Here is a 56256-nt window from a genome sequence, read left to right on the forward strand (position 1 = left end):
GTGAAACGGAGGTCGTCGCCGTGTCCGGCAGATCCCCATGTGGGTGACCAGATCGAACAACCTCAAGCCGATCACCGGAGGTAAAACGACAAGGTCAGACAAGGTGGTCGAACTCGCCAGCCTTCGCAGCAAGGAGGAAGGCCTGAAGCTTGACGGCACTGGTGGTGAGGATGACGCCAGGATCGTCTGACTCGCGGAGGTGGCGGACATCGCCTGCTCCAACGGCAAGTTCGAGACAGTTGTTGCCGTCATCCGGCCCACTGAACGACGACTTCTGCCAGAGGAGATGAGACATCTAACGCCTTTCAGGACTGGAGCAGGTAGAGAAGATGGTGAAGTAGCCCCCATGAGTCACGGGACGGGAGTTCACGCAAGGACTTCCTGGTGTCGACAGCTGGAAGAGCAAGGTCGCTGAGCTGTTGGAACCTTCTGTGGTAGGCCTGAATGTCCTCCGGATCACCAAGATATTCGGTACCCCCGGGAACATCCAGAATGACCGTCGAGAGCTGTGTGCAACCAGGGTCGCAGAGTGCGAACGAGTTCGAGTATGGCGGGTTCTTCGCTGCGGCGAACGGAAGCACTTGGATGCTGACGTTGGGAAGCTCTGCAACGTCAAGTAGATGAAGCAGTTGTTCCCTCATCACGGTGTCTCCCGGGAACCTCATCCGCAGGGCAGCCTCATGGATGACGAACCGGAACTGCCGATGCTTCTCATCGGTCAAGATCCTCTGCCGTTCTACCCGGAACCGGACGGCAGCGGCGGTGTCCCGTTTGCCGTCACGATAGGAGTCTTCGTAGACGGCTTCCACGTAGCCAGGCAGCTGAAGCAGCCCGGGGACATAGAGCGTCTCGTAGTTGCACAGGTAGGTCACACGGTTTTCGATCTCGGCCAGGTCGAGGGCGACTCCCGGCACCTGACCCTTGAACGCTGTCCACCAGCCCTTGCCATCGCCGGCTCCGAGCTCACGCAGGATGGCGACATAGGTCTCACCCGTGCACCCATAGCCATCCAGCAAAGTCGCAAGCCGTGTCGGGTCGAGTCCCGTGCGTGCGGCCTCGATGTGACTGAGCTGTGGGCCACCCATGCCGATGAGGGCCCCGGCGTCCTTCACCGCTAGTCCGGCGGCCTCACGCAGTCTCCTCAGCTCAGCGCCGAATCGTCGCTGCCGCTCGCTGATTTGGGTCCTGAGTGCCAAGGGGCTTCCTTCCGTGTCGGGCCAGTCTCGCGTCGCGAGACCCACCAGCACCACTCGCACGAGTGAGACTATCCAACCTCGGGGCGCATTCTCCGCGATCGTGTTGCACGCGTGGAACTTACTGCCCTACTCTCAGTGTTGCACCGATCACACGACGGAGCGTCAGTAACGCCTGTAACAAGGGCAGTAGGCGCCTTCTGCCCGCGCACCGCAGAGCAGCCACGCGTGACATTCGCCAGTCCCGCCCTGGCCTGGCTCACGGCGACCCATCTCCGCCGGTGAACCACCCCTCACATCCCCACGGAGGTCCCCTATGTGTGCCTTCAACCTGCCCGAACCGCCCGACTGGTCCGCCGCCCGCACCGAGTTGCGCGAGGCCCTGACCGGCGCCGGGTGGCCGGACGACACCATCTACGACGCCGAGCTCGCCCTTCATGAGCTGTTTGTCAACGCTTGGAAGCACGCCGGAAGCTCCGCGCCCCTCGTGGTCGTCCTGCTCCTGAACCGCACCCTCCGCGTCCCGGTCTGCGACGACAGCCCGGACCTCCCCGAGCCGCGCGAGCCGACCGACTCGTACGCGCAGTCCGGCCGGGGCCTGCACCTGGTCCGCGAGCTCACCCACCGTTTCGGCACAAACCCCCGCAAAAAGGGCAAAATCGTCTGGTTCGAGCTGGACGCCGCCGCGTGAACGACAGCCGCGGCCGCCACCCGATCAAGCCCACCGACCCGCGCACCCGTGTCTACACCGAGGCCCAGATCACCAGCCTGATCGCCGAAGTCCACGAGCGCGGCCGCAAGTTCGGCATCATCTTCCCGTCCGCCACCACGGACCGGACCATGGACGGCCGGGTCCTCGTCAACTTCGGCACCGCGCCGTCCACCACTCTCCTCAACCTCCTGAACCTCCTCCTCGACGCCGGGCGGGGCGGTGACCCGTGGGAGTCGTGATCCCCCTCGCCTCCACCCAGGCCGTGCACGTCGAGCGCACCACCGTCCCCTACCTCACCGTCGAACACGTCCCCGACGCCACCGTCCAGCTCCGCCTCGCCGTTGACCTCGACGTCCACGCGGGCCCCGGCGAACAGCTCGCCTTCCCGCTCACCCGCGACCAGGCCGAAGAGCTCCTTCACGGCCTCGCCGCCCACCTCGGCACCCGCGTCCTCGGAATCCGCCGATGAGGCCCGGCACCGCCGGCTTCCTCGTCGCCACCGCCTTCGCGGTCCTCCTCGCCCTCGCCATCCTCACCGTCGTCCTCGGCGTCATCACCGCCCTCAACGTTGCAAGGCCCGACGAGGACGAGCCCAACCAGGGCATACCGGGCTGATCGACCCCACCCCAGGGCGGCTGCCGCCCCAGCCGCCCTCACCCCCCCAACCCCCCCGGTGCACCACCCTCCCTGAAGGGCACCCTCATGCCCGAAGTGCCGCCCCCGCTCGCCAACGCCCTCGCCGCCGCGCACTACGCCGTCGCCGCCGCCTTCGACGCGTACGCCGACCACCCGTGCGGGCCCGTCGTCCCGGACGACTTCGACTGGCCCGAACTCGAAGCCTTCCTGTACGAACTCGGTTACGAGGCCGACGAGTCCGACGTCGCCCTCAACCTCTACCGCCTCCTCACCGCCGTCCAGCGCATCGCCTACCGCGAAGCCGCCGGCCGCAACGCCACCTGGCACCCGGGCCGCCTCAACCCCAGACCCCGCCCCAGACCCCACTGAGCCAGAAGTCGGCCCGTCCGACTTCCCACTCCGGAAGCCGTTCGGGCCCTCTGCGCACCCGCAGAGGGCCCGGGAGGCCGCTGTCCGTCTTCGGCGGGCGGAGGCTCGCGCTGCGTGATGGCCGATCCCCCCGGCTGTCCTGCCGTTGACACTTCTGGCCCGTGAACGAGGTGGTGGTCCGACTGGAGGGGGTGCTGTTTCCGGCGGCCGCGGACGTGAGGATGTCGTCGGTCGGGTAGGCCGACGAACGCTGTTGCGTCTGCACGTCCGGCGGTTGATCTGCGCCGGCACATCGTGTGAGCGGCAGACTTCTGCCAAACAGGTGCCGAGCCCGACGTACGGCCGCGCGGGCTTCGACCTCCTGCGAAAGCGCGCTCTGCTCCATCCATGACCGTGGGTCAGACAAAGCTTCCCCTACCGCTCTTGGGACTCCTGGCAGGTGGTGGACTTGACCTGGTCCGTGGTCGGTGTCGTGCGTGAGGCCGCAGGGCGGCGGGACGTGGTCAGCCGTGCGATCGCCCGCGATAAACCCCGGTGACATCGGCGGGCGTCCCGCGATAATGGTCGACATGGAGAAGGTCGAGGTGGTCGTCGCCCATCAGGAGCGCGCGACCCTGCGCGTCGGCGACGTGTTCCTGAAGATCGACGCTGACCAGATGCGCACCGACGTCGAGATCGAGGCGATGGCCATGGCGCCGGTCCCGACTCCGGAGGTCCTGTGGCGGAAGCCGCCCGTGCTCGCGCTCGCCGCCCTCCCGGGCACGGCACTCGGCCGCCTCGGCGAGCCGTCGACCGCGTCGCCGGCGGCGTGGGCCGCGGCGGGTGCCGCCGCACGGACGCTGCACGACGCGCCGCTGCCGCCATGGCCCGGTCGTAGCCCTGACGAACTCGCATCGGCCCTCGACGTCGAATGCGCCTGGCTCGTCACGAACGGTGTCCTTCCCGCCGACCTGGTCACGCGCAACCGCCGCGTCGCCGAGGGTGCGTTGCGGCCGTGGACACCGGTGTTCACGCACGGCGACTTGCAGGTCGCCCACATGTTCGTCGACGGTGACGAGATCACCGGCGTGATCGACTGGTCCGAGGCGAGCCGGGGCGATGCCCTGTTCGACCTCGCCGTCCTGACGCTCGGACACGAGGAGCACCTTGGCGACGTCGTCGCCGGCTACGGCACCGACGTCGACCTCGACGTGATCCGCGCGTGGTGGTCGCTGCGAAGCCTGCTGGCGGTCCGCTGGCTGGCCGAGCACGGCTTCGACCCGTCCGCGCCGGGCTGCGAGGTCGACGTGCTGAGATCCAACGGCTGCGAGTAAGTGCCAAGGGTTCCTGGCAAGGCGTGTCGCGCAGTCGTCGCCGGCAGATGACGGCGCAGCCCAGGGCAAGGAAGGCTTCGTGGATGTCGTCGCGGATCCCCCGGCGGATGCGCGGGCGGCGGAACCAGTGCAGCAACGCGACCACGGCTTCGGCGACCCGGCAGTAGCTGCCGAGGCCGGAGCCGTGCTCCTCGCACAGGGTCATCGGCGCGCCGTCGGTGACCGCTGGACCCCAGGCGCCCCTGCGCCAGAAGTCGGCCCGTCCGACTTCCCGCTCCCGAAGCCGTCCGGGCCCTCTGCGCGTCCACAGAGGGCCCGGGAAACCGCTGCCGCCCCCCGAACGTGCGACCGCTGATCCGGCGTGAACTCCGGCCGACGCGAGCCGTCCCGTCGTAGCCGTGCGTCAACCGATTGGTGAACTGACCGTCGAGGTCAGGGCGGTCCGCTGCCTTTCCCGGGTCACGGCTACGGCAGACCCTCGGGCATGGGGAACTCCACGGCCTACCCGCTGCTGACGACGCCCCCCGATCGGGTCCGGACCGGAAACTGTCAGCCTCGGAGGAGCAAGTCCGCGACTTCCCTCACGCGGCCGGTAGTTATGCCTTCGCGCTGCTCGATCGCGAGGGGGTGGTCGGTGGGTTCCAGTTCGATCAGCGGACGCTGACCAACGGCGCGGGTGTGGACGTGGGTCTTGAGCTGGAGAGTGGAGTGCTGATAGACGGGCAGCTCGGTGGAGAGCCAGCCAAAGTACGGGGGCTCCTGCTCGCGTGCCGGGTCGTCCCACAAATCGTGCGTCCGGGTGAAGTTCTCCTCGCTCAAGGAGACCCAGACACCCCAGGAGAACGTGTCGCCGCTGTCGCGCACCGGTATCTCGATCAGGCCGTGAACGAAGAAGTGCCGACCTTTGATCATGCACTGGTCGGCGGTCAGCTCGCTGTCCCGGCGCCGGGAGTACCGGGGTTTCCAGACCACCGGAGCGGGAGCCCCATAGGACAGCGGCGGGCCGTCCTGGTGTTCTGTGCGGCACGCGCATGTGTGGTGGTGATCAGCAGGCATGGTGCCGAGCCTGACGAGCTGGTCAGACACATCTTCGGGCGCCCAGGAAACACCGCTGCCGGCGGAGCTCGACGTGGCGAAGCTCCTGAGGTGACCGCACAGCGAACAGGCCCATGTCGCTCCCTCCCACGACGCCCCGGCGGCAGAATCCCCGTGGTCCCGCGACGCTCGGTGACGACCTCACATCGGAAGCGTGACAGTTCGGCGAACGCGTCCTGCTGGACGCCGCTGTGCAGCAGACTCATCTCCACGGCCTTCGTGCTGATCATGTGTGTTCCTTGGCCGGAGCGCATGATCAGGCGAAGGCCGCTTCCGTTTGGGGCAGTCAACGATACGAGTGAACAAGTTCGACAGGCCGTTCGAGGCCGGTGCTCAAGATCAAGCTAGGCCCGGTCCGGGCCACCCAGGAGGACCGGCAGGGTGCGGTGCCCGTTGGAGATCAGCGAGTCGACCGGCTCCAGCTCGACGCCCGGGACGAGTACCAGGTGCGGGAAACGCTCGAACAGTGCGCGCAGTGCCGTGCGGGCCTCCAGGCGGGCCAGCGGTGCGCCGAGGCAGAAGTGCGGGCCGTGCCCGAAGGCGAGGTGGTCCTTGACGTCCCGGGTGACGTCGAATTCCGCGCCGCTGTCGCCGTGCCGCGCGGGGTGGCGGCCGGCGGCGGCGTAGGAGGCCAGGATCGCATCGCCCCGGCGGACGGTCACCCCGCCCGGCAGCTCGATGTCCTCCAGGGCGTAGCGCATCGGAAGGTGCGCCAGGGGCGCCTCCCGGCGCAGCGACTCCTCGACCACGTCGTCCCAGCCCGCCTTGCCGGCGCGCACCAGGCCGAGCTGGTCGGGGTGGGTGAGCAGCAGGGAGATGGAGTTGTCGATCAGGTTGACGGTGGTCTCGTAGCCGGCGGCGACCACCAGCATGACGGTGTCGAGCAGTTCCTCCTCGGTGAGGGCGCTGCCGTCGCCCTCGGTGTCGCGGGCGGCGATCAGCAGGGAGGTCATGTCGTCGCCGGGCTGCTCGCGCTTGGTGGCGACCAGCGTCGCGATCACCGTGTAGAGGGCCACGTTGTTGGCCTGGGACTCCTCCGGGGTGAGGGTGGTGTCGAAGACCCCGTCGACGTGCCGGCTGAAGCCGTCGCGCAGTTCGTCGGGCAGTCCGAGCAGGTGGGCGATGACCAGGATCGGCAGCGCGCGGGCCAGGTGCTGCCGCAGGTCCACCGGCGCCCCGCCGGTGCCGGCGGTGGCGATCGTGTCGATCAGCCCGGCCGTCATCCCCTCGATCCGGTCCGCCAGAGCGGCGACCTGGCGGGGGGTGAAGGCCGCGCTCACCAGGCGGCGCAGCCGGCGGTGGTGCTCGACGTCCGTCGTGGACATGTTGCGGGCCGTCACCCACAGGGCCAGCGGCCAGCCGGCCGCCACCGACCCGTAGTCGGGCCAGTGCTGCGGGCCGTTCTTGGCGATCCTCGGGTCCTTGAGCAGCGCCTCCAGCAGGTCGGGGTCGGACACGGCCCACGCCTGCACCCCGAGGATGTCGGCGGGCGTGGCGGGCCCGCGCGCGATCAGCTCGGCGCTCTCGGCGTCGCGGGCCCGCCCGGTGGGGTCCAGGACGAGCACTGGGCGGTTGACCGGACACTCCAGGGGGCGGTTCAGCGGGGCCGGCCGGTTCTCCAACTGACGCTCCACGAGGGCTCCTTCACACGGGTTGAGGTGACGGGTCACGCACGCATGTTCGAGAATGGTCGGCCGCCCGTCACCTGTCGAGTGCGCATCCCCTCGCCCCCGCGCGCCCCAGCGCGCCTTCGCGCGCCCCTGGGCGCGCCCCCGCCCGGCCGCCGAACCGCCCGACGTTGCCTGCCCCGATTGACGAGGACCGTCAACTCACGTGACCCGCGAGGGCCGGGCGAAGGCGATGGGCGGCATGACGACGATCACGATGCCTCGACCGACGCCCCGTCAATTCGTGCAGGCCGGCGGCGGGGCGCGCTACGCGGTGGACGCGGTCGGGACGGGGCTGCTGCGGCCGTTCCTGCTGTTGTACGGGATCACGGTGCCCGGGCTGGGCGCGCGGTCCTCGGCGCAGACCCCCGGGGCGCTGGGGCGGGGCGTGCCGCGGCCGCCGGGTTCGTCACTGTCGTTGTCGAGGTAGCAGGGGGCGAGGGCCTCGTCGAGCGCCCCCTCGATGTCGTCCGCGGCCTCGGGCGGCAGGCATACCGTCACTCCCAGATGGGCCATCCACTCCTCCTCGGGGTGTCCACGATGCTGCCCTGTCGGCGGACGGCATCGCACCTGGGCCGACACCTGCTGTCACCGCCCAGGCCCGCGTGATCTCATGCGCCGCAGCGTGAGTGACCCCGGCCGAGACCTGGCCGACAACAGTGTCACCCGGCACTCGGGCCGCCTCAACCCCAGACCCAGGCTCAGGCCCCACCGCGCCAGAAGTCGGCCCGTCCGACTTCCTGCTTGTCAGCGGCCAAGATCTTTTGGCTCTGGCGCGAGTTCCGTGAACGATCTTGGATCTGGTGTAATCCCAGGGTGAGAGAGTGCCGAAGCCAGGGGCTCGGCGTGGGGCGGGGATGGGCGGACAGATGGCGGCGGTAGAGCACCGGGATGCCGTGCTGAGGAGGGCGCGGGCGGACTGGGAGCTGATGCCCCTGGACGGTGTCGGGCCGTTGCGGTTCGGCATGCCGATCATCGAAGTCACTGCCGCGCTGTCGGGCATGAGCGAGCTGCACCGCTTCCAGGCCGGGCCGTCGGAACCGAACACCCTGGGCGTCGCGTTCGGCGAGAGGCCCGCGGAGCCTGCTGTGTACGGCTACTTCATCCGCGGGCAGCTGTTCTGCGTCGCGGTCGACGCGGCCTTCGGACCCCAGGTCACACTCTGGGGAAGGGAGTTGACGGCCTGCGTGCCGGCAGATTTGGAGCGGTTCCTTCTGCACGCTTCCGTGTGTGGGGTGCTCGGTGTGTCCTATGGTCCGCGGGGCAACCCCGGGGCCGCCGGCATTGGCTTGGTCCTGCGGGTGCAGGAGGTCGCGGGCAATGCTCTGACCCGGCCGGTGATGGTGGGACGGGGCTGGGAGGACCGGTGCACCGATGACTGGGAAGGGCCGATACCGGAGTGCGAATGGATCGGCCGGCAGTGGTTCTACGCGGGCTACTCGGAGTACTGGCCTCCGCCTGGCCACGCGATGTCTTGGGGCGACTGGCAGCCTCCTTTCTAGGCTGAGCGTGAACGGCCACGATGCCAACAGGCACCGACTGCTACGGCACGAGTTCCGTGAAGCCCGCATGTGGGCGGCCGCGGTTGGCGATCATGGCGGGTGTCTGTCACTGATCTTCTGGTCATGTTGTTCCCTCAGTTCGCGCTGCTGCACGTGGAGTTGGTCAGGTCGGTTGGCCGGTCGGTCCGTGTTCATGCCCGGGGCCGGGCGTCAGGGGCGACATGCGCGGGATGTGGAGCCTGGTCGGAGCGGGCGCACAGTAGTTACGAGCGGCTGGTCGGCGACACTGCGGTCTGCGGGCAGGAGCTGGTACTGCACCTGCGGGTCCGCCGCTTTTTCTGCGACAACGCCGAGTGCGGGAAGCGGACCTTCGCCGAGCAGATCCCGGGGCTGACGTTCCGATACGGCCGCTGCACGGTGGGGCTGCGGAGGGTGCGCGAGGCCGTCGCTCTGGCGCTGGGCGGCCGGGCTGGTGCCCGGCTCACCGAGCACCTGGCAGTCGGGATAGGGCGAGACGCCCTGATACGCCTGATCCGTGCACTGCCGGACCCGCTCACTGGGCAGGTTCGCGTGCTCGGGGTCGACGACTTCGCCCTGCGAAAGGGCCATCACTACGGCACGGTCCTGATCGACATTCAGGGCCGCCGTCCCGTCGATGTCCTGCCCGAGCGGTCTGCCGACGCCCTGGCTGCCTGGCTCACCGCCCACCCCGGCGTCGAGGTCATATGTCGCGACCGGGCCAGCTACTACGCCGAAGGCGCCGACCGTGGAGCCGGCACCGCCACCCAGGTCGCCGACCGGTTCCACCTCTGGCAAAACCTCGGCCAGGCGGCCGAGCGGCTGGTCGCCCGTCTGCGCCCGCAGTGGGTCCCACCCGCACCGGCGAAGCAGAAAGTGGTGCTACCCGAAGGACCTCGGGCCCGGCGCACCCGCGAGCGTCACGCTCTCGTCCACGCTCTGATGGCCAAGGGTATGGGACCCAGCCAGATCGTCGCCGAGCTGGCCCTGGACCCCAAGACGGTGCGGAAGTTCATGAGAGCCGCCACTCCGGAGGAGCTGATCGGCGACCGTCCCACCGGCCGACAGAGCAGCCTGGACGGCCACGCCGCCTACCTGATCGCCCGGTTCAACGAAGGCTGCCACAGCGCCGAGCGCCTCCACCGCGAACTCGCCGAACGCGGCCTGACCGTCAGCGAACGCACCGTCCGCCGCTTCGTGCACCGGCTGCGAGACAACGCCAAGCCAGCCACCCGCCCGCCGGTCCCCAAGATCCGCGAGGTGACCCGGCTGATCCTCACCCACCCCGACAACCGGCCCGAGGCCGGCCGTGTCCTGTTAAAGGAACTGCGCGACCGCTGCCGGGAGCTGGATGACGCCTGCGACCTTATCGCCCGTTTCGCCACCGTCCTTGTCAACCGCCGCGGCCATGAGGACCTCGAACAGTGGACTGCGGACGCCGAGGCCAGCCACCTCCCCGAACTTCGCGGATTCGCGACCGGCCTGCGCAGGGACTGGGACGCGGTCCTGGCCGGCCTCACGCTCCGCTGGAACTCCGGCCCGGTCGAAGGGCACGTCAACCGCATCAAGATGATCAAGCGTCAAATGTTCGGCCGAGCCAAGCTCGACCTCCTCCGCAAGCGCGTACTCCTCGCATAATGAAGATCATCATGGGCGGCTTTCACGGAACTCGCGCCAGAGCCAATCTGACCTGGCCACTGACACCTGCTCCCGAAGCCGCTCGGGCCATCTGTGCATCCACAGAGGGCCCGAGAAGCAGCTGCCGCCCCGAACGTGCGATCACCGATCGGGCGTGAACCCCGCGTAGGGCTCACGCAGATGCGCGCGGCAGGTAGTGCGGGCTCCGGTCTTGGCGACCGCGAAGTCGCGACGCTCTGCGATCACCTGGGAGACCTGAGCCTGTACTGCCGTCATGGCAGGCTGAACCACCCTGGGACCAACTCGCCGCTGTGCTGCCGGAGGGGTCGACCGGCGCGGCGGCTCGTCCGCCGGGCTGCCACCGCCCACGTGTCACCGACCTGATCGGCGGTCAGGTCGCACTGGCTTCCGCCCTCCACGCGGGGCGGAGTCGCGCGGCGACGTCGCCGGCCTGGCGAAGACCCGCCTGGTAGGCCGGTTCCCAGGCTGCCAGGTCGCCCAGGTTCGAGCCGAAAGCGCGCACCGAGGCCGGATCGGGGCCGATGGTCACCACGGTGTCCGCCTCCACGGCCGCCAGCTGCTGGTCGAGTGGCTCTCGGGGGAACAGGTGGGCCATCGGCTCGATCACGACCAGTGTGCGGGCACCGGCCGCGAGATCGGCGTTGGTGCCCGCACGCAGCGCACCGTCCATGTATCGCCGGCCGTCGATGGCGACGGGCGGCGCGGCTCCGGGGAAGGCGCTGCTCGCCGCCACCGCGTGCACCAGCGGAACTCCGCTGTCGCGGTCCCACACCACGGGCTCACCGGTGGTCGCGTCCACGGCGGTGATCAGCAGTCGCCGCTCCGGCCACGCGTCCGCACCGATCAAGGCGGCGCGCCCCGCGATCAGCGCCTCATCGGCCTGGGGGTCGGTGCTGTCGAGCGCGAGCCGGCCGACGCGACGCCTGGCCTCGCCGGGTTCCAGGCTGCGGTCGCCGAGCACGGCGAACACCGCGCCCGTCCGCTCGGGGTCCGCCTTGAGCCGGTGAGCTGCCGGGCGAGCCGAAGTCGCGAGCCGACCCGGGTTCTGCCCGGTGGCGAGCAGTGCTCCGACGATCGCGCCGCTCGACGTGCCGACGGTCAGATCGGCCTCGCCCGGATCCACGCCGTCGCGGCGCAACCCGTAGGCCAGGCCGGCCATCCAGGCCGTGCCGACGTGACTCCCTGGGCCCAGGACGAGTGCTCGGTCGAAGGTGGGCATGGTGGTCTCCCCTCGTTGTTGAAACAGTCGTACCATATATTTGCTGACGCTGTTTCAGTTCAGGTTTCCGAGAGGAGATCCACCGTGGGGCGACCCGCAGATCCCACCCGGCGTGAGCGCACACTGGCGCGGGCGACCGACTACGTGCTGGCGCACGGGTTGGCCGGGCTGAGCCTGCGACCACTGGCCGCAGCCCTCGACACCAGCCCACGGATGCTGCTCTACGACTTCGGCAGCAAACAGGAGTTGGTCGCCGCGGTCCTCGCCGAGGCCCGGCGCCGAGGTGCGGTGCGCCTGGCCGGGCACCTTCCGCCGGAGACGGGTTCCGTGCAGGAGCGGCTGCGTGGCATCTGGGCGTGGATCAGCGCGGACGAACGTGCGCCGTTCGTCCGGCTGTTCTTCGAGGTGCACGCCGACGGCCTGCTCCACCCCGAGGCCTATCCCGACCAGGGGCGGGCGATCACGGACTGGTTCGACACCCTCGGTGCCACATTCCGGGACGTCTCCACCGGCCCTGACGACACCGTCACACCCACGTTGGTCATGGCCGTTCTCCGGGGTCTGCTGTTCGATCTCACAGCCACCGGCGACCGCCACCGTGCCGATCGTGCGCTGGATCGCTTCGCCGAACTCCTGAGGTAGTGAACGCACGCGTGGCATGGGGCCATGCGCGACCTCTGGGCCGGAAGCCGGCCCGTCGACCGTCCGACTTCCCACTCCTGAAGCTGCTCGGGCCCTCTGCGTACCCGCAGAGGGCCCGAGAAACCGAACGTCAAGGAACAGCGGGGAGATCAGTGCGCGCCGGAGGGCCGCCGAGGGACTCGACGATCAGCAGCGCCCACTTGTTCGCGACGTCCGAGAAGATCTCCCGTGCCAGCGAGTCCGCGCGCGTCAGGTCCGCATCGCCCGGGCGGCCGGGAAGCCGGGCACCGCCCCCGCACCCCCGGCCACCCTGATCGGTGTCGCGGCACTGGACCTGCCCGAGCACCTGGTCGAGGTCGAGGCCACCGCTGTCCTGGACTGCGACGGACTCGACCGGTGTGCGGTCCTTCGGCCCTGAGTAGCCTTGGGCACCTCCACGTTGGCGGGGTTGAGAAAGGCGGGCCCGTGAAAGGCCGGATCTCGGTGAGGCAGGCGCTGGGACTGCTGACGGGTGTCTGGCTGTTCCTGGGCGGGGCCTACCTGGTGGCGCTCCTGTTCGACGATCCCGGACTGACGGTCTGGGCACCGGCGACCATGTACGCCGGGGGGTGGTGGGCGCGCCACCGGCCATCGGTCCGGGCAGGGCTGGTCGGGACGATCGTCGGCTGTGCCGTGGCCTTCCTGCTCGTGGACATCCTGCGCGAGCACCTGAGCAAGGCCGCCGCGGACGGGCTGGCGGCCGGAACGGCGATGATCCCGGTCGCTGCGGTCCTGGTCGTCTGGACGCACCTGGCACCGGCGTTCGCCCGACGGAACGCGGCCGGCTGACGCGCGCCCGCCGGGCCGAACGCGGAGGCCGGGGAGGGTGTCCGGCTCGTCGTCCGGGGACGACCTCAGGCCGGACACCCTCCCTGCGCCGGGCGCGCCCGCCCGTCAGGCGGTCGGCGCGGTGCCCTGGGCGTTCCGGCGGCGCAGGTGGACGGCGCCGAGGACGCCGGCGAGCGCGACGCCCCCGGTCGCCCCGGCGACGGCCGGGTTGATCATCGGCACCGATTCGGCGGGCTGTGCCCCGCCGCACTGGGAGTGGCCGATGGTCAGGTTGGCGCCGTTCAGGACCGGCAGCAGGGCGAAGCGGGCGGCGTTGACGGTCAGCACGCCGTTGGCGTCGGTGGTCTGCTCGTTGAGGATGATCGTGCCGATGGCGGGGATGCTGACCTTGGTGTTGGCGGGGGCGTTGGCCTGGAGGGTGGTCGGGATCCCGGCGATGGTGACCGTCCCGCCCGCGATCGTGCCGCTGCCGGTGGCCCCGGCGGGGGTGGCGTTGCAGGTGGTGTTGATGCCGGTCAGGGACGCCTGGGCGAGGCCGAGGTCGAGCCCTATCCTGTCGACCGTCGCGGAGGCCGTCGAGGTGCCGTCGGCGGGGTTGCCGGCGGTGGTCGCGGTGAGCACGGAAGTGGTGCTGAACGGTCCGAGGTCGAGGCCGACGAGGGTCTGCGTGCCGCCCGACGGGTAGGTTGAGTGCGGCGTCGGTGACACGGCGACGAGCCCGCTCAGGGCGTCCGAGGAGACGACATAGGCGTCGGCCTCGGGGGAGGGGAGGGCGGCGTACGCCGGGGCGGCGGAGGCGAGGATTCCGGCGGCGAGCGCGGTGCCGGCCAGGACGCGGACGTGGGTGCGAGTTCTCACAGGTCGGGCCTTTCGGTTGGCAGACCACTGGATCTGTCACGGGATACGGGTGGGGTGCGGGTCATCGACTCCGCCGACCGGTCGTGGCTTTGGCCACGGATCACCGGCCGGGGAGAAGCTCCGTCGGTCAGGCGGTGGCGATCTCCTGGACGGCGGGCGGCGGCTCTGCCGTGCGGGCCGTCTTGTGCCAGGAGTTCTTGCGCCGCACGATCCGCCAGAAGGCGCGGACCGCGACGAGGTAGGTGGTCGCGGCATAGACCGCGAGCGCGAGGCCGTAGCCGAGCGCGGCCCGGCGGCTGATCCCCGGTTCACTGCGACGCCGGTACACCGGCCCCCAGACGGCGAACTCGGCGACCCCCACGAGCAGGTAGAGCGCGATCAGCGGAGCGCCGCCCCGGCTGAGGAAGGAGAGGACGAACTCGGGGTAGGCGACCGAGTTGTAGGCGAAGGCGGCGATCGGCACGGTGTACACGACCAGGCCGATGACCTGGAGCCAGGGCTGGACCATGAAGTAGAGGACTTCGAGGAAGCCCGTCGTGCTGAAGCGGTGCGATCGCCAGACCTGGCGCAGATAGGGCGCGCACTGCATCGCGCCCTGTGCCCAGCGGACCCGCTGGGTGATCAACTGCCGCACGCTCCACAGGGCTTCCTGGTCCACCCAGGCGGCCGTGGTGTAGCCGTTGCGCCAGCCGCCGAGCATCATCCGCAGGCCGAGCTCGAAGTCCTCCAGCAGCGCCCTGCCCCACGGCTCGGCGCTGCCCTGGTCGATCGAGCGCAGTGCGCTGAGCCGGTTGGCCTGGCCGTTGCCGCCCACGTTGACGGTCCGGGTGTACCGGCGGGTGATCTGCATGGCGGAGATCGGCCCGCGGAACTCGATGTCCTGCAACCGGGCCAGCAGGCGGGCGAACCGGTTGGCGAGGCGCCCCCGGCCGGGCAGCGGCACGGCCACGTCGCGGTTGGACATCCGGACCTCGACCTGGACGGCGCCGATGGCCGGGTCGCCGAAGAACGCCGGTCCGGCGAAGCAGTGCAGCATCCCCGGGGAGGGCCGCCCGTCGGCGTCCAGGACGGTCACGACGACCCGGTCGGCGTCGGCGTTCCCGGGCAGCCAGGCTTCGAGCGCCTGGTAGGCGGCGTTCAGGGCGTCGCCCTTGCCCGTCCGTGCCTGCGGCAGCCGGCGGCCGACCAGTTGGACGGGCTGCCCCGCGCCTGCCCGGGCCCGCACCACCTCGGCCGTCCGGTCGTTGGAGTGGTCGTCGACGACCCAGACGCGGGCCTCGGGGAAGTGCCGGGCGAGGTAGTCCAGGGTGGTGCCGATCACGGCCTCCTCGTCCCGGCAGGGGATGAAGAAGTGCCAGCTGAACCGGGTCGGGTCACCCGGGGTGTCCGGGCGGGCCCGCAGGAAGTTGCGCACGATGACGGCGACATAGGCGAGGAAGCTCACCCCCAGGACGAAGGAGAGGGAGATGGAGATGTCGAGCAGGGTCACGGCGCGCCATCCTCGACGTCGTGGGTGGAGGTTCGGGTGATCATGTGGAGGAAGAACAGCAGGGCGACCAGGGCGGCGGCCATCATCAGCACCGAGCCGAACAGGACGTGCGTCCAGCCGAATCCCTCGTCGCCGTAGCGGTGCTGCATGGCGACGATCAACGTCAGGCGCCCCAGGTTGGTGGCGCCGATCAGGGCGGCCGCCAGGACGAAGCCCAGCAGGACCCGCGTCGGCCTGCGCGCGCTGAACAGCAGCAGGACGCCGGAGAGCAGGGCGAGCGGGGCGATCAGCAGGGCGCTGCTGCAACCGGTGGTCAGCGCGATCCCGCGCCCGAAGCCGCCGTCGTCGCCGGCGTAGAGCACCGGCGCGTCGGGGGACGTGAGCAGCATGGTCTTCAGGCCCAGCGTGTGGGAGACGAGCCACTGCGCTCCGGCGATCTCGTGGAAGCGGTAGTAGCGCTCGCCGGCGACCAGGAACCCGCACAGACCCAGCAGCAGCGGACCGAACACCCGGCCGGGCAGCGGGGTGCGGCCGGGGTGCGACACCTGCGAGCGGGCCGGCCGCGACGGCTGGGAACGTTGCGGGTACGCGTCTGCGGTCACGAGGAAAACCCCCTGGGGGAAGGGCGGGTGGCGGGAATCGGCGCCCCGGCCCGTACCGCCGGCTGATCCGGTAGGGGCTCCGGAATGGGCTCCGGGGCGGGCCGAGGGCGGTTTTCCGGCACCCGGCGGAACGACAAGGTGTGGCCGGTGTCCGGGCGTTGGTGCCGGCTATGCCCCGCCGCGGTTCCGATCGGTCGGCTCCGCCGTGTCGGCGGTGTCGGCGGCCAGCCGGCTGCGCCGGATCAGCACGACTCCCACCAGCACCAGCGCCGTGGCGGCCGCGGTCGCGATGCCGAGGCCGGGCGAGCCGGTCGAGGCCAGAATGCCGCCGCCGGCCGCAGTCGGGGGAAGGCCGCCGGTAATGGGTCCGTACATGGACAGTTCCTCTCGTTCTGACCGGATTGTTCCGATCTGGCCAGCCCGTATGTTGCTGCATCGGCCGGATGATCTGACCGGTGCCGCGCCCATCTGAGGGGAAATCACTCATTTGCCTCAATTGGCCGAGCACGAACTGCTGGTGACCAGGTATCCGGCACCGGAGCCGCCCGGCGGGTGCGCATCCGGCACCCGTCCCTGACCTCGCCCTTGACGGCCCGACGGGCCGATCGTTGTCCGCCGAACGGGTGATAGCGCCCGGGGTGAACCGGCTTTTATTGGGCCAATTGGGTGACATTAGGGGCATGTATTGATCTTTTCTTCGAATCCCCTCCCTACCGTCTGCTGTTACTGCACCGACCTCATCCCGCCTCTCGCCCCCTTCGGAGCGCCATGTCCTCGACCGATGTCGCCCTGGTCCTCGGAACCCGGCCGGAAATCGTCAAACTCGCCGGTGTGGTCCGCCTCCTGGGCCCCCAGGCCCGCGTCGTGTGGACCGGCCAGCACTGGGACCCGGCCCTCACCACCGCCTTCTTCGCGCAGTACGGCCTTCCCCGCCCGCACCACCTGCTGAAGGGCGTCGGCGGCGAGCCGCGCGGCCGGCAGATCGGCCACATGGTCAGCGCGCTGAGCGACCACCTCGCGGCACGCCCGCCGGCCGCCGTCGTCGTCCAGGGCGACACCAACACCGCCGCCGCCGGCGCGCTGGCGGCACACTGCGCCGGCATCCCCGTCGTCCATGTCGAGGCCGGCCTGCGCTCCTTCGACCCCGACATGCCCGAGGAGGCCAACCGCCGCCTCATCGCCCCGCTCGCCGACCTGCACTGCGCGCCCACCCCGACCGCGGCCGCGCACCTCCTGCGCGAGGGCATCGAACCGCACCGGGTGGTGATCACCGGGAACACCGTCGTCGAGGCGACCCTGGAGACCCTGCCCGCCGAAGCCGAGGCCCGCCGCATCGTGGCCGAGCACGCCGTCGCCCCGGGCGGCTACGTACTCGCGACCATCCACCGCCCCGAGAACACCGACGACGCCGCACGGCTCGCCCAGATCCTCGACCAACTCGCCGCCCTGGACATACCGGTGCTGCTGCCGCTGCACCCACGGACCCAGGCCGCCGTCGACGCGTTCGGCCTGCGGGCCTCGATCGCCCGGCTGCGGCAGATCGAGCCACTGGACCACGCCGCCTTCCTCGCCCTGGCCCGGCACTGCCGCCTGCTGGTGTCGGACTCCGGCGGAGTCCAGGAAGAGTGCACCGTGCTCAAGCGCCCGCTCGTGGTGGTGCGCAACTCCACCGAGCGCCCCGAAGCCGTGCAGGCCGGCTTCGCCCGCCTCGCCCGGCCCGGTCACGAACTCGCCCGGACCCTGAGGGACTTGCTCGACGACGAGGCCGCTGCCGAACGGCTGGCCAGGCTCCCTTCCCCCTACGGCACCGGACAGGCGAGCGCCGACATCGTCACCGCGGTCCGCAGCCGCTACCTCGCCCCCGGGCGGACCCCCGTACCGCAGCCCGGCCGCGAGCCGCTCGCCGCCACGGCGGCCCACCCCGGGCACTGATCAGGCCGGCAACCACCCTGCGGCGGAAGGGGCTACCGGATCAGCCGCCGCTCCTCTTCACGTCCTCGGCGGCGCGGCGGCTTCCCGGCTCCCCAGGGCGGGCGCGTCGGACAGGCCCGAGGCCCACATCCGGCCGTAGGCCGAGTAGTCGCACAGGTGCCGGGTCACCTCGGCGGCGCTGAGACCCGTGCCGCCCTCGATCCACCAGGAGAGCACCCCGACGACCTCTCCCGTCCACGCCCGGGCCACCACCTCCAGCGGGACGCGCGGCTGAACGCCGGCCTGCCGGCAGCGGCTCCGGAAGACGTCCCCGGCCAGCTCGCCGATGATCCCGGTGAACTCCCGCAGCGCCCGGCCGTCCCCCTCGCCGCGAAGGATGACCTGGCAGGCCGGCCGCTCCCGCTCGGCGTGCTGGAACAGGTGCAGCAGCGGCAGTTCGGCGATCCCCTCGGCCCCGGCGTCGGCCTGCTCGACCGCCGGCATGAAGCGCACGCGGTCCAGCGCGAGGTCGCGGACCACCCAGACGAGCAGGTCCTCCTTGTCCCGGTAGTGGGCGTAGAACGTGGCGCGGCCCACGTCGGCCCGCTCCACCAGCTGATCCACCGTGACCGTGTGGAACCCCTTCTCGAGCACGAGCTCGACCAGCGCCGCACCCAGCGCACTGCGCGTACGGCGCACCCGGCGGTCTTCAATCACCTTCACAGGAGAACTAACGCTCCTGACAGCGCCTGGTCACGACCGGGCCGCGGTGGCCGGGCGAGGGAAGTGCGGCGCCTCAGGGCAGCGGGGTGCGGGACTGCGGCTCGTCGAACTCGGGGGCGTCGATCCCGAGGTCGGACGCGATCACAGCCCGGTGCGGTCCCTCCACCAGACGAACACCTCGGTGCTCGGCTGCCGTTCGGAGAACAGGCCCGACGGGGAGACCTCCCGCAGAAGCCGGAGCAGGTCCGCCTCGAAGCCGGCCCGGCGCGCGCCGAACAGGTGCGGGGCCGAGGACGACATCGAGAAGACCTGGGCGACCACCTCGTCGCGCGTACGCTCCAACGCCTGCCCACCGGGGACGACATGGCGCTGGAGGCCGGAGAACCCCGCCCGGGCGAGCACCGCGGCCTCGTCGTCGGGCGTCCCGTGCGGCAGCACCCCGCGGCCGGCCCGTCGGACCGGCCCCAGGTACCGCCCGACCAACGCGTCCACGGCCGCACCGGGCACCGCCGGGTGCGGAAGGCCCTCCACGGAACGGGTCTCCGTCTTCAGATCCGAGATGTGCACCAGTGCGCCCCCCGGTCGGAGCATGCCCCGCATGGTCGCCGCCACCGGCCCGCGGTCCATCCAGTGGAAGGACTGGCCGAAGGTCGCGACGGTGAACGTTCCGAGCCCCGCGGGCAGATCCTCCGCCCGGGCCCGCACCCACCGCGCCTTCCAGGCCACCTCGGCCTCGGCGGCCGCGCGCCCGGCTTCGGCGATCATCCCGCCGTCCGGGTCCACACCGACGATCTCGCCGAACAAGTCGGCCAGGCCCACCGCAAGGGTGCCAGGACCGCACCCCACGTCGACCAGGCGCCCCCGTCCGTCGAGCCTCAGAACCCCGGCGAGCACATCGGCCAGCCCGGGAGCGTAGGGGAGCCTTCCGCGCCGGTAGTAGGCGGCCGTGCCCGAGAACAACGAGTCGTCCCACTCCCAGTCGGCGGCCACGTCCACCCACCACCCTTCTCCCGATCCACGTCCACCCGGCGTCCGATGATTCCACGGCGGCGACCGGTACAGCCCGGCGAAACCCCGCGAGTCCTACGGGTGGTGGGGTAGTGCCCAGTTGAAGCTCGCCGTTCGTGCCCGCCTCCCCGACCGGGCCGCGCGCCGAGCGGTCCGGCCGTTCGTCCACCACCGACCCGGGCGGGCGGGAGTGGTGGGACACCGGCGACTCCGGGCCGCCCCGCATTCGGCGGGGGCGTGACAGAGTGAGCGGGAAAAGGGGTAATGACTCGGTAAATCGACTGCTTGCCAAGGAGAGTGACGATGACTCAGCAGAAGCTCGACGTGTGGGCGTTCGCCGCCCCGCTCGTCCTCATGGGGTTCGGCGGGCTGAGCCTCTACCTCGGCCTGCCGGACGACGGACCGGTCACGTGCGGCAGCTCGACCATGTACCCCGGCGACTACTGCGGACCGCTCGCCGGGCGGGTGATCACCGGCAGCGGCGGGCCGCCCGCGAGCAACTACGACGCCATCGCCGCCGAGCAGCACGCGTCCACCCCCTTCGCCATCATCCTGGGCGTGGTGCTCCTGGTGGCCGGCGCCGCCGTTCTGGCCCTGCTCGTCCACGCCGCCCGGCGGCGCCCCGCCCAGGGCCAGACGTTCTGACCCGTGGGGGCGGGGGCGTCGCGCCGTTCCTGTTCGGTGCGGTGAGGCCGGGCCCGTCCAGCCCCGGTGGCTCCGGGCGCGACTCGGCAGGGCGCGGCCGCTCGGGCCCGGGTCGGCTCGGGGGCGTCCGGGCCTGTGGTTGGGCCGGCTGCGAGCGGACGTCCGTGATCGAACGTCCGTGGCGGAACGGGGCCGTCGGTCCCGCACCCCCGCTCCCACCCCGGGGGGTGATCATCTCGCCGTCGCCGCCGCCGGATAGCCTCGTCCGCGCACGGCTGGAACGGATCGACGGGGGACGCGACACCATGGAGCACACCGACGGCTGCGACGAGCGACTGGCGGCCGAGGGGGAGGTGGCCGTCGCGCGGCTGGCCATGGACTCCGGGGACCTCCCGCACGCCGCCGACCACCTCGCGGACGCGATGACCACCGACCCCCAACTGCCCGAGCTGCACGAGGCACTGGCCGAGCTGTGGGCCCGTGCGGGCGGCGCGGAGGCGGCGCGGGAGCTGTTCCCGCTCGACGGGCAGGTGTACCTGGGCACCGTGGTCTGCCGGGCGCACGTCGAGGCGGCGGCGGGGGACTGGGACGCCGCCGTCGCGCTGCTCGCCTCGGCGATCCAGTACGAGCCCGGCAAGCCCTGGGCGCACACCGCCTGGCTGGGCCGGGAGGACCTGCCGGAGCTGGTCTCCCCGGACGCCGTCACCCAGGCGGTGATGCGGGCCGCCGGTACCCTCCCGGACCCGCTGCCGGAGGAACTGCGCCCGGCCGTCCAGCCGTTCGAGGACTTCGCCCAGGCCGTGGTGGCCCGTCACCCGGACCACCCGCTGCTGCTGGCCGTGGTCTCCGGGCTCACCCGGCGCCTCGGTGCCACCGCGCGCGCCGTGGAACTCGCCGAGCACGCCCACCGCCTCGCGCCCGAGTACCTGCCCGCCGTGATGCTCGGCAACGCCCTGCGCGCCCACGGCGAGCCGGACCGCGCGCTGGAGGTCTGGGAGGCGGAGCTGGCCCGCGACCCCTCCGACACCTACCTCGCCGTGGACATCGCCGAGCTGTACGGGGCCACCGGCCGGCCCGCCGAGGGGCTGCCCTGGCTGGACCGGGTCCTCGCCACCGAGCCGGACCACCCCAAGGCGGGCCCGGCGCTGCACGGCCTGCGGCACGCCGCCGACGGCGGCACCGCCCACCTGGTCGCGCTGGTCGACCACTACCGCGCCCACCCCGAGCACGACTACGCACCCGATCTGCTGGCCCGGCTCTGCAGGCGGCAGCCCTGGCTGGGCATGGTGCCCGGCGCGACCGAGGCCACGGTGAACGTCCTCCACCAGGTCCTGAAGTCGTCCGACACCGGCCGGGACAACGAGATCACGTGCACCGTCTCGGCGCTGGAACCGCCCAGTTCGCTGCTGGCCCTCCACCTGGCGCTGCCCCGGGCGACCGTCGAGTACCGGGCCGTCCTCGACCCCGACCCCCGGCTGCCGCTGCGCGAGGTCGGCACCCGGGTCTGGACGTACGACGGCACCGACCCGCGCCCGGCCGTCGCGCCGCCCTCGGCGAGCGGCGCCGAACTCGTCCGGGGCACCGCCGAGATCGTCTGGCCGAGCCTGCCCGCCGCGTACGACCACGCGGTCCGGCTCGCCGCGCTGCCGCTGGACGACCTGGTCGGCGTGCTCGCCCACCCGCCCGCGCCGCGTGAGGAGGAGCTGGGGCAGGCGCTGCTGGCCCACCAGCCCGAACTCTGGGTGCGCGCCGTCCAGTCCTTCGCCTGCCTCGGCATCGCGCACCACCGCACCGACCAGCCGTGGGAGGGCTCGGACCGCCGCCGGGTACTGCTCGACCTGCTGCTCGGCTCCGAGGACTGGGTGGTCGAGGCGGCCGGTTTCGCCCTGACCGCGATCGGCTGGACGCACCCCGAGGTCCGCGCCGACATCGCCGCCCAGCTCCGGACCCGGCTGCGGTACTCGGCCGAGGCGTCCCAGCGGCGCGAGGTGACCGTGCTGCGGTCGGTCTGCACCCTCGTGCTGGCCTGCCCGTGGCTGGACGAGGCCGATCTCGACCTGGCCCGCCGCCTGATCGAGCGGGACGACCTCGCCCGTGCCGCCGAACCCACCGAGGAGGACGAGCACCGCGAGCGGGAGGCGATCGAGCAGGCGAAGGCGCCGGCCCCCGCCGAAGCGGAGGACCCGGAGGCCGCAGGGGGCAGGGCGGCCCAGGGTGCCGAGGAGGCCGAGGAAGCCCTGGAGGCCGAGAAGGCCACGGAGGCCGAGGAAGCCGCGGAGCCCAAGCCCGTGGCACCCCGCCCGGGCCTCCTCCGCCGCCTCCTCGGCCGCGGCTGAGCAGGCCCCCACCGCTGCCCGCCTGAGCCCGGGGCCCCGTCCCGCCGGTACGGACCCGGGCAGGCCAGGGTGCCGCGTCCCGGCGTACGTGGCGATCCCCTTCTCCGTGTTCACCGGCTCGATCGGCGGCCTCGGGCTGGAGCGCTGCCTGGCCGAGGCCGGGGACGAGGACGGCTTCGTCGCCTTCGTCCACCGCCTTCTTCCGGAGCCGGACGAGGAGTTGATCCGGCGGATCGCCGGGATCGTCGGCGAGACCTGTGAATTCGATGACGGTTTCGTAGAACTGACGGAACGTCGGAAAGCGCGTCGGTGACCGTCCGCAAGGCCGCGGGCGACAGCTGCTCGTTCACCGAAGGGCACTCCGGCTACTCCGCCGTCCCCCCGGCGGTGACCGAACCGGCCGGTGGCCACCACGGGGTGCCGAGGCATCCAGGCGTCGCCGAACTGGCCGCGGCCATCGCCAACCGAGGGTGAACACGCCTGTCACCAGCCGAGAGTGAGTGTGCATGCCACCAAGTGAGGGTGCACGTGCACGTGCACGTCACCCGCTCTCTGCCCCGGGCGCGCATTCCTGGCGAAGGCGGATAATGGAGGTATGGAAACGGGTTCGACCCGTGCGCCAAGCGTGTGGGTGGCAAGAACCCCCTTTCCAATCAATGGCATACCTATGTTGTCGGTTCAGCCGCAGCCTGCCTTACAGGGGCGACGCGGGTCCGGCAGTGTGCCATCACAGAAAGGACACCATGATGGCAATCTTCGATGGCGGGTTCGGCCGGGGTCGAGGCCGGGGTCGCGGTGACTTCGGACGTGGACGCGGCGGCTTCGGACGCGGTGACTTCGGTCGCGGCGACTTCGGCCGTGGCCGCGGATACGGCCGGGGTTTCGGATACGGACGCCGTGACCGTTGGTGGTACTGATCTCCTAGGTCGAGCTGGGATTAACTCCCATGCCGGGGACCGGCGGTACGCCGCCGGTCCCTGCTTCCATGATTGGGCAGTGATTCTGTGGCCGAAGCGATGTCTTTGGAACCCCGGACCGATCCCCTGGCGAGCGGATCGAGCGGATCGAGCGGATCGAGCGGATCGAGCGGGTCGAGCCCATCGAGCGCATCGAGCGGTTCGAGCGCGTTGAGAGCCGAGGGACCGGTGGCGGCGGCACGTACCGTCCCGCTGCGGGAGGCCTTCCGGCGCTTCTGGCCGTGGGTGCACCCCGACGCGCGGTGGCTGCCGGTCAGCGCGGGCCTGCTCCTCCTGGGCGCGTTCGGTGAGGTGGTGTCGGTCTGGCTGTTCAAGTACCTGATCGACGACGTGCTCGTGCCGAGACACTTCTCCGCCTTCTGGCCGCTCGCCGGGGCCATGGTGGCCGTGGCCGTCGTGGGGGCGCTGTTCGCCTTCGCGGGCGGCTACGCGGCCACCAGAGTGGCCGAACGGTACATCCTGCGGCTGCGGACGGCCACCGTCGCCCATCTGCACACGCTGACCCCCGACACGCTGGAGAGCCGTTGGCGCGGCGACGTGATGTCCCGCCTCACCGCGGACATCGCCGCCATCGAGCAGCTGGTCTCCTCCGGCCTGATCACCGGGGGCACGGCGCTGGTCAGTCTGGTGCTGTTCGGAGCGGCGGCGGTGTACCTGAGCTGGCCGCTGACGCTCGCCGCCCTGACCGTGGCACCCCTGTTCTGGCTCTCCACACGCTTCTTCGGGCGCCGCATCATGGCCCGGGAGCGGCAGGTCCGCCGACGGGTCGGCAGCGTCACGGCCGTGCTGGAGGAGAGCCTGCGCAACGCGGTCGTCGCCCACACCCACGGCCAGGAGAAGCATGAGGTCGAGCGCGTGCACCGGGAAGGCACGGCCCTGCTGAACAGCGAACTCGGCGCCGCCCGGGTGGCCGGCCTCTACCCGCCGGTGCTCAGCGTTCTCGAAGTGATCGCCGGACTCGTCGTCGTCGGCGTCGGCGCCTACGAGCTGGACCACGGGGCGCTGACCCTGGGCGGACTGCTGGCCTTCGCCGCCTTCATGGCGCAGCTCTTCGAGCCGGCCCAGCAGCTGTCCGGGCTGGCCACCGTCATCGGCGCGGCAGGCGCCTCGGCCGAACGCGTGCTGGAACTCCTGGACATGCGCAGCCCGGTCCAGGAACGTCCCACCGCCCGCGACGTGCACGACGTCGAAGGGCGGGTGTCCTTCGAGGGCGTCGGTGTCAGCTACCCGAACACCCCCGGCCGGCCGGTGCTGACGGACCTCACCTTCGACATCGGCCCCGGCGAGGTCCTGGCGATCACGGGGCCGAGCGGCAGCGGCAAGTCGACGCTCGCGAAGCTCCTGATCCGCTTCCTGGACCCGGACGCCGGAGCCGTCCGCCTCGACGGCCACGACCTCAGGGACCTGACCCTCGCCTCACTGCGCGAGGCCATCACCCTGCTGCCCCAGCAGGCGCCGCTCTTCCACGCCACCATCCGGGACAACATCGCCTACGGCAGGCCGGAGGCGTCCCGGAGCGAGATCGAGAACGCCGCCCGCAACGCCGGTGCCCACGACTTCGTCATGGCCCTGCCGCAGGGCTACCGGACCGAGATCGGGGAGGACGGCTTCCAGCTCTCCGGCGGACAGAGCCAGCGCATCGCCATCGCCCGGGCCTTCCTGCGCAACACCCCCGTCCTGATCCTGGACGAGCCCACCGCGGGCCTGGACCAGCAGGCCGCCGCCCATGTGATCACCCCGCTGCGCCACCTCATGACAGGGCGCACCACCCTCCTGATCACCCACGACCAGGGCTTCGCCCGCACGGCCGACCGCATCCTCGCCCTGGGCCCGGTGGACAGCCCGCTGAGCCGGTCCGGATGACGCGGGCCCCCTAACCGATCCCCGGCAGCGGGTCCTGCTCCACCTCGTGGCGCGGGACCCGTTCGGCCGGGTCGCGGCACTCCGGGCCGAGGCGGAGCATGCGGGACTCGGGGTCGTGCAGGGGCCGGTGGCAGCGCCGGCAGGTGACGCGGACGCGCAGCGGCTCCGGCGCGGGTGTGCCGGGCAGGGGTTCGGCTCCGGGGCTGGTCATGGGGTAGACGGTAGCGGGGCGGCGGCCGTGCAAGGATTTCCCCCATGGCCACCGACCGCAGCAGCGCAGGAGACCCGGCGCGCACCCTCGCCCTGCTCTGGGGGCTGGCGACGGAGGAGAAGCCGGGCCGGCGCGGCCCGAGGCAGGCGCGCTCGACGACGGAGATCGCCGCGGCGGCCATCGCACTCGCCGACGCCGAGGGCGTGGACGCCGTCACCATGCGCAGGGTCGCCCAGGAGCTGGGGCTCTCGCCGATGGCGCTCTACACCTACGTCCCCGGCAAGGCCGAGCTGCTCGACCTGATGCTGGACACCGTCTACGCGGCGATGCCGCGGACCGCCCCGGCCGGTGACGGCTGGCGGGCCCGGGCCGCCGCCGTCGCGGACGACAACCGCGCGCTCTACCGGTCCCACCCCTGGGCGGCGGCCGTCTCCACCAGCCGGCCGCCGCTGGGCCCGGGCCTGATGGCCAAGTACGAGTACGAGCTGCGCGCCCTGGCCGGTTCCGGCCTGCCCGACGTGGAGCTGGACGCGGCCCTCACCCACCTGCTGGGCTTCGTCCAGACCTGCGCCCGGATGGCGGCCGACGAGCGGGCCGCCCGGCAGGACAGCGCGATGACCGACGGGCAGTGGTGGGCCGCCAACGCCGACCTGCTCGCCCGGGTCTTCGACGCCGAGCGCTACCCGGTCGCCGCCCGGGTCGGCGCCGCCGCCGGCGAGGCCCACGGCGGTGCGTACAGCCCGGACCACGCGTACGCCTTCGGCCTGGTCCGGGTGCTGGACGGGCTGGCGGCACTGATCGCGGAGAACGGCCGGATCGCGGAGAACGGGCCGACGGGACACTGATCGACAGCCGCCTCATGGGCGGCGCGGCCCGGCTCAGCGCGGCCGGGCGTCGTACTCCGCGCGGGCCTGCTCGACGGCCGGGACGCGCTCCTCGGACCAGCGGGCGAGGGCGGCGACCAGCCCGGCGGCCTCCCGGCCCAGCGGGGTGAGGCTGTAGTCGACCCGGGGCGGGATGACGGGGTGGGCCTCGCGCAGCACGAAACCGTCCCGTTCCAGGGTCTGGAGGGTCTGCGCGAGCATCTTCTCGCTGACGCCGGAGACCCGGCGGCGCAGCTCGCTGAAGCGGTAGCCGCGCTCGGCCAGCGCGGCCAGCACCCGGCCGAGCACCTGGAGGTGCTGGTCGGCGCCGGTCTGCCGCAGGGCTTCGCGGAGATCCTGGTGGACGTGGACGCGGGCATCGCGCGCGGCGAGCTGGCGGGCACCCCGGGTGACCTGGCCCGGCTGACCGGCCGGCCGACCGTCCCGCTGGCGGAGAGCGTGAGCGCCGCGCTCCGGGGCTGACGCCGCCTGCGGGGCCCGGCCGCCCCGACAGGCCCCGCCCGACAGGCCCCGCCCGACAGGTCCCGCCCGGCAATGTCATGACCAAAAACCGAATACGGAGATGACAGTCTGCCTTCCCGCCCGCTACCGTCGGCTCGACACACGCGCGCGTTTCGGAGGGCAGGCCGTCATGCCGGAGACAGATCAGCGGGAGGCCGGCCGGGGTCTCTGGTACGGCGTCGCCGCCTACGGGATGTGGGGGCTCTTCCCCCTGTTCTGGCCGCTGCTGGAGCCCGGCGCCGCCGACGACATCCTGGCCAACCGGATGGTCTGGTCACTGGTCGCCGTGCTGCTGCTGCTGATCGCCCAGCGGCACTGGGGCTGGATACGCCCGCTGCTGCGCCAGCCCCGCCGACTCGCCATGCTGGGCGCGGCCGCCGCCGTGATCTCGGTCAACTGGGGCGTCTACATCTGGGCCGTCAACGCCGGGCACGTCGTCGAGACCAGCCTCGGCTACTTCATCAACCCCCTGGTGACCATCGCCTTCGGCGTACTGGTGCTCAAGGAGCGCCTGCGGGTGGCGCAGTGGACGGCCGTCGGGGTCGGCGCCCTCGCGGTGGCCGTGCTGACCGTCGGGTACGGGCGGCTGCCCTGGATCGCGCTGACCCTGGCGCTCTCCTTCGCCACCTACGGGCTGCTGAAGAAGAAGGTCGGGCTGAGCGGGCTGGAGAGCCTGGCGGCCGAGAGCGCCTTCATGTTCCCGTTCGCGGTCGGCTACCTGGTCTACCTGGAGATCAGCGGACGCGGCACCTTCGGGCACACCGTGGCCGGCTCGTTCGGCTGGGGCCACTCGGGGCTGCTGATGCTCAGCGGGGTGATCACCGCGATCCCGCTGCTCTGCTTCGGCGCGGCGGCGGTCCGGGTGCCGCTCACCGTGCTCGGGCTGCTGCAGTACCTGGCGCCGGTGTTTCAGTTCCTGATCGGCATCGCGGTCTTCCACGAGTCCATGCCGCCCGCCCGCTGGGCCGGCTTCGCCCTGGTCTGGGCCGCGCTGGCGCTGCTCACCTGGGACGCGCTGCGCCGGGTGCGGGCGGACCGCGCGGAGCGGGCCGCGCTCGCCGCGGGGCTCGCCGCGGGGGCCGGCACCGAGGCCGCCACCGCTCCGGCGGCCACCCGCTGAACCGCCCGGCGGGGGCTTCCCGGCGCCGGGAAGCCCCCGCCGTCCTACGCCGTGATGTCCCGGCTGGAGAAGCGCGACCAGGCGGCCGAGCCGAAGACGGCGACGTACGCGGCCTGGAGCCCGAGGTTCTTCAGCACACCGTCCCAGTACATCGGCTCCCGCAGCAGGTCCCCGAAGCTCAGCCAGTGGTGGGTGAAGAGGAACGGCTGGATCGCGTGCAGCTGCGGGAAGCTGTCGAGGATCTGGACGGTGATCACCAGGCCGACGGTGGCGGCCATCGCCGCGATGCCGCTGCCGGTGAGCGTCGAGATGAACAGCCCGATCGCCACCAGCCCGGCCAGCGAGGCGGCCACCACACCGGCCACCAGCACCACCCGCAGCAGGGCCGAGCCGAGGCCGATGGTGTCCCCGGAGATCAGCGTGACATCGCCGAGCGGGAACAGCGCCGCGCCGGTGGCGAGCGCCGCCAGCGCGACCGTCGCCGTCGCCGCCAGGCAGAACACCAGCCCGGCGGTGAACTTGGCGGCCAGCAGCCTGGTCCGGCCGGCCGGCGCGACCAGCAGATAGCGCAGCGTGCCGCCCGCCGCCTCGCCCGCGACGGAGTCCCCGGCGACCACACCGACCGTCATCGGCAGGAAGACCGGCAGCGCCATCGCCAGCGCGGTGAACACCAGGAACAGGCCGTTCTGGGTCACCTGCGCGATGAAGGCCGGGCCCCCGCCGCCGTGCGACCCGTCCGTCTCGATCCTGACGGCCACGCCGATCAGAACCGGCAGCAACGCCAGGATCGCCAGCAGCACCATGGTCCGGACCCGGCGGAAGGTCAGCCGCAGCTCGCTGCGGAACAGCGCCAGGAACCCGGCCGCCGTCTGCGGCCGCCGGCCGACCGGAGGCGCGGCCGCCCCGATCCGCCCGCCGGACCCGACCTGCCCGACCTTCTCAGCCCGCCCGACCTGCTCAGCCTGCTCAGCCCGCGACATCGAAGCCCTCCCCGGTCAGTGCCACGAAGGCGTCCTCCAGCGTCCCGCGCTCGACCCCGAAGCCGCGCACCCGCACCCCGGCCCCGACCAGCGCGGCGCACAGCCCGGGCAGCACCTCGTCGGAGAGCGCCCCCAGCTCGCCGTCCACCCGGCCCTCCCCGGCCGTCACCGCCGCGACCCGGTGCGCCGCCAGCACCTCGGCGGCCCGTGCCACGTCCGGCGTGCGGACCACCAGCCGGCCCTGGGCCCGGGCGGCCAGTTCGGCGACGGTGCCCTGCACCACCAGCCGGCCGCGCGACATCACCGCCGCGTGCGTGCAGACCTGTTCGATCTCGTCCAGCAGGTGGGAGGAGAGGAACACCGTGGTGCCCTCCGCCGCGACCTCCCGGACCAGCGCCCGGATCTCCCGCATGCCCTGCGGGTCCAGGCCGTTGGTCGGCTCGTCCAGCACCAGCAGCTCGCGCGGCTGGAGCAGCGCCGCGGCCAGGCCGAGCCGCTGCTTCATGCCCAGCGAGTACGCCCGGGCCCGCTTGCCGGCGGCGGCCGTCAGCCCGACCCGCTCCAGCGCCTCGGTGACCCGCCGCTGCCGGGTGCGCGGGTCGGCCGTCGGGTCGGCCGCGTCGAACCGGGCCAGGTTGTCCCGGCCGGAGAGGAAGCCGTACAGCGCCGGGCCCTCGATCAGCGCGCCGACCCGGGGCAGCACCGTGGAGACGGACTGCGGCATCGACTCGCCGAGCACCGTCGCCACACCCGCGGTGGGCGCGATCAGGCCCATCAGCATCCGGATGGTGGTGGTCTTGCCGGAGCCGTTGGGCCCGAGGAAGCCGAAGACCGAGCCCCTGGGCACCGTCAGGTCCAGCCCGTCCACGGCGAGCTGGCCGCCCCGGAAGCGCTTGGTCAGGCCCCTGGTCCTGATCACGTCGTCGGACGGGACGCCGGACGGGGCAGCGGACGGGACGGCGGCGGGAACGGCCACGGGGGCCGGGCGCGTCTCGGCGCCCCGGCCCCCGGCCGACTCCGTAACGTCCCCCGTTACGGGAGTCTTCGTCACTCCTACTTCACCCCGGCCGCGCTCTGCAGCACCGGGAGCGTCACCGCGCCCGCGAAGACCCGGCCGTCCTCGGTGACCAGCACGTTCAGCACCTTGGTGCTGATCAGCGTGCCGCCCCCGACCGGCTTGCCCAGCGCCTTCACCAGCGACTGGAGGCTCTGGCCCCCGCCGTGGCCGTTCTGCCCCTGGCTCTTGCCGTCGTGCCGCCCGGGCTTGGCCTCCTTCGGCACGGTGACCTCGCCGGTCGGCAGCTGGGCGCTCAGCACCGCCGTCCAGCCCTCGCCGACCACGTTCAGGCCGTCCGGCCCGGCGTGGCCGCCCCGGCCCGCCGGCCCGCCCTGCGCGTCCGGCGCGGCGTGACCGCCCTGGCCGGCCTGCCCGCCCTGCGGCCCGTCCGTCTTCTGCTCCGTCACCTTGGCGCCCTTGGGCACCGAGAAGTCGAAGGTCCTGGCGGCCGGCTCGGCGAAGGAGACGTCCGTGAAGTGGACGTCCAGCACGGTGCCGCCGTCGGCGCCCTTGACCACCACCGCGAGCGGCACTCCGTTGTCGGCGGCCACCGCGATCCGGACCTCGCCGATCGTCGAACCGGACTGGGTGGGCTTCACCGAAAGCTGGTACGCCTTCTGCCCGGCCACGCTCGCCGTGCCGTCCACGGTGACGGCGGTGGTGCCCGCGCCCGCCGTGAGGAACTGGCGGGCGGCCTCCTGCGGGGTGGTCGGCACCCCGGTCAGCGGGACGCCCTCCGGCCGGGCGCCCTGGGGGTGGGCGCCCTGCGGGAGCGTCAGGTGGACCGCCTCGTTGGTGGAGCTGTCCCAGGCCCAGGCCTGGTCACCGTTGTGGACGAGCGTGTACCCGGCCAGGTTCTCGATCAGGTCGACCCGCTGGCGGTCCGGCCCGGCCACCGCCACCCGCAGGGTGTGGTCGCCGCCGAGCAGACCGCCCAGCTTCGCCCCCGGCGCGGCCGAGGAGGACCCGGAACCGCCGCCGCCCGCGATCGCGCCGCCGGCCGCCGCCCCCAGCAGCTGACTGGGCACCCCGAGGTCGGCCGAGACCGAGACCGTGCCGGAGAGCGTCTGCGCCTGCGAACCGAGCACCTTCGCCACCACCTGCTCGGCCGTCAGCGCGGGCAGGTTCGGCGGGGAGTCGTCCGCCAGCGCGGGCACCAGGCCGATCCCCGCGGCGATCACCCCCGCCACCGCCACCGGTACCACCACCCGCACCGCCGTACGCCGCCCGGACCGGTACGGCGCGCCGCCGCCCCGGTAGTCCTCGGTCGTCGTGTCGTCCGTCATAACGAGCAACCCCTCCGTAGCCGTGACCGACTGCCTGTGCCCCTCCATTACACGGCCACCGGCCCGTGGAGGCATCGCTCTGCAGGGCCAGATCGGGGTAGTCCCGGTGTCGCAGCCGACCCTGAGACGCCCTCAGGGTCTGCCTCCTCCGGACGTACGAGAACTGGCGTAGGGTCGCGCCATGGACGCAACAAGCACCCCGACTGCGAACGCGATGCGGCGCGCCCTGCGCCGTGCCCGGGACGGCGTCGCGCTGGACGCGACCGAGGCGGCGGTCCTGCTCCAGGCCAGAGACGACGACCTGCGCGACCTGTGCGCGAGCGCCGCACGGGTACGCGACGCGGGGCTGGCGGCGGCCGGGCGGCCCGGTGTCATCACCTACTCCAAGAGCGTCTTCATCCCCCTCACCCGGCTCTGCCGCGACAAGTGCCACTACTGCACCTTCGCCACCGTGCCCGGCAAGCTGCGACGGGCCGGACACGGGATGTTCATGTCGCCGGACGAGGTGCTGGACGTCGCCCGGCGCGGCGCCGAACTGGGCTGCAAGGAAGCCCTGATCACGCTCGGCGACAAGCCCGAGGACCGCTGGCCCGAGGCGCGCGAGTGGCTGGACGCGCACGGCTACGACGACACCATCGCCTACGTCCGGGCGATGTCCATCCGCATCCTGGAGGAGACCGGCCTGCTGCCGCACCTCAACCCCGGGGTGCTCGGCTGGACGGACTTCCAGCGGCTCAAGCCGGTCTCGGCCTCGATGGGCATGATGCTGGAGACCACCGCCACCCGCCTCTGGAGCGAGCCCGGGGGCCCGCACCACGGCTCGCCCGACAAGGAGCCGGCCGTCCGGCTGCGGGTGCTGGAGGACGCCGGGCGCAGCTCCGTCCCGTTCACCAGCGGCCTGCTGATCGGCATCGGCGAGACGTACCAGGAGCGTGCCGAGTCGCTGTTCGCGCTGCGCCGGGTCTCCCGGGCCTACCACGGCATCCAGGAGCTGATCCTGCAGAACTTCCGCGCCAAGCCGGACACGGCGATGCGCGGCATGCCCGACGCCGAACTGGACGAGCTGGTGGCCACGGTCGCGGTGGCCCGGCACATCATGGGCCCGGCCGCCTGCCTCCAGGCCCCGCCGAACCTGGTCGACGGCGAGTACGAGCGGCTGATCGGCGCCGGGATCGACGACTGGGGCGGCGTCTCGCCGCTGACACCCGACCATGTGAACCCCGAGCGCCCCTGGCCGCAGATCGACCGCCTCGCCGGGCACTCGGCCGCCGCCGGCTTCGAACTGCGGGAACGCCTCGCCGTCTACCCCGAGTACGTCCGGCACGGCGAGCCCTGGCTGGACCCGCGGGTGCTGCCGCACGTCCGGGCGCTGGCCGACCCGGAGACCGGGCTGGCCCGCCCGGACGCGGTGGTCCAGGGCCGGCCCTGGCAGGAGCCGGAGGACCTGCCCGCCTCCTACGGGCGGACCGACCTGCACACCGCCATCGACACCGAGGGCCGCACCGGCGACCGCCGGGCCGACTTCGAGGACGTCTACGGCGACTGGGAGGTGCTGCGCGAGCAGGTGGGCGCGAACGGCGCGCCCGAGCGGCCGGCGGGCGATCTGCGCGAGGCCCTGGCGGTGGCCGCCGACGACCCGGTGAAGCTGACGGACGAGCAGGCGCTGGCGCTGTTCCACGCGGACGGCCCGGCGCTGGACGCGCTCTGCCGGATCGCCGACGACGTGCGGCGGTCGGCGGTCGGCGAGGACGTCACCTACTGCGTCACCCGGAACATCAACTTCACCAACGTCTGCTACACCGGCTGCCGGTTCTGCGCCTTCGCCCAGCGCCGCACCGACGCGGACGCCTACACCCTCTCGCTGGAGCAGGTCGCCGACCGGGCCGCGCAGGCCTGGGAGGTCGGCGCCACCGAGGTCTGCATGCAGGGCGGCATCCACCCGGACCTGCCCGGCACCGCCTACTTCGACATCGCGCGGGCGGTGAAGAAGCGGGTGCCCGGCATCCATGTGCACGCCTTCTCGCCGATGGAGGTGGTCAACGGCGCCACCCGCACCGGGCTTTCGATCCGCGACTGGCTCCAGCAGGCCAAGGAGGCGGGCCTGGACACCATCCCGGGTACGGCGGCGGAGATCCTGGACGACGAGGTCCGCTGGGTGCTCACCAAGGGCAAACTGCCCGCCGCGACCTGGGTGGAGGTCGTCGCCACCGCGCACGAGCTGGGCATCCGCTCCTCGTCCACGATGATGTACGGCCATGTGGACACCCCGGAGCACTGGCTGGGGCATCTGCGGCTGCTCGCCGGGATCCAGCAGCGCACCGGCGGCTTCACCGAGTTCGTGACACTGCCGTTCATCCACACCAACGCGCCGGTCTACCTGGCCGGCATCGCCCGGCCCGGCCCGACCGCCCGGGACAACCGGGCCGTGGTGGCGATGGCGCGGCTGCTGCTCCACCCGCACATCCCCAACATCCAGACCAGCTGGGTCAAGCTGGGCGCCGAGGGCGCGGCCGAGATGCTCCGCTCGGGCGCCAACGACCTGGGCGGCACCCTGATGGAGGAGACCATCTCGCGGATGGCCGGTTCCGCGTACGGCAGTTACAAGTCCGTCCGGGACCTCCAGGCGATCGCCGAGGCGGCCGGCCGGCCGCACCGCCAGCGCACCACCACCTACGGCGAGGTGCCCGCCGAGCGCCGGGCCGCGGCGCTGGCCTCGGACGGGCACCTGCCGGAGCTGCTGCCGGTGCTGGAGTAGGGCACCTGCCAGAGCTGTGCGGCGGTTCGTGGAAGTGCTGGTGCCCGAGGGAACCCCTCGACTTGTTCGGGCATTCGAATACAGTGCGAAGGCGCGCGACCGGCCGTGCGTCGCGCGCCTGTTCCCCGGACGAAAGGCACCTCGTCGTGATGCCACTGTGGTCACGCGCACAGCAGCAGGACTTCCGCAGCCGGGTGCGGGGCTGTCTGCTCGGCGGGGCGATCGGCGACGCGCTCGGCGCCGGAATCGAGTTCGAGTCGCTGGACAGGATACGGGCGGTGCACGGCCCGCACGGGGTGACCGGCTACGTCCCCGCGTACGGGCGGAGCGGCGCGATCACCGACGACACCCAGATGGTGCTGTTCACCCTCGACGGCCTGATCCGCGCCCATGTCCGCCGGGACACCGGCAGTTGGCACCCGCCCACCGACATCCACCTCGCCTATCTGCGCTGGGCCGCCACCCAGCGCGACTGGGGCCCGGACGAGCGCCGGGCCGACCTCGGCTGGCTCGGCCGCGAGGAGTGGCTGTACGCCCAGCGGGCCCCCGGCCAGGCCTGCCTCTCCGGCCTCTCCGGGCCGGACGCCGACCGGCTGGGCACCCTGGACGCACCCAAGAACCCGCACTCCAAGGGCTGCGGCACGGTGATGCGGGCCGCGCCGTTCGGGCTGCTCACCACCTGGGAGCCGGGCCTGGTGTTCCAGCTGGCGGTGGAGTGCTCGGTGCTCACCCACGGCCACCCCACCGGCTACCTCTCGGCCGGGGCGCTGGCGGTGATCGTCCAGACCGTGGCCCGCGGCGGCACCCTGGAGGAGGGCGTCCACCTCGCGCTGGCCCTGCTCTCCGAGCGGCCGGCGCACGAGGAGACCACGGCCGCGCTGCGGGCCGCGCTGGACGCCGTCCGGGCGGGCGAGCCGTCCGCCGAGCGGGTCGAGGCGCTGGGGGAGGGCTGGGTCGCCGAGGAGGCGCTGGCGATCGGGGTGTACTGCGCGCTGGTCGCCCACGACGTGCGGTCGGGCCTGCTGCTGGCGGTGAACCACTCCGGGGACAGCGACTCCACCGGCGCGATCTGCGGCAACCTGCTCGGGGTGCTGCACGGTGACACCGCGCTGCCGCCCGGCCTGGTGGCCGGTGTGGAGGGGCGCGGGGCGATCCTGGAACTGGCCGACGACTTCGTCCTGGAACTGATGCACGGCCCCGAACTGCACGGCCAGGAGACCCCGGAGGGCGCCGCCTGGGCCACCCGCTATCCGGTGCTGGGCTGAACGCCGCTTCCAGGACGCACAGTTGCCCGTAGCGGTGCCCGTCGCCGGGGGAGGACGACGGGCACCGCTACGGGCAGCTGGGCCGAGAACGGACCCCCGGACCCGGACGGGACCGGGCCAGGATCAGAATCCGCCGAACGCCCCTGTCCCGGCGGCGGTGGCGAAGGCATTCCAGGCGTCGGACGAGAAGTGCAGTTGCGGGCCTTCCGGATCCTTGGAATCCCGGACCGACACCGCGTCCGCCAGCGGGGTGGCGATCTCCACACAGGCGCCGTTGCCGCCGCTGTGACTGCTCTTCCGCCAGGCCGTCCTGTTCTCGAAGGTGGTGCTCATTCGTGGTATCCCTCTTCAATCGTGGCTATCAGTGACCGGCTCTCCGCCACTCCGAGCGCCGCTGCGCGCAGGTGGTCGTAGAGACTGGTATAGCGGCGCACGTCCGCGTCCTTCTCGAGGTAGAGATCACTCGTCACCCCTTCGAAGTAGACAACCGTCGAATCGGCTGACTCGGGGAACTCCAACAGGGAGAATGTCCCGGTCATACCGGGGTGGGCACCGTGCGAGAACGGGATCACCTGGATGGTGATGTTGGAGCGCTGGCTCAGCTCCAGCATGTGCTTCAGCTGGCCGGCCATCACCTCACGGCTGCCGACCTCCCGGCGCAGCACCGCCTCGTCTATCACCGTCCAGAGACTGCCCAGCCGGTTCTCCCCGTGGACGCGGTCCTGGCGCTTCATCCGGACCTGGACCCGCCGTTGCACGGAGAGCGCGTCGGTGTCCGGCTGGGTGCCCTCCACCACGGCCTGCGCGTACTGCTCGGTCTGCAACAGGCCGGGGACGAACGAGGACTCGTACGCGCGGATCGAGGAGGCCTCGGCCTCCAGCCCGATGTAGACGCTGTACGGGGTCGGCATGTCGTTGAAGTCGTGCCACCAGCCGCGCTGGCGCGACTCCTTGGCCATCTCCATCAGACTGGCGCGCATCTGCTCGTCGGTCACGTTGTAGACGTCGCAGAGGTCGCGCACATCGCGCTGGCTGATGCTGCGGCGGCCGTTCTCCAGGCGGCTGATCTTCGACTGGGAGACCATCAGCCGGCCGGCCACCTCCTCGGCCGTCATCGCCAGGCCCTCGCGCAGCTTGCGGAGTTCGGAACCAAGGCGCCTGCGGCGCACGGTGGGATTGATGTTCGCGGACACGTCGACCTCCGGCCGGACCTCGGGTGATCGTTGGACCGGCAGCCCTCGGAACACTGTTGAAATTGGGACCAACCCCCCTGACTTGGAGCAGCATGTCACCTTGGATCAGGTCGGCGCCGGGGAATCGCATGAGCGCGGTAGATCGGATCATCAGAAAAGCGCTTCGGCGAGACGGCGGGTGCCTCCGGATGGTATGGCGGTGGTGCGGCTCGATCCGGTAGTGCGGTGATGGTGCGATGGCGGTGGTGCTGCCGTGGTGCGATGGCGGTGGTGGTGCCGCGGCCGGGCCGCGGTGGCGGTGAACGGGTGTTGCGGAGACGGTATCCGCTGAGGCACATGCTGATGGCACGTGCCCGGGTGTTGTGGACCGGTCTCCGCCATGGCATCCGGGCCGGGTGCGGGGACGGCAGAGGGGCGGTCGCCGGGCGACTTCCGTCGCGGGCGATCGCCCCTCTGCCCTGCTGGGTACTGCTCGGTCCCGCCGCTGTCACCGGGGTTGCTCACCCGGGTGACTCACTCGGGAGCCCGCCGCGGACTGGCGGCGCGAGCGATGCGCCGCGCGCCGCCTCGCGCGCCGGACGACGTTCCCGCCGGGAACCTGCGCGGCCGTACGGGCCGCCGGACGGGCCGTGCGGGCCGTGGGACCGGTTCGTCGGGCCGTGGGACCGGCCCGACGACCGACGGCCGGTGCGTCTGTCGACACGGCCGTCGGTGCGGTCGGTGCGGTCGGTGCGGTCGGCGTCGGTGGTGCGGCCGGAGCCCTCGGGAGTCTCCGTCAGCGGACGCCGACGCGGGACGGTGTGGCCCGCCCGCCGGCCGCGCCGCGACCCGCCGTGCGCTGACCCGGACGGCCGGTGCCGGCCGGGGCGCCGCCCTGCGGCGAGCGGTTCTGCTGGGCCGGCAGGCCGTTCTGCACGTCCATCACGGCGTGCGCGACCATCCCGCCCAGCGGGTCGTAGCGGATCAGATCGCGCAGCCGGGACCGCGACGACCGCCCCTCGTTGCCGGGGTACAGGTGCTTGCCCAGACCCACCGAGTGGGCCAGGGCCGCGAGCGCGGCCGTCCGCGGGTCCGGCGGCACGCCGGTGCGGATCGCGGTGTCCAGCCGCTGCTTTATCGCGGCGTTGGTGCAGTCGTCGGACGCCTGATAGCGCGTCGTCGGCAGGACCCCGCACACCTGGCCCGGCACGGCGGTCACCATGCCGCACCGTTCCAGGTGCGCCAGATAGGTCTGCCGCAGCCCCAGCCGGGGCCCGCCGATCCAGTGCGCAGCGCGAACCGGGCTGCCGCGTCGGCGCAGCAACTCCAGTGCGTGGTCCAGCGTCGGGTCGCCGGTCGGCCGTGGCAGCACCACGGCGATCCGGTCTCCCTCCGGGACGATCCGTCCGGCCAGGGACAGCTCGACGAGCTGTGCCCCGGCAAGTCCGAGGTCGAGGGTCTGCGGCTGCGCCGTGGTGCCCGTGGTCGGGTCCAAAGCGAGCAACAAGAGTTCCTCGGGAACAGTTCTGCGGCTCTTGCCCATCCAAGCCTCCCCGCGTGGATGAATGACAGCGTGACGCCTCTCACACGGGCTTGTCGAGTACGCCTCCGAATCGTGACCTTGCGGCGGGGCCGGGGAACCGGCGGCGGCAGGGTGGGCGTCTGACCGGGGGACAGCCCGGAGTGCGGCCGTGCGGCGACAATACGCGCCGGTCGGGCGGGGTGTGGGCGGTCGGAACGGCCGCCGGTGGCGGAGACTGTACTGGTACATGGGGCGGGGCGTCGGCTTCCCGAAATCGGGTCTGCCGGTGCCCCGCCGGGCGTTGAGGAGGCTGGGTTACGTGGGCGAGTCCCCCGACAGGGTGCTGCGGGACGGCGAGCGGGAGCAGGAGCGGGACCGCGAGCGGGCCGGTGTCGGCACCGGCACCGCTCCGGCCGGCGCTCCGGCCGGCGCTCCGGCCGCCGCTTCGGCGGCGAGGGCCGCGGCTCCGGCCGAGCCGGACGACGCCGACGCAGCCGAGGCCGCCGACGGAACCGGGGCCGCCGACGGAACCGGGGCCGCCGACGGAACCGGGGCCGACGGCGCCGCCGAACCCGCGGCGGGCGGTGCGCCGCGAGCGGCGAAGGCCGGCTCGACCGTGCAGCTCCGTGTCCGGGATGTGGACACCCGAACCACCATGCTGCGCCTGCCGGTCGACAACGCGACCACCGCGCTGCGCCTGCCCGACGAGGTGCTGAGGCCGGTGGGCCCTGACGGTTCCGCAGGTGACGGCGGTGAGAGCGGTGAAGAGGCGGCCGGAACGCCGACGGGTGCCGCCGCCGCGCCGGCCGAGCGCCCGGCCGCCGTCGATCCGCGTCTTGCGATCCGGACGGCCGTGGCGGCCGTGGCGGCCGGGGCGGGAGGGGTCGCGAAGGCGGTGGAGAAGGCGGCCGACGCACCGGAGGCGGACCGGTCCGGGGGTGCCGCGGGCGCCGGGGGAGCTGCCGAGGGCGCCGCCGAGGCCGCGGACGTCGAGAAGGCGGAGAAGGGCGAGAAGCCCGAGGAAGAGGAAACGGAGAAGGCCGAGAAGGCCGAGGACGTTCGGAACGCGGACCAGGCCGAGACGGAGGCCGCCGAACAGCCCGAGCAGCCCGCCGAGCCCGCCGAGTCCGAGCCGGCCGGGAGACCGGAGAAGCCCCGGGCGTCCCGGGCCCCCGCCGCCGGTACCGTCCCCGAACCGCCGGCGCCGAAGCCGCTGCCCGGTCCGGCCCCCGTTCCCGGGCCGGAGCCCGAGCCCGTTCCCGAGCCCGTCCCCGAGCCGGAGCCCGTCCCCGAGCCGGAGCCCGTCCCCGAGCCGGAGCCGACGCCCGAGCCGGAGCCGACACCGAAGCCCGAGCCCGCCCGCAAGCCGGCCCCGAAGCCCGTACCGGTCCCGGTCCCCGAGCCGCTCCCCACGCCCGACCGGCAGCCGGTGCCGCCCGCACCGCCGCTGCCGAGGCCCGAGCCGCTGCCCGTCCCCGAGCCGATGCCGAGGCCGGAGACGACGGCCGAGGCCATGGAGGTCCTGGCGGCGCTCAACGCCCGCCCGGTCTCGCCGCTTCGCCGCGCGCTCAAGCGGATCACCATCTGGACCGTCTTCCTGGCCGTCGTCCTCGGCGCGGTGGCGACCGCCCAGCTGCTCCGGCCGCTGCCGAACACCAGGGTGAAGTCGACCTCCCCGGGCAGCTTCGCCTTCGGCGGCGACCCGCTCGACCTTGCCTGGCCCGCCAAGGGGCAGTCCGCCGCCGAGGTGGTCGGGGTCGGCAGCCTCGGCAGCTCCGGCCCGGAGACGCCGGCCTCGATCGCCAGCGTCACCAAGGTCATGAACGCCTACCTGATCCTCCAGGCGCACCCCCTGAAGAAGGGGGAGAGCGGCCCGAAGATCACCGTCGACAAGCAGGCCGCCCAGGAGTCCGGCAACGTCGACGAGTCCAAGGTCACCCTCGTCGAGAACCAGCAGCTCACCCAGTACGAGGCGCTGGAGATGCTGATGCTCCCCTCCGCCAACAACGTGGCCCGGCTGCTCGCCCGCTGGGACTCCGGCTCGGAGGAGGCGTTCGTGAAGAAGATGAACGACACCGCCGCCGCGTTCGGCATGACCAACACCGTCTACGCCGACCCGGCCGGGTTCATCGCCGACACCAAGAGCACCGCCAAGGACCAGCTGAAGCTCGCCGAGCGGGTCATGCAGAACGAGGTCTTCCGGCAGATCGTCTCCACCCCCGACACCACCTTCAACGGCCAGAAGATCTACAACACCAACCAGCTGATCTCCCCGAAGAACGGGATCATCGGTGTCAAGACCGGTTCCAGCACCCCGGCCGGCGGCTGCCTGATGTGGGCCGCGTACAAGGAGATCGGCGGCGTCAGGCGGCTGATCCTCGGCGTCACCCTCGGCCAGCCCGCGACCGCCACCGAGGGCATCCTCAAGGTGGTCCAGAACGTCAGCGCCAAGCAGATCCAGGCCGCCCAGAACGGGCTGACCGGACAGACCCCCGTCAAGCAGGGCGACGTGGTCGGCCAGGTCGACGACGGGCTCGGCGGCAAGGTCCCGGTCGTCGCGGCCAAGGACCTCACGGTGGCCGGCTTCCCCGGCATCACCGCCACCCTCACCCTGGACCCGGCGAAGATCGGCCACAAGGCCCAGGCCGGGACCGAGGTCGGCGTTCTGCGCTCGGGCGAGGGCGACAACCGGGTCGAGGTCCCGGTGGTCCTCCAGTCCGACCTGACCCCGCCGTCCATCCTCTCCCGGCTCACCCGCACGCTCTGAGCGGCCACCGGCCCCTGAGGCCCTGACGGAGGGGGAGCCGGCCCGGCCGGCTCCCCCTCCCGCCGTTCCGGCCCCGGGCGCCGCCGGAACGCGCGGTCAGAACCGGGTGCCGCCCCAGACGCCCGGTTCGGTGCGGGTGCCCAGAACGTGCGCGACCGGCTCCTCCTCCGCCACCACCCGGCCCAGCGCCAGCGCCAGCGTCAACCCGGCGAACAGCACGATCAGCCAGGACAGACCGGTGAAGATCACCCCGTACGCGCCGAACTCCGCCACGCTCTTCGCCATCGCGTGCGGCAGATAGATCCGCGCCGCCACCCCGAGGGCCATCACCGTCACCCCGCAGAGCAGCGCCCCCGGCAGCAGCGGCAGCCAGCGCGCCCGGCCACCCAGCAGCAGGTGCTGCGTCCACCACCAGAGCGCGGTGGTGCTCAGGAAGGCCAGCGGCAGCCCCAGCCAGGCGCCCGCGCCGAAACCGTCCCGTACCGGCGTCTGCAAGGCCAGCCAGATCAGCCAGACCGCCAGCCAGACCAGCCAGCGCCAGGCCGCCAGGCGCGTGCCCGCCCTCGGCAGCTCCCAGCAGCGCTCGCAGACCCGCTGCATCGCCCGGCTGAGCGCCGTCGCCGACAGCAGCGTCACCAGCGCGCCGACCACCCCGAAGCCGGTGTCCTCCTCGTGGCTCGTCGCCAGCAGCTGCTGCAGCGACTGCTGCGCCGCCCCCTGCACGCCAAGCTCGGTACGGAGCGAGTCCAGCACACCGGTGCGGATCGCCGTCGGGGCGAACACCGACACCACGAACAGCGCGGGCAGTGCGCTCAGAAAGGCCTGGGCGGCCAGCCGGGTGGCGCAGTCCAGCAGGTTCACCCGCAGCAGCTGGCCGACCGCCCGGCCCACCAGCGGCACCTGGTCGGGCAGCCCGCGCGCGAACCGCGTCAGCTCCGCCGACCGCTCCCGCAGCCGGGCCGTCCGCCGCCACTTCCCGCCGTCCGGGGGCTTCCCGTCCCCGCCTGCGCTGCCGCTGCCGCCGGTCCCGCACCCGCCGCTGCCGTCGTCGCCCGGGGGCGGACCGGTCGGCTGCTCGCTCACGGGCTCGTCCTCCTCGGCCGCCGCCGGACGGGCGTCCGGGGCGCCCTGATCACCGGGCTCCATGGTCACCCGGCCCCCGGCCACCCGCATCCGGGCCGCGCGCCCGCGAACGGACCGCAGGCTCAGCCGGTACGGTCCAGCAGCGCGAGCGTCACCCCACCGAGCGGCGTCACCCGGCCCGGCGCGCCGTACCGGGACCGGAGCACCCGCGCCTGGTCCTCCGGCATCGCGGCCAGCGGATCGGCGGTGTCCCCGAGCACCAGCAGCCATATGCGCTGCCCCTGCCCCACGCACTCGGCGGGCCGCGGACAGCCGACCGGGAAGAGGCCCTCCGCCTGGAGGGCGCTGCGCTCGACGAAGACCGGGGACGGCCGCACACCGTCCGGCAGATAGTAGGAGACACCCGCCCAGATCATCGCCCAGCTCTGGTCGCCGAGCGGGGCCGCCAGCCCGTCCCCGGGCCGGTACCCGGCCGCTATCAGCCCGGCGGCCGCCCGGTAGGGCTCCTTCGAGCGCGAGTGCGAACCCGCGTACCGCACCGAGGACTGCTTGGGCAGCGCCACCAGCGCGGGCACCGCGAGCAACCCGACCGCCAGCAGCGCCCCGGCGGCCCGGAGCTGCCCCGGCGTCCGGCTGCGCCGGGCCGCGGCAGCCACCGTCGTGTACACCGCGCGGACCCCGCCACCGCCCAGCGCCGCCCAGGCGGGCAGCGTGAACAGCAGATACCGGTCGACGAAGTACGAGGTGCTGCCGCGTGACACCAGCCAGACGCCCACCACCGGCACCACCGCGAGCAGCAGCAGCTGGAGGGCGGGCAGCCGCCGCGCGGGCAGCACCAGCACCAGCAGCGCGAGCAGGACGAAGCTGTGGAACACCGAGGCCGAGCCGAACAGCGGCTCACCGAAGTGCCACAGCTCGCTCAGCGAGGGCGTCCCTATCCAGCCCAGCTGCTGGCCCGACTGCCGGCTGCCCAGCACCACCACCGGCACCACCGGCAGCGCCGCCGCACCCACCGCCAGCGGGTACTGCCAGAACAGCCGCCGCTCCACCGCGCCCCGGGTGCGCCACAGGTGCAGCGCCACCACCATCAGCTGCCCGGCGAGGGTGCTGAGCGAGATCAGATGCCCCGCGCCCGCCGCCGCCATCGCCACGCCGTACGGCGCCCAGCGCCGCAGCCCCGGCCGCTCCAGCGCACGCAGCAGGAACCAGGTGGCCGCCGCGACCGCGCAGGTGACCAGCGCGTACGAGCGGGCCTCCTGCGCGTACCGCGAGACCAGCGGCACCACCGTGAACAGCAGCCCCCCGCCGATCGCCGCGACCCGCCCGCCGAACAGCCGCTCCGCGGTGAGCGCCACGAACGCCGCCGCGCCGGCCATCGCCAGCACCGAGGGCAGCCGCAGCGCGATCGCCGAGTCGCCGAACAGCGCCGTCCAGCCATGCATCAGCAGGTAGTAGGCCCCGTTGCTGGCATCGATGTGCTGCAGCAGCCGGAGCAGATCACCGAGCGACCGGGTGGCCACCGTCCAGGTCGCCACCTCGTCCCGCCACAGCTCGGGCGTCCCGAGCCGGTACGTCCCGACCGCGAGCATGGCCAGCGCCGGCCACAGCCACACCTGCCCCAGCAGTCGGACAACCGTGCTCGAAGCGGCAGCTGGTCTCATCGGGCAGGCCTCGTCGTGGCGATGGAGCGGTTGGGTCCTTCGCAGGCTACTGGACTGCTCCTGACGCCCCATCGCCACCCGGCCCTCCAGCCGCCCGGCCCGTCCGGCCCCGCCGGATCCGCTCGGCACAACCGCCGAGCGGCGGCCGATCGAGGGCCGACAGTGACGATGGGGCGGGGCCGGATCGGCCGGATCCCCGAAGCGGCCGGTCGATCCGGTGACGTGCCGAACGCGTCGGCACCGACGTCGAGCCGGTCGTGGGTTCCGGCCTCGCCGGGTGGGTGGTCCCCGCACCGGAGACACCAGGACGATCCGCCCGCGGCCGAGGCCCCACAGGCATCCGTTCACCCGAATGGCCGGTACGGATGAGGACGGGTGCCCGCGTGCCTACGCTGGGGAACGCGGGGCCGGAGCTGCGCCCGGGACCATGTCACCGGCATGCGGGGGCGCGCGGGGGAAGCCGCTCCGAAGACATCGGACGAGCAGGGTCACGGCTCTCGTGAACCCGTGATCGTGTCCGGGTCCCGCGTTCTCGGAAGGAGCGAATGACGATGACGTCTGTCACCGCGCCGACGCAGTTCCTCGTCCTGTCCCAGGCGGACCTGGGCAGGCCGCTCCAGGTCCAGCTCAACGGGCTGGTCGTGGTGGACCTGGAGACCAACGCCAGCATCGGATCCGACTGGCGCTACACGCCGCTGATCGGGGGCCCGGAGTCGTTCGAGCTGCTCAGCGACGCCGAACTGTCCGGCAAGATCCCGGGTTCGTTGGGAGCCCACTCCTTCCTGTTCCGTGCCGTGCGGCCCGGAACCGGGGAGCTGAGGTTCGAGCATGAGCAGCAGGGCCAGCCGGACGGGGAACCGGTCCTGTTCACCATCGAGATCGTGCCGGCTGACTGAGCTCGGGGGATCTGGGCGGTACCGCCCGGGAGCCGGGCCTTCGACCGGCCGGAGCCGCGGCGCTCCCCCGGTTGAACCGCCGACCACCCGGGCGGTGCCGCCACCTCGTGGCCGCACGCGGCCGCGATCTCGGGGGAGCCGCTCCGCCTGGGCGGCCGGGGTCACCGCCCGGGCAGCGCCACCCGGCCGGCAAACACGCAGATCAGCGAGGTGTCGACAAACAGAACAGGGGCCGGGGCGCAGCGGGGGGAGATCTCCGGCAGTCCGATCCGCTAGTCTGTCATCGGTCAGTCGGCTGTCCCGCTGCGGACACGGGCGCCACCCTTCCCCGGGTGTCGCCGGGAGCACGTGCCCACTGCCTGACCAGGGCGTTTGTCCAACCAGCCCGAAGCCCCTTCCGGGTTTCGGCAAGGTCCTCGACAAGCCCCGCCTCAGTGGGACGTGTAGAAAACCCCGAAGCTGCAGGTCGGGGCGGGCTGCGCCCGGTCGCCTGGAACGCGGATCGCAGGATTCGGGAACGCGTCGCCGACCCTCAGGGCCTTCCACCTGGCCTCACGTTCAGCCGGCCTGACCACTTCCTGCCTCGGATGGCGCGCTTGAGTGGCGCTCCGCAGCGGAGCCGTCATGATCGAGATATGTGCATGTATGCACCACTGGTGCGGCGGCAGGTCGTCCTTGTCGTTCTGGATGAGGTGGGGCGGGTCGCCCTCATTCCCGCGAGCAGGTATGAGGGCGGGATGAGGGTGCCGGTGGTCACCGTCCGCAGGACGGAGAGCTGGGTCGCGGCGGCCGCGAAGGGGATGGTCGAGTTGGGTGTGCGCTCGTTCAGATGGGGCAACACCGTCGGACATCGCTGGGCCTATATCCCCCGTGGAACCGGCCAGGTTCGGGTGGCAGAACGGATCTATCTGGCCAGGGCTTCTTCGGCCGGGGGTCGGATCCACGGCAGATGTCGTCCAATGGTCTGCTGGTCGGATACCGAGCTGCTCTCCTCCTCGACAGTGGTCGTCCCCTCGCCCGAGCTGGCGACCCTCGTTGCGGGCTACATCGAAGGTTGGATCCCGGACGGTCTGGTCGGCCTGGACTGAGCGAACCCTTGGTCGCAGGATGTGGAGGTCGGCTGCCGCCCGAGGCCGGTTTCTGGCGACCTGGGGCACGGCCCCATGGCCGGAGGATGGAGCTTGTTACCTGGCTCCTCGCGGGTGAAGGTGTAGCCGCGGGGCGTGCGGCGATCACCGAGCTGGGGCGAGTCCGTCGAGAGGTAACCAGCATGGGAGGCTGGCTCGTTCAGCCCCAAGGGCCCGACGGCTGGCGGTCGACATGCGCTCACTCCTCTTCGCCGTGCTCCTCGCCGTCAAGGGCGGCGCGGCCCGCCAAGACCAATACAGCTCCCGCGACCGCTACGCCCGCTGCCATGGCCCCTTTGCGCCCGACCTCTGCGGCCGCGTTCTTCAATTGCGCTGGGTCCTGAGCCGCGTCCCACCATCGTGTCGCTTCCAGTGAGCGTCGACCGGGCTCGATTCCGAGCGGCCTGTGGAAGTCATCGACGACGAGGCCGACACGGTTGATCGAGCCCACCAGGGTCCGGTGCGCGGGCAAGTGCAGCAGCACATTCGAGTTGGCCGTATCGGCAGCCGCATCCATACGTGCCATCAGGTGCTCAATCTTCTGTGAGATGAGTTCCCGCCGCTTCTGCCGGTCGTCCTTCAGCAAGAGCCGACGCCCGTCCAGCTTGTCCGGAGACTCGTCCAGGACCCTCTGCAGTCGCAGTACGTCGAGCGCGTCCTGCAGTTCGAAGCAACGAGCCACAACGGCGAGCAACTCCTCGACCTCAGAGACTGCTTCCTCGACCGTCTTGGCGAGATCACCGATTCTGGTCGCGCTCTCCAGTCTCTCCGCGAGTGCGTTGAGTCGACCGAGTGTCCAGCCCAGGGCGTCCGTGATCGTATGGGTCCTGGCCTGAACGGTCGACCACGTGTCATCGTCGACCCGACCTTCTCGTTCCAAAATGTTCATGGCCGACTCGATGTCGAGGCTCGCTCCGAAGACCTTCCCCAACTCGGAATCCTTCTGGGCGCGAATAATGTCGTCGACCTTCTTGTCGATCGTCGCGAGATAGCTCTTGATCTCACTCATCTCGTGATGCATCGCCAGCTGCGCCATGATCCCCGCGATGCCAGAAAGAACGGCCGGGTTGGTCAGGAGCGAGCCGGGGCCCTCCGTGACCTGGAGCCATGACTTGATTGAGCCAGGTTTCCCCACCATCGCATAACTGGTGCCTGGTGTCTTGCCTTCCATCAGCCCGAACTTCTTGACTAGATGTGCAGACTCCTTGGTCAACTTCAGCCAGCAAGCTGAGTTGGCAGAAATTTCAGAACTTGCCTGTGCGATTCCAGCTATGGTGCGGAGGAGGGGTCCGAGTTTTTGCAGCCCGAGGCCCTTCGAAAGGGACAGTAGCCCCTCTGAGGCGAGGAAGCGTTTGACATCCGTTGGGTTCCCGATGACCGCAAGTCCATCGCCGTCGGTGATCAGCCAAACTTTGTTGTCCATCGTCTGCTCCTGTAGTCAATCATCGCAGTTGAGGGCAGTTGGGGTGGGCGGCGCAAGAGTCGCTCTTGCCGGATGAGTTGCCTCCGGCCCGGATGTCGATGTGCATACCACGCCCCCACGGCGGATCCGGCTACCTCGAACGTCGATCGGCCGGACGTTACTGGACTGCCCAGCCCTGCTTCCACTTCGCCAGAACCAGCCAGAACTCGTGAGGCCATGACATCGTCAACGGATCGAAGGCATAGTTCTCGGCCGAAGCCGTCTTCCAGAGATTGAGCGCGTTCTCCGCCTCATCTGCAAGGAGTCTTGCGGCGGCCAAGAGGTCTCGTGCAGTGCCGTAGTCCCTGCGCTCTGCAGCGTCTGCGAGGCTGGGCCAGAGTTCCCACACCAGGTGTTGTTGGAGTTCTCGAAGGTGGTCGCCGGTCTTGCGCTCCACGAAGTCGCGCACGCTCTGGTCCACCTCCTCATCCTGGCGGTCGAGTTCACCAAGCTGGTCGTCATCCCAACCGTGCTTCTCGACGAGCTCTCTCCAGAACACCCAGGCACGCTCGGCCTCGGTCCGTGCGTACTCCCTAAGCCCTTCCGGCGTCAGCCGAGGGAATTGCCGGGCATCCAGCTCCTCGGAGCCGGAAGCCCCCATCGGTGAACTCGGCCCGTTTCCGTACCGGATCTGCGTGAGGACCTCCAGCAGGCGGAGCGAGGAGGCGACCTCCTCGTCACGGATCACATGGCAGATGTCGGCAACATCCTGGACGACCTCTTCCCAGCTTTCCTCCGCGATGTGGTTATCGAGCTGATCGGCCAGTGAGTCCGCCGAGCCTCGCTCGCGCAAGTCGCCCAGAAGCTCCTCGATCTTGGAGTCAAGTCGCTCTACGGCTGCCTCAGGGGTCTCCCGGTCGCGCCTTGCCGCGGCTTCCTTCTCCGCACGCTCGATGGTGTCCCTGTGCTGCTTGCGGGCAGCCTGAGAAGAAGGGAGACGGGTCTGCAAGGCTCGCATCTCCTCGGCTTTCGTCAGGTCGATCTCGTCGAGCAGCCCGATAGCGTGCATGCGGTGTCCGGCCTGGATGGTTGGATCCGATGCGAGGCAGCAGAGCAGGCCTACGGCGTCCTTCGGAGCGCGTCGTGCTACGGCCACGGCAAGCGCGAGACGGGCCGCGCTCGATGCACCCTGGTGTGCAGCAAGCTGTTCCACGGCCTCAGGCACGTACCCGGCGGGGTGCTTGTGCTCGGCGAGAGCCAGACCCACCCGCATGCGGGTCGTGAGCGGGGCGGTCTCGTCTGCGGCGAAGAGGTTTGCCGTCCACAGCGCCCACCCGTCACGTACGGCATCCGCCAGCCAATCCCAGCTGTTCTTGGGAAGCAGGTAGCGGGCTTCCAAGTAGCCCAGGTCATCACGGCCGTGAGCCAAGGCGTCTGCCGCCCGGTGCCTCAGTCCCGCAGGGAGGCCCTTGGCGCCGGCGACGTAGCAGAGACCGACTGTGTACTCGGAGGCGGAGTAACTAGGCCGGTCAACCTGCACTCTGGACAGATGCAGGATCCGCTGCAAGTCCTCGTGCCAGGGACCCGGTGTCAGGACGATGAATGAGGCTGCCGCGAGTTCTGGGCCGCCGCGCATGTTGCATGCTTCCAGGCTGGAAGTCCGCCAGTGGTCGGCTAGCGACGCATCTGCCAACCTGACGAGCCATGTCAGGGTGGTGTCGCTCGGCTTCCTGGAACGTGCCGGCACCTCGCAGCCGGGCAGGAATTCGGGCCTTCCGGCGGTTCCCATGGGTCCCCCTTGATCGACAGCCATCGGCATACTAGCCACGGCCCATGCGGTGCGGCGGCCATCTTGCTTCTCTCGCGGCAGATAGCTTGAAACCGCTTCCAACGCCACAGGCGCTGTTCTGAGCCTGCATGTATTCAGGTGCGAAGGGCGCGCAGTACGAAGGCGACTTCGTCCCGCCACCCGAGGAGCTCGCCGACCGTCGGGGGCAGCGCGAACTGCTGGTAGTGGCAAGCCCCGCTGAGGTTGCGCCAGACCGCCGCGAGCCGGCCGGCCAACCGGACGTCGAGGTGGTGGGCGAGCCAGACGACCTTGGTCTCCGTCCGGCAGCGGCCGAGGGCCGGCCGGTGGGCGGAGATATAGGCGTCGAGTCCTGCTTCCAGGGCGCGGCGGAGCAGGAACACCGCGGCGCGAGGGTGCGGGGCCCCGGAGGCCTCGGTGCCGAGAAGCGATGCGGCGGCGGTCATGCGGTCTGCCGAGGTCAGCACATCGGTTGCAGCAGTCACAGGGATCGCAGTCCTTCCGTGGCAGCAGCCACCCGGTTGATGAACGCCATGGCGTCGGCCGTGTCCGGGATGGTGGTGTGGGCGCCCTTGTTGCACAGTCCGACGATGCTGCTCGCGTCGGGACCGAGTCTGCGGCCGATCTCCCGGTACACGTCGGCCTTGCCCCGGATCTCTCCGAACAGGGCCAGCGCGGCCAGATCTGTCAGCTCACGGGCCCTACCGATGCACTCCTCGATGACGAGATGGCCCAAGCCGGTGCCGAGGAGGGTGCGGCGGGCCGACTCCTGGAGGGCGGCTTCCAGAGCGAGGCGGCACTGGCCGGGCAGGACCTCACCGAGGATCGCGGCGGGGACCTTGTTGTCCCTGGCGACCGCGCGAGCGGCGGCCAGTTCACGCTTGACCGGGTCGTCGATGGAGCGGACGGTCACCTTCGAACGCCGGAACCGGCCGACCTCGAGGATCGCGGCCTTGATCCGGTGGAACCGCAGGGCGTCCGGCAGCCGGGTGTCGTGCGAGAAGACGACGACCTGGTGGGTTCGGGCGATCTCCTCCAACAGCCGGGCGAGGCCCTCGACCTTACGGGGGTCCATGGACTGCACCGGATCGTCGATGACGATGAAATTGAACGGGCTCTGCGTGGCCATCGCCCGGGGCAGGAACAGGGCCAGCGCGAGGGAGAACAGTTCGCCCTGGCTGACGACACCAAGGGCGGAGGCGTCGACGTCGTCCACGGTGACGTTCAGCGCGACGCCCCGGCCGGTGTAGGCCTCGGAACCCTTGAGCGTGACGTCGCCCAGGGCGACGTTGCTCTCCTGGCTGAGGTACTGCCAGATACTCTGTGCGGTTTCGGCGATCGAGCGCATGCGAGCTTCGCGCAGCTCGGCCTGTACCTCCTTCAGCCACGCCCTCGCCTTCTTGACCTGAGCCAGCAGCGGCTTGGCCTCTGCCGCCGCATCGGCCAGTGCGAGCCACGACGCGAGCTGGGGGACGGCGCCACGCCACTGCTCGTCCTGCTCCGCGAGCCGGCGCTCCGCCTCCTGGCGGACATGACGGCAGGCGTCGGCGAGTGCCGCGGCCTGCTTCTCAGTGGTGGCCGCGAGTTCGTGCGGGTCGCGGATGCCGCGGCAGTCGACCCACTCGTCCCAGAGGTCGTGCAGGTGGTCGGGCAGGTCGGTGGCGCGGCTGTGGATCAGTGCCCGCAGGCCTTCCGCGGAGTCCCGTACGGCCCGCTGCGCGGCCCGGGCCTCGGCGGCCTCCTCGCGGAGCAGATCGGCCTGGGCCGTTGCCGCGGCGGCCCACGCGTCGTCGAGGCGGTCCGCGCTCAGGCAGATCGGGCAGGTGTGGTCCGAGGGGTGCTGGGAGCGCAGCCGCAGGGCCCGGTCGAGGAGATCAGCACGGGCGAGTGCGTCGCCGGCGTCACCGTGTCGTACGTCCTCGGCCGTGGCGACGGCCTCCCGCAGCCAGGCGACGGCTTCGGTCACCGCGTCGGTGTCCGGGCCGCTGAGCGCGGCCGCCCGGTGCAGGCGGGCCAGCTCCGTCGTGTCGGCCAGCGGCGCCCCGGCGACCAGTGAGCGGATGCGCTCCCGGTCCGGAACGCGCTGCTGGAGCGCCGTCACCGCCTCCTGGACGCGTTCGTCCGCCACCTCTGTGAGGGCCGTTACCAACGGCGGCAGCGCGACCTTCGCCTGCTTCTCGCTCAGCGCCAGCTGCTGTTCGCGTGCGGCGAGCCGATCGCCCGCCTCGCTGAGCGCTCCGAGACCGAGGAGTGTGGCGAGCCGGTCGTACATCCGGCTGGGCTTGGCGGTCATCATCTGACCGAGTTCGCTGTAGGAGAGGATTGGCCGGAACGACCTCAGGTCCTCCGCCCATCCGAGGGCGGAGAGCGGCAGCGGGGTCGGCCCCAGCCCCAGGGCCGCTGACTCGGACTCGGTGAACGACGAGCCGCCGGCCCAGGTGCGGGTGATCGTGAGCGGCCGCACTCGGCCGGAGGCGAGGAGCTCCAGCTCCAGGCGGTGCCCTCCGATGTGGTGCAGGTTGCGCCAGCCGTCCTGCTGGGCGGTCTGCACGTTCTTGCCGTCCTCGTCCTCCCAGCGGCGGTTGCGCCCGGTGAGGGCGACCTCGATGCCTTCCGCGAAGCTGGACTTGCCGCTTCCGTTGCGCCCCTGCACCACCGTCAGGCCGGGGCCCGACGGCAGGTGGAGCGTGGCGGCCTCCCCGATGCCACGGAAGCCCTCGACGGTGATCGACTTCAGGTAGACGCCGCGGATGGCGGCGGCCTCGGAGTCGTCGAGGCCCTCCAGGACTTCGCGGACCAGTGAGGCGACCTCTTCGGAGAGCGCGGAGGACTCCAGCCGCTGGACGACGGCCGTGATCGGCGACGCCTGCGATGCGGGTGTGGTGGGGGCGGGGTTGGTGCTGGTCGTCATGGTGCGCTCCCGGAGAAGAGGAGGTGGGGACGAGGGCACGGCTGCCGTTGTGGCAGATGGAGCACAAGCCGTGCAAGCAGTTCTAGATAAGCATGACACTGAAAGCATCGTCAATCGAATGCAAGGATTGGCGGCATGGTGTAGCGTGTTTACTGTCCACTTCCGAGAGGGCGGGAGCCTCCATGCCGCAACAGTCAGCAACGCCGCCGTCCGCGCAGGTGACGGCTGCTGAGATCTCTCGTATCGCCGGGGTCACCCGCGCCACCGTCAGCAACTGGCGGCGGCGCCATGCCGACTTCCCCGCGCCCAGCGGTGGGACCGAGAGCAGCCCGCTCTATGACCTGGGCACCGTCCAGGAGTGGCTCCGCGACCGTGGACACACCTCTGCCGCATCGCCGGAGGAGGACCTGCGGACGGCGCTGCGGCTCCTCGGGGCGGGCGCGGACACCACCCGCTTCTTCCCGCTGGTGGCAGGCGTGGCACGGCTCCCGGAGCAGGAGCGGGATCAATTCCTGAAGCTGCCCGACGATCGGCTTGTCTCGGCGGCAGATGGTCTCGTGACCGGCGAGACGGCACCTGAGATCCGATCCGTGCGATATGAGGCGGAGGATGCTGGCGTGATCCGCGCGCTGCTCGCGTGTGTATGCGGTGCAGGTGCGCAGGCCGCACTGAACGTCCTGGCGGAGCGCGAACTCGACGAGAGTGCGGCCAGCGGCACCTACCGCACCCCCGAGGGCCTTGCCGACCTCATGGCGGGACTGCTGCCCGGGACCGTGGCGCGCGTACTCGATCCCGCCTGCGGCAGTGGCACGCTCTTGGCCGCCGCCCGCAGGCGCGGCGCACGTGAGCTGTACGGCCAGGACACCCTGGCGCTTCAGGCACAGCGGGCTGCGGTGGCCCTCGAGCTCGACGGTCCCGCCCCGTCCGCGGGAGGCAAGGTCGTGATTGCCGCGGGCGACAGCCTGCGCACCGATGCCTTTCCCGGCCTGACGGTCGATGCCGTGCTGTGCAACCCGCCCTTCGGCGACCGGGACTGGGGCCACGACGAACTCGCCTACGACCCCAGGTGGGCCTACGGCGTCCCCTCACGCTTCGAGTCGGAACTGGCCTGGGTCCAGCACGCACTGGCGCACGTCGAGCCCGGAGGGTACGTCGTCATGCTGTTGCCGCCGGCTCTCGCCTTCCGGACCTCAGCGCGCCGCATCCGCGCCGAACTCGTTCGCAGCGGGGCCGTGCGGGCGGTCGTCTCCCTGCCGGGCCGCGTCGCCTACCCGCTGCACATCGCCCTGCACATCTGGATACTGCAGCGGCCCGAGCCCGGCTCCGCCGAGCGCGCCTCCGTGCTCTTCGTCGACGGAGACGGTGAGGTTGCGGACGCCAGAGGTCCGGGCGCTCCCGCACGGAGCGGATCACGGGGGAGTGCCACCTTCGACTGGATCGGTCTTGCGGACCGCGTGCTGACACCGTGGAACGCGTATCGCGAACACCCGGTGAGCTTTGCCGATGAGTCGGGTCTGGCTCGAGCCGTTCCGGTGGTTGACCTCCTCGACGACATCGTCGACCTCACGCCAGGCCGGCAGGTCCGCGCGGCCGCAGCTGATGTCGACCCGGCGGCGCTCGCCCGCAGAATCACTGCTCTGCACAACCAACTGGGCTCGCAGCTGGATGAACTGGTCGCGTTCAGTGGCAAGGGGGAGTGGGAGACGGCCGGTACGTCGCCGCTTGAATGGCGTACCGCGACCGTTGCCGATCTCACCCGTGGTGCTGCCCTAGCAGTGATCCGGGCGGCGGCGCCGAGCGGCGGACGAGACTCCAAGAGCGGAGGTGGCATCGGGGATGGGAGCACCGAACACCGGCCAGTGCTGACAGCACGTGACGTTCAAGACGGCACCGCGCCCTCAGGGACCATCAGGGACGCCCACCCGGACACCACTCAGACGATCATCGAAGGAGACGTGCTGATGCGCGCGGTCGCCGGCGGGAGTGGCGTGGGGTCGATGACTCGGGTTGCAGACGAAAAGGACGCCGGTGCACTTCTGGGTGCCGCCCTGCACCTGCTCCGCCCGGACTCGTCACGCGTCGATCCTTGGTTCCTCGCTGGATTCCTCGGTGCAGCCGCCAACATCACTGCCGCGTCGACCGGTACCACCACGGTCCAGGTCAATCCCTTGCGGCTGCGCGTCCCCCTCATGCCGCTGGCGGAGCAGCGCCGCTACGGCGACGCCTTCCGTCACGCGTATCAGCTGCGCGCCGCCGCCCACCAAGCGGCAGCCCTTGCCGCGGAGGCCGCGGAAGCGGTGGCCGCGGGCCTCACCGCAGGTGCGCTCCTACCATCGGCATTCGGCGACCAGCGCCAATCCGGCTGAACTACCTCAGCCGGCACGCCACATCGACCAGACTGCATACGCTCCGCCCGTTCAGTGGGTGGACGGCCCGAGAGGAAACCGGGGAAACCCTTTGAACAGCAGCAAGCACACGGAGCTGGCGAACCACGCATGGTCTGTCGCCGACCTTCTGCGTGGTGACTACAAGCAGGCTGACTACGGCAAGGTGATCCTGCCCTTCACCGTCTTGCGACGGCTGGAGTGCGTGCTGGAGCCGACCCGCGAGAAGGTTGCCGAGAAGGTGGCCCAGCTCGCCGGCCAGGATCTGGACGAAGACCGCTTCCTGCGCAAGGCCTCCGGGCACTCCTTCTACAACAGGAGCTCCCTCACCCTGCGGAAGATCGCAGGTGACCCGCAGAACGCCGCCAAGAATCTGCAGCTCTACGTGGCCGGATTCTCGGACAACGCCCGCGAGGTCCTGGAGAAGTACGAGTTCAACCAGCAGATCCGCAAGCTGGACGGCGCCAAGCTGCTCTACCAGGTCATCGGCCGGTTCACCGACCTCGACCTGCGCCCCGAGATCGTGTCCAACCACAACATGGGCTACATCTTCGAGGAGCTCATCCGGCGGTTCGCCGAGCAGTCGAACGAGACCGCGGGTGAGCACTTCACCCCGCGCGAAGTCATCAACCTGATGGTCAACCTGCTGGTGGGGCCGGACGCGGATGCGCTGAGCCTTCCTGGAACGGTGCGCACCGTCCTGGACCCGGCCTGCGGCACCGGCGGTATGCTGAGCGCAGCGGAGGACCACATCGCCGCGCTCAACCCGGGTGCCAGGGTGGAGGTCTACGGGCAGGAGCTCAACCCCGAGTCCTGGGCGATCTGCCGGTCCGACCTGATGATCAAGGGCCAGGACCCGGACAACATCGCCTTCGGCAACTCCTTCAGCGACGACGGCCACGCGCGCGAAAAGTTCAACTATCTGCTCGCCAACCCGCCGTTCGGTGTGGAGTGGAAGAAGGTCAAGGACGAGGTCGAGCGCGAGTACGAGACCCTCGGCCACTCCGGCCGGTTCGGCGCCGGCTTGCCGCGGATCAACGACGGCTCGCTGCTCTTCCTGCAGCACATGCTCTCGAAGATGAAGCCGGTCGACGTCAACGGGGGCGGTGGCTCCCGGGTCGCCATCGTCTTCAACGGCTCCCCGCTCTTCACGGGCGCGGCAGAATCCGGCGAGTCCAACATTCGCCGATGGATCCTGGAGAACGACTGGCTGGAGGCGATCGTCGCCCTTCCCGACCAGCTCTTCTACAACACCGGCATCTCCACGTACTTCTGGATCCTCACCAACCGCAAGGCCGCCGACCACAAGGGCAAGGTCGTGCTCCTGGACGCCCGTGACTACTGGGTCAAGATGCGGAAGTCGCTGGGTGACAAGCGCAAGGAGCTGAGCGAGCAGCAGATCCGCGAGATCACCCGACTGTACGGGGAGGCATTGCAAGTCGCCGGTGACCCGGACCACTCGCTCCACGGCAAGGTCAAGGTCTTCAAGAACGAGGATTTCGGCTACCAGCGCATCACCGTCGAGCGGCCGCTGAAGCTGCGGTTCGAGGTGACGGAGGAGACCCTGGCGGCACTGGCCGAGGCCAAGCCGGTGCAGAAGCTGGAGCACGCGGAGGAGTTTGTCGCGGCAGTGCGGGCGCTGGACGGCCAGAGCTGGCCGACCAAGTCCGAGGCGTTCGTCGCACTCAAGGACGCAGTCGTGGCGGCTGGCCTGATGTGGCCGACGGGCGCGCCGTTTACGAAGGCCGTGCGGGACACGATCGGTGTCCGAGACTCGGACGGCGAGGTCCAGATGCTTAAGGGCGCACCGGAGCCGGACACCGACCTGCGTGACTATGAGAATGTGCCGCTGGGTGAGGACGTTGATGAGTACCTCAAGCGCGAGGTGCTGCCGCATGTGTCGGACGCGTGGATTGACCACAGCAAGACGAAGATCGGATACGAGATTCCGTTCACCCGGCACTTTTACGTCTACAAGCCTCCCCGACCGCTCGCGGAGATCGACGCGGAGCTAAAGTCGCTGGAAGCTGAGATCCAGTCCCTTCTCGGCAAGGTGGCCTCGTGACCGACTTTAATGCCCTCCCATACGGCGCATCCACTCCCAAGAACTGGAAAGTAGTTCCGCTCAAACACCTTGCGAAACTTGTAAATGGATATGTTTTCAAATCGGATTCCTGGGGGGAGGATGGGGCGTCGATTA

Annotated in this window: 53 protein-coding genes and 1 pseudogene (1 of these 54 only partly in view); 27 read left to right on the top strand and 27 right to left on the bottom strand. The window is 71.4% G+C overall.

The features are described 5' to 3' along the window. Window positions 1–94: 94 nt before the first annotated feature. Both ACIQIB_RS34315 and ACIQIB_RS34320 read right to left on the bottom strand, forming a co-directional pair. Window positions 95–295 carry a DUF397 domain-containing protein gene (locus tag ACIQIB_RS34315; RefSeq protein WP_400762818.1) on the bottom strand — a complete coding sequence of 67 codons (201 nt, stop codon included), beginning with the start codon at window positions 293–295 and terminating at the stop codon, window positions 95–97. A gap of 10 nt (window positions 296–305) precedes the next feature. Then, a complete protein-coding gene (locus ACIQIB_RS34320) occupies window positions 306–1196 on the bottom strand; it encodes a helix-turn-helix domain-containing protein (protein ID WP_400762820.1) in 891 nt (296 codons plus the stop codon). 313 nt (window positions 1197–1509) lie between these two features. Between ACIQIB_RS34320 and ACIQIB_RS34325 the strand changes: the two genes are divergently transcribed. The 6 genes from ACIQIB_RS34325 to ACIQIB_RS34350 all read left to right on the top strand — a co-directional run bounded on the left by ACIQIB_RS34325 (window position 1510) and on the right by ACIQIB_RS34350 (window position 4223). After that, entirely contained in the window at window positions 1510–1884 is a 375-nt protein-coding gene (locus tag ACIQIB_RS34325) for an ATP-binding protein (RefSeq protein WP_400762822.1), read from the top strand. Further along, window positions 1881–2144: a hypothetical protein gene (locus ACIQIB_RS34330; RefSeq protein WP_400762824.1), complete on the top strand. Its 264-nt coding sequence runs from the start codon at window positions 1881–1883 to the stop codon at window positions 2142–2144. Before ACIQIB_RS34325 ends, ACIQIB_RS34330 begins: the two co-directional genes overlap by 4 nt. Next, window positions 2141–2374 (top strand): hypothetical protein, encoded by a 234-nt coding sequence (locus ACIQIB_RS34335; protein ID WP_400762826.1) that lies wholly within the window; start codon window positions 2141–2143, stop codon window positions 2372–2374. The genes ACIQIB_RS34330 and ACIQIB_RS34335 overlap by 4 nt, the downstream gene beginning before the upstream one ends. After that, window positions 2371–2520: a hypothetical protein gene (locus ACIQIB_RS34340; RefSeq protein ID WP_400762828.1), complete on the top strand. Its 150-nt coding sequence runs from the start codon at window positions 2371–2373 to the stop codon at window positions 2518–2520. The genes ACIQIB_RS34335 and ACIQIB_RS34340 overlap by 4 nt, the downstream gene beginning before the upstream one ends. Window positions 2521–2607: 87 nt before the next feature. Next, window positions 2608–2910 carry a hypothetical protein gene (locus tag ACIQIB_RS34345; RefSeq protein ID WP_363606857.1) on the top strand — a complete coding sequence of 101 codons (303 nt, stop codon included), beginning with the start codon at window positions 2608–2610 and terminating at the stop codon, window positions 2908–2910. A 569-nt stretch (window positions 2911–3479) separates the two neighbouring features. Continuing rightward, window positions 3480–4223: a phosphotransferase family protein gene (locus tag ACIQIB_RS34350; RefSeq protein ID WP_400762830.1), complete on the top strand. Its 744-nt coding sequence runs from the start codon at window positions 3480–3482 to the stop codon at window positions 4221–4223. Window positions 4224–4772: 549 nt separating this feature from the next. On the opposite strand, the gene ACIQIB_RS34355 is transcribed toward ACIQIB_RS34350, so the two are convergent. The 3 genes from ACIQIB_RS34355 to ACIQIB_RS34365 all read right to left on the bottom strand — a co-directional run bounded on the left by ACIQIB_RS34355 (window position 4773) and on the right by ACIQIB_RS34365 (window position 7501). Then, window positions 4773–5279, bottom strand: coding sequence for a DUF2199 domain-containing protein (locus ACIQIB_RS34355; protein ID WP_400762832.1), 507 nt, complete (start codon window positions 5277–5279; stop codon window positions 4773–4775). A 383-nt stretch (window positions 5280–5662) separates the two neighbouring features. Further along, complete coding sequence (locus ACIQIB_RS34360; protein ID WP_400762889.1) at window positions 5663–6907, bottom strand: cytochrome P450; 1245 nt, start codon at window positions 6905–6907, stop codon at window positions 5663–5665. 345 nt (window positions 6908–7252) lie between these two features. Beyond that, the gene (locus tag ACIQIB_RS34365) at window positions 7253–7501 is read right to left on the bottom strand and encodes a hypothetical protein (RefSeq protein WP_400762834.1); all 249 of its coding nucleotides are present in this window, start codon (window positions 7499–7501) and stop codon (window positions 7253–7255) included. 341 nt (window positions 7502–7842) lie between these two features. Here ACIQIB_RS34365 and ACIQIB_RS34370 point away from each other — a divergent pair, with 341 nt between their 5' ends. Both ACIQIB_RS34370 and ACIQIB_RS34375 read left to right on the top strand, forming a co-directional pair. Continuing rightward, entirely contained in the window at window positions 7843–8487 is a 645-nt protein-coding gene (locus ACIQIB_RS34370) for a hypothetical protein (RefSeq protein WP_400762836.1), read from the top strand. Between the two features lie 123 nt (window positions 8488–8610). Further along, the gene (locus ACIQIB_RS34375) at window positions 8611–10143 is read left to right on the top strand and encodes an ISL3 family transposase (protein WP_400762838.1); all 1533 of its coding nucleotides are present in this window, start codon (window positions 8611–8613) and stop codon (window positions 10141–10143) included. A 391-nt stretch (window positions 10144–10534) separates the two neighbouring features. Here the strand turns inward: ACIQIB_RS34375 and ACIQIB_RS34380 are convergent, their stop codons facing one another. After that, window positions 10535–11383: a patatin-like phospholipase family protein gene (locus ACIQIB_RS34380; protein WP_400762840.1), complete on the bottom strand. Its 849-nt coding sequence runs from the start codon at window positions 11381–11383 to the stop codon at window positions 10535–10537. Between the two features lie 84 nt (window positions 11384–11467). Here ACIQIB_RS34380 and ACIQIB_RS34385 point away from each other — a divergent pair, with 84 nt between their 5' ends. Beyond that, window positions 11468–12025: a TetR/AcrR family transcriptional regulator gene (locus ACIQIB_RS34385; RefSeq protein ID WP_363606868.1), complete on the top strand. Its 558-nt coding sequence runs from the start codon at window positions 11468–11470 to the stop codon at window positions 12023–12025. Between the two features lie 169 nt (window positions 12026–12194). Here the strand turns inward: ACIQIB_RS34385 and ACIQIB_RS34390 are convergent. Further along, window positions 12195–12278: pseudogene (locus tag ACIQIB_RS34390) on the bottom strand (transcriptional regulator); the annotation flags it as partial. Between the two features lie 212 nt (window positions 12279–12490). Here ACIQIB_RS34390 and ACIQIB_RS34395 point away from each other — a divergent pair. After that, window positions 12491–12853 (top strand): hypothetical protein, encoded by a 363-nt coding sequence (locus tag ACIQIB_RS34395; protein ID WP_400657092.1) that lies wholly within the window; start codon window positions 12491–12493, stop codon window positions 12851–12853. A gap of 105 nt (window positions 12854–12958) precedes the next feature. On the opposite strand, the gene ACIQIB_RS34400 is transcribed toward ACIQIB_RS34395, so the two are convergent. From ACIQIB_RS34400 to ACIQIB_RS34415, 4 genes are all read right to left on the bottom strand, one after another. Beyond that, a complete protein-coding gene (locus ACIQIB_RS34400) occupies window positions 12959–13711 on the bottom strand; it encodes a choice-of-anchor P family protein (RefSeq protein ID WP_400762842.1) in 753 nt (250 codons plus the stop codon). Between the two features lie 127 nt (window positions 13712–13838). Next, a complete protein-coding gene (locus ACIQIB_RS34405) occupies window positions 13839–15200 on the bottom strand; it encodes a glycosyltransferase family 2 protein (RefSeq protein ID WP_400762844.1) in 1362 nt (453 codons plus the stop codon). Continuing rightward, the gene (locus tag ACIQIB_RS34410; protein WP_363606874.1) at window positions 15197–15802 is read right to left on the bottom strand and encodes an archaeosortase/exosortase family protein; all 606 of its coding nucleotides are present in this window, start codon (window positions 15800–15802) and stop codon (window positions 15197–15199) included. Before ACIQIB_RS34410 ends, ACIQIB_RS34405 begins: the two co-directional genes overlap by 4 nt. Before the next feature lie 168 nt (window positions 15803–15970). Further along, the gene (locus tag ACIQIB_RS34415) at window positions 15971–16177 is read right to left on the bottom strand and encodes a hypothetical protein (protein ID WP_363606875.1); all 207 of its coding nucleotides are present in this window, start codon (window positions 16175–16177) and stop codon (window positions 15971–15973) included. A gap of 393 nt (window positions 16178–16570) precedes the next feature. Between ACIQIB_RS34415 and wecB the strand changes: the two genes are divergently transcribed. Continuing rightward, entirely contained in the window at window positions 16571–17734 is a 1164-nt protein-coding gene (gene wecB, locus ACIQIB_RS34420) for a non-hydrolyzing UDP-N-acetylglucosamine 2-epimerase (RefSeq protein WP_363606876.1), read from the top strand. Window positions 17735–17791: 57 nt separating this feature from the next. Here wecB and ACIQIB_RS34425 read toward each other — a convergent pair whose 3' ends face one another. Together ACIQIB_RS34425 and ACIQIB_RS34430 are read right to left on the bottom strand one after the other, a co-directional pair. Then, window positions 17792–18436: a TetR/AcrR family transcriptional regulator gene (locus ACIQIB_RS34425; protein ID WP_400762845.1), complete on the bottom strand. Its 645-nt coding sequence runs from the start codon at window positions 18434–18436 to the stop codon at window positions 17792–17794. A gap of 141 nt (window positions 18437–18577) precedes the next feature. Beyond that, on the bottom strand, window positions 18578–19426 hold the full coding sequence (locus tag ACIQIB_RS34430; protein ID WP_400762890.1) for a class I SAM-dependent methyltransferase: 849 nt from the start codon (window positions 19424–19426) through the stop codon (window positions 18578–18580). Window positions 19427–19747: 321 nt separating this feature from the next. On the opposite strand from ACIQIB_RS34430, the gene ACIQIB_RS34435 reads away from it, so the two are divergent. From ACIQIB_RS34435 to ACIQIB_RS34455, 5 genes are all read left to right on the top strand, one after another. Further along, window positions 19748–20089: a hypothetical protein gene (locus tag ACIQIB_RS34435; RefSeq protein ID WP_363606879.1), complete on the top strand. Its 342-nt coding sequence runs from the start codon at window positions 19748–19750 to the stop codon at window positions 20087–20089. 305 nt (window positions 20090–20394) lie between these two features. Next, window positions 20395–22425 carry a hypothetical protein gene (locus ACIQIB_RS34440; RefSeq protein WP_400762847.1) on the top strand — a complete coding sequence of 677 codons (2031 nt, stop codon included), beginning with the start codon at window positions 20395–20397 and terminating at the stop codon, window positions 22423–22425. A 106-nt stretch (window positions 22426–22531) separates the two neighbouring features. Next, complete coding sequence (locus ACIQIB_RS34445; protein WP_400762849.1) at window positions 22532–22738, top strand: hypothetical protein; 207 nt, start codon at window positions 22532–22534, stop codon at window positions 22736–22738. Then, entirely contained in the window at window positions 22735–22899 is a 165-nt protein-coding gene (locus tag ACIQIB_RS34450) for a hypothetical protein (protein ID WP_400762851.1), read from the top strand. The genes ACIQIB_RS34445 and ACIQIB_RS34450 overlap by 4 nt, the downstream gene beginning before the upstream one ends. A gap of 671 nt (window positions 22900–23570) precedes the next feature. Then, the gene (locus ACIQIB_RS34455; RefSeq protein ID WP_400657074.1) at window positions 23571–25265 is read left to right on the top strand and encodes an ABC transporter ATP-binding protein; all 1695 of its coding nucleotides are present in this window, start codon (window positions 23571–23573) and stop codon (window positions 25263–25265) included. Window positions 25266–25275: 10 nt separating this feature from the next. Here the strand turns inward: ACIQIB_RS34455 and ACIQIB_RS34460 are convergent, their stop codons facing one another. Beyond that, window positions 25276–25476, bottom strand: coding sequence for a DUF6011 domain-containing protein (locus ACIQIB_RS34460; protein WP_363606886.1), 201 nt, complete (start codon window positions 25474–25476; stop codon window positions 25276–25278). 44 nt (window positions 25477–25520) lie between these two features. Between ACIQIB_RS34460 and ACIQIB_RS34465 the strand changes: the two genes are divergently transcribed. After that, complete coding sequence (locus tag ACIQIB_RS34465) at window positions 25521–26321, top strand: TetR/AcrR family transcriptional regulator (RefSeq protein WP_400762853.1); 801 nt, start codon at window positions 25521–25523, stop codon at window positions 26319–26321. A gap of 33 nt (window positions 26322–26354) precedes the next feature. Here the strand turns inward: ACIQIB_RS34465 and ACIQIB_RS34470 are convergent, their stop codons facing one another. After that, complete coding sequence (locus ACIQIB_RS34470; protein ID WP_400762892.1) at window positions 26355–26681, bottom strand: winged helix-turn-helix transcriptional regulator; 327 nt, start codon at window positions 26679–26681, stop codon at window positions 26355–26357. Here ACIQIB_RS34470 and ACIQIB_RS34475 point away from each other — a divergent pair. Further along, window positions 26655–26822, top strand: coding sequence for a hypothetical protein (locus ACIQIB_RS34475; RefSeq protein ID WP_400762855.1), 168 nt, complete (start codon window positions 26655–26657; stop codon window positions 26820–26822). The two genes, ACIQIB_RS34470 and ACIQIB_RS34475, sit on opposite strands and share 27 nt — an antisense overlap. Window positions 26823–26991: 169 nt before the next feature. Then, window positions 26992–27981, top strand: a complete 990-nt coding sequence (gene rarD, locus ACIQIB_RS34480; protein WP_400762856.1) for an EamA family transporter RarD — start codon at window positions 26992–26994, stop codon at window positions 27979–27981. Between the two features lie 44 nt (window positions 27982–28025). Here the strand turns inward: rarD and ACIQIB_RS34485 are convergent, their stop codons facing one another. The 3 genes from ACIQIB_RS34485 to ACIQIB_RS34495 all read right to left on the bottom strand — a co-directional run bounded on the left by ACIQIB_RS34485 (window position 28026) and on the right by ACIQIB_RS34495 (window position 31304). Beyond that, window positions 28026–28961, bottom strand: coding sequence for an ABC transporter permease (locus ACIQIB_RS34485; RefSeq protein WP_400762858.1), 936 nt, complete (start codon window positions 28959–28961; stop codon window positions 28026–28028). After that, the gene (locus ACIQIB_RS34490) at window positions 28948–29937 is read right to left on the bottom strand and encodes an ABC transporter ATP-binding protein (RefSeq protein WP_363606894.1); all 990 of its coding nucleotides are present in this window, start codon (window positions 29935–29937) and stop codon (window positions 28948–28950) included. Before ACIQIB_RS34490 ends, ACIQIB_RS34485 begins: the two co-directional genes overlap by 14 nt. Window positions 29938–30014: 77 nt before the next feature. After that, window positions 30015–31304, bottom strand: a complete 1290-nt coding sequence (locus ACIQIB_RS34495) for a DUF2092 domain-containing protein (RefSeq protein WP_363606895.1) — start codon at window positions 31302–31304, stop codon at window positions 30015–30017. Between the two features lie 181 nt (window positions 31305–31485). On the opposite strand from ACIQIB_RS34495, the gene ACIQIB_RS34500 reads away from it, so the two are divergent. Then, the gene (locus ACIQIB_RS34500; protein ID WP_400762860.1) at window positions 31486–34059 is read left to right on the top strand and encodes a bifunctional FO biosynthesis protein CofGH; all 2574 of its coding nucleotides are present in this window, start codon (window positions 31486–31488) and stop codon (window positions 34057–34059) included. Between the two features lie 149 nt (window positions 34060–34208). Further along, window positions 34209–35324 (top strand): ADP-ribosylglycohydrolase family protein, encoded by a 1116-nt coding sequence (locus ACIQIB_RS34505; protein WP_363606897.1) that lies wholly within the window; start codon window positions 34209–34211, stop codon window positions 35322–35324. Between the two features lie 123 nt (window positions 35325–35447). Here ACIQIB_RS34505 and ACIQIB_RS34510 read toward each other — a convergent pair whose 3' ends face one another. The 3 genes from ACIQIB_RS34510 to ACIQIB_RS34520 form a co-directional block, all read right to left on the bottom strand. After that, entirely contained in the window at window positions 35448–35657 is a 210-nt protein-coding gene (locus ACIQIB_RS34510) for a DUF397 domain-containing protein (protein WP_363606898.1), read from the bottom strand. Next, on the bottom strand, window positions 35654–36517 hold the full coding sequence (locus ACIQIB_RS34515) for a helix-turn-helix transcriptional regulator (RefSeq protein WP_363606899.1): 864 nt from the start codon (window positions 36515–36517) through the stop codon (window positions 35654–35656). Before ACIQIB_RS34515 ends, ACIQIB_RS34510 begins: the two co-directional genes overlap by 4 nt. A 775-nt stretch (window positions 36518–37292) precedes the next feature. Continuing rightward, window positions 37293–38039 (bottom strand): GPP34 family phosphoprotein, encoded by a 747-nt coding sequence (locus ACIQIB_RS34520; RefSeq protein WP_363606901.1) that lies wholly within the window; start codon window positions 38037–38039, stop codon window positions 37293–37295. Window positions 38040–38337: 298 nt separating this feature from the next. Between ACIQIB_RS34520 and ACIQIB_RS34525 the strand changes: the two genes are divergently transcribed. Next, the gene (locus tag ACIQIB_RS34525; RefSeq protein ID WP_400762862.1) at window positions 38338–40785 is read left to right on the top strand and encodes a hypothetical protein; all 2448 of its coding nucleotides are present in this window, start codon (window positions 38338–38340) and stop codon (window positions 40783–40785) included. 96 nt (window positions 40786–40881) lie between these two features. Here the strand turns inward: ACIQIB_RS34525 and ACIQIB_RS34530 are convergent, their stop codons facing one another. Both ACIQIB_RS34530 and ACIQIB_RS34535 read right to left on the bottom strand, forming a co-directional pair. Then, on the bottom strand, window positions 40882–41868 hold the full coding sequence (locus ACIQIB_RS34530; RefSeq protein WP_400762864.1) for a ribonuclease BN: 987 nt from the start codon (window positions 41866–41868) through the stop codon (window positions 40882–40884). A 122-nt stretch (window positions 41869–41990) separates the two neighbouring features. Beyond that, on the bottom strand, window positions 41991–43481 hold the full coding sequence (locus tag ACIQIB_RS34535; protein ID WP_363606904.1) for a glycosyltransferase family 39 protein: 1491 nt from the start codon (window positions 43479–43481) through the stop codon (window positions 41991–41993). Between the two features lie 599 nt (window positions 43482–44080). Between ACIQIB_RS34535 and ACIQIB_RS34540 the strand changes: the two genes are divergently transcribed. Together ACIQIB_RS34540 and ACIQIB_RS34545 are read left to right on the top strand one after the other, a co-directional pair. After that, a complete protein-coding gene (locus ACIQIB_RS34540; protein ID WP_400762866.1) occupies window positions 44081–44425 on the top strand; it encodes a protease inhibitor I42 family protein in 345 nt (114 codons plus the stop codon). Between the two features lie 641 nt (window positions 44426–45066). Further along, window positions 45067–45513: a hypothetical protein gene (locus ACIQIB_RS34545; protein WP_400762868.1), complete on the top strand. Its 447-nt coding sequence runs from the start codon at window positions 45067–45069 to the stop codon at window positions 45511–45513. A gap of 238 nt (window positions 45514–45751) precedes the next feature. On the opposite strand, the gene ACIQIB_RS34550 is transcribed toward ACIQIB_RS34545, so the two are convergent. From ACIQIB_RS34550 to ACIQIB_RS34565, 4 genes are all read right to left on the bottom strand, one after another. Beyond that, window positions 45752–46975 (bottom strand): hypothetical protein, encoded by a 1224-nt coding sequence (locus tag ACIQIB_RS34550; protein WP_400762869.1) that lies wholly within the window; start codon window positions 46973–46975, stop codon window positions 45752–45754. Window positions 46976–47132: 157 nt separating this feature from the next. Beyond that, entirely contained in the window at window positions 47133–48743 is a 1611-nt protein-coding gene (locus ACIQIB_RS34555; protein WP_400762871.1) for a hypothetical protein, read from the bottom strand. A 134-nt stretch (window positions 48744–48877) separates the two neighbouring features. Then, window positions 48878–49246, bottom strand: a complete 369-nt coding sequence (locus ACIQIB_RS34560; RefSeq protein ID WP_400762873.1) for a hypothetical protein — start codon at window positions 49244–49246, stop codon at window positions 48878–48880. After that, complete coding sequence (locus tag ACIQIB_RS34565) at window positions 49243–51672, bottom strand: AAA family ATPase (RefSeq protein WP_400762875.1); 2430 nt, start codon at window positions 51670–51672, stop codon at window positions 49243–49245. Before ACIQIB_RS34565 ends, ACIQIB_RS34560 begins: the two co-directional genes overlap by 4 nt. Window positions 51673–51854: 182 nt before the next feature. On the opposite strand from ACIQIB_RS34565, the gene ACIQIB_RS34570 reads away from it, so the two are divergent. From ACIQIB_RS34570 to ACIQIB_RS34580, 3 genes are all read left to right on the top strand, one after another. Continuing rightward, window positions 51855–54038: an N-6 DNA methylase gene (locus tag ACIQIB_RS34570; RefSeq protein WP_400762877.1), complete on the top strand. Its 2184-nt coding sequence runs from the start codon at window positions 51855–51857 to the stop codon at window positions 54036–54038. 91 nt (window positions 54039–54129) lie between these two features. After that, window positions 54130–56121: an N-6 DNA methylase gene (locus ACIQIB_RS34575; protein WP_400762879.1), complete on the top strand. Its 1992-nt coding sequence runs from the start codon at window positions 54130–54132 to the stop codon at window positions 56119–56121. Continuing rightward, on the top strand, window positions 56118–56256 hold the beginning of the coding sequence (locus ACIQIB_RS34580) for a restriction endonuclease subunit S (RefSeq protein WP_400762881.1). The gene runs 1151 nt beyond the window's last position; the window shows 139 of its 1290 coding nt (coding positions 1–139); its start codon is at window positions 56118–56120; its stop codon lies beyond the right edge, outside the window. Before ACIQIB_RS34575 ends, ACIQIB_RS34580 begins: the two co-directional genes overlap by 4 nt.

Source organism: Kitasatospora sp. NPDC092286, assembly GCF_044755565.1.
Lineage (GTDB): Bacteria > Actinomycetota > Actinomycetes > Streptomycetales > Streptomycetaceae > Kitasatospora.

Excerpts from the sequence above, each read along its gene's own strand:
- ACIQIB_RS34315 (WP_400762818.1), bottom strand. The coding sequence starts at position 295 with ATGTCTCATCTCCTCTGGCAGAAGTCGTCGTTCAGTGGGCCGGATGAC.
- ACIQIB_RS34325 (WP_400762822.1), top strand. The coding sequence starts at position 1,510 with ATGTGTGCCTTCAACCTGCCCGAACCGCCCGACTGGTCCGCCGCCCGC.
- ACIQIB_RS34340 (WP_400762828.1), top strand. The coding sequence starts at position 2,371 with ATGAGGCCCGGCACCGCCGGCTTCCTCGTCGCCACCGCCTTCGCGGTC.
- ACIQIB_RS34345 (WP_363606857.1), top strand. The coding sequence starts at position 2,608 with ATGCCCGAAGTGCCGCCCCCGCTCGCCAACGCCCTCGCCGCCGCGCAC.
- ACIQIB_RS34350 (WP_400762830.1), top strand. The coding sequence starts at position 3,480 with ATGGAGAAGGTCGAGGTGGTCGTCGCCCATCAGGAGCGCGCGACCCTG.
- ACIQIB_RS34355 (WP_400762832.1), bottom strand. The coding sequence starts at position 5,279 with ATGCCTGCTGATCACCACCACACATGCGCGTGCCGCACAGAACACCAG.
- ACIQIB_RS34365 (WP_400762834.1), bottom strand. The coding sequence starts at position 7,501 with ATGGCCCATCTGGGAGTGACGGTATGCCTGCCGCCCGAGGCCGCGGAC.
- ACIQIB_RS34370 (WP_400762836.1), top strand. The coding sequence starts at position 7,843 with ATGGGCGGACAGATGGCGGCGGTAGAGCACCGGGATGCCGTGCTGAGG.
- ACIQIB_RS34375 (WP_400762838.1), top strand. The coding sequence starts at position 8,611 with ATGTTGTTCCCTCAGTTCGCGCTGCTGCACGTGGAGTTGGTCAGGTCG.
- ACIQIB_RS34380 (WP_400762840.1), bottom strand. The coding sequence starts at position 11,383 with ATGCCCACCTTCGACCGAGCACTCGTCCTGGGCCCAGGGAGTCACGTC.
- ACIQIB_RS34415 (WP_363606875.1), bottom strand. The coding sequence starts at position 16,177 with ATGTACGGACCCATTACCGGCGGCCTTCCCCCGACTGCGGCCGGCGGC.
- wecB (WP_363606876.1), top strand. The coding sequence starts at position 16,571 with ATGTCCTCGACCGATGTCGCCCTGGTCCTCGGAACCCGGCCGGAAATC.
- ACIQIB_RS34435 (WP_363606879.1), top strand. The coding sequence starts at position 19,748 with ATGACTCAGCAGAAGCTCGACGTGTGGGCGTTCGCCGCCCCGCTCGTC.
- ACIQIB_RS34440 (WP_400762847.1), top strand. The coding sequence starts at position 20,395 with ATGGAGCACACCGACGGCTGCGACGAGCGACTGGCGGCCGAGGGGGAG.
- ACIQIB_RS34460 (WP_363606886.1), bottom strand. The coding sequence starts at position 25,476 with ATGACCAGCCCCGGAGCCGAACCCCTGCCCGGCACACCCGCGCCGGAG.
- ACIQIB_RS34465 (WP_400762853.1), top strand. The coding sequence starts at position 25,521 with ATGGCCACCGACCGCAGCAGCGCAGGAGACCCGGCGCGCACCCTCGCC.
- rarD (WP_400762856.1), top strand. The coding sequence starts at position 26,992 with ATGCCGGAGACAGATCAGCGGGAGGCCGGCCGGGGTCTCTGGTACGGC.
- ACIQIB_RS34485 (WP_400762858.1), bottom strand. The coding sequence starts at position 28,961 with ATGTCGCGGGCTGAGCAGGCTGAGCAGGTCGGGCGGGCTGAGAAGGTC.
- ACIQIB_RS34495 (WP_363606895.1), bottom strand. The coding sequence starts at position 31,304 with ATGACGGACGACACGACGACCGAGGACTACCGGGGCGGCGGCGCGCCG.
- ACIQIB_RS34500 (WP_400762860.1), top strand. The coding sequence starts at position 31,486 with ATGGACGCAACAAGCACCCCGACTGCGAACGCGATGCGGCGCGCCCTG.
- ACIQIB_RS34505 (WP_363606897.1), top strand. The coding sequence starts at position 34,209 with ATGCCACTGTGGTCACGCGCACAGCAGCAGGACTTCCGCAGCCGGGTG.
- ACIQIB_RS34510 (WP_363606898.1), bottom strand. The coding sequence starts at position 35,657 with ATGAGCACCACCTTCGAGAACAGGACGGCCTGGCGGAAGAGCAGTCAC.
- ACIQIB_RS34520 (WP_363606901.1), bottom strand. The coding sequence starts at position 38,039 with ATGGGCAAGAGCCGCAGAACTGTTCCCGAGGAACTCTTGTTGCTCGCT.
- ACIQIB_RS34540 (WP_400762866.1), top strand. The coding sequence starts at position 44,081 with ATGACGTCTGTCACCGCGCCGACGCAGTTCCTCGTCCTGTCCCAGGCG.
- ACIQIB_RS34545 (WP_400762868.1), top strand. The coding sequence starts at position 45,067 with ATGTATGCACCACTGGTGCGGCGGCAGGTCGTCCTTGTCGTTCTGGAT.
- ACIQIB_RS34550 (WP_400762869.1), bottom strand. The coding sequence starts at position 46,975 with ATGGACAACAAAGTTTGGCTGATCACCGACGGCGATGGACTTGCGGTC.
- ACIQIB_RS34555 (WP_400762871.1), bottom strand. The coding sequence starts at position 48,743 with ATGGGAACCGCCGGAAGGCCCGAATTCCTGCCCGGCTGCGAGGTGCCG.
- ACIQIB_RS34565 (WP_400762875.1), bottom strand. The coding sequence starts at position 51,672 with ATGACGACCAGCACCAACCCCGCCCCCACCACACCCGCATCGCAGGCG.
- ACIQIB_RS34570 (WP_400762877.1), top strand. The coding sequence starts at position 51,855 with ATGCCGCAACAGTCAGCAACGCCGCCGTCCGCGCAGGTGACGGCTGCT.